The sequence below is a fragment of the Acidobacteriota bacterium genome, assembly GCA_016208495.1.
Classification (GTDB): Bacteria; Acidobacteriota; Blastocatellia; order Chloracidobacteriales; family Chloracidobacteriaceae; genus JACQXX01.
Map to the genome: position 1 here is coordinate 1 of JACQXX010000054.1, position 57,671 is coordinate 57,671.

Consider the following 57,671-nt stretch of genomic DNA (forward strand, 5'->3'; position numbering starts at 1 on the left):
TTGCCTGGGAAGACAAATTCAGGCGTGTTCTTCTTCGCTTTGAGCGCTATGCCCAACGTCATTTAGGCTTCAAACTTCTGGCCTTTACCCTCATCAACTTACGGGAGTTTTGTAAGGCTTAAAACTCGCAACCAGTTCATATGGATCTAAAAACAAAACCGCTCGGTGTTTTTTCCAATTCTTCTGGCAGATCTCAATCAACGCCTGATTAGCTTCGGTGTTTTGAATGATGATGTCACTTGCTTTATCAGGAAACTCCACCTTTAATTTTTCGAGTTCTGCTGCTCTTTCTGGATCCTTCTCAATAAAAATGTATTTTGAAAATCGGGGTTCAACCTCAAGCGCAATTGTAGCTGACCCTTCAATGAATTTCTGGGACTCCGAATCAAATAACTCTGGAAACATTGGCTCACTTTCTAATTCACTCTGCTTCTGTGTCCGATACCCTGTCCCAGCAAAAGCATCAATATAAGCATATCTGAATCTTCTCTTGCTCATAATTTTCACATATGCTCCCAAGTATTTACGAACTCGGCTCAACTTTTCTGCCGTCCAATCTCCTCCAAAGCTTTGTAAGTCTGCGTCGGTTACCATTTGCCTGATCCTCCCAATAAGATTTCTGCTTACGTGTTTAGTTAGAAAAAAACTACCTGTCAAGCATAATTCCGTTTGCAAAAACATTTTTAGAATTAATTTAATTTGTTTAATTATTAATTTATATGGCGGGAGAATTTTAATACCAAATTATAAATCCATTCTGGCACTAGCAAACTGCTAAATGCTTTCAAAAATAGGATTTAATGAACAATTGATGATTGATTCTTTTTCATCCTTACTCAACTGTCTTGCTTAAACCGTGGGTAGAATCTGAAACCGGAATTTGTTCGATGATTTCCTGAAGTTCGTCAAATTGATACAGCTTCATCATCTTTCTGAGTTCCTGTCCGAGCAGCTCATCAAGGCAGGTAATCTCATTCACAACTTCATCTGCCGTGTCCTGGTCGCCGGTAAGGATGGCATAATTTAATCGCTCAATAATCCTGGCGGGAAGGAGCCTCAAACGTTCAGCCGTCACAATGGATTCGGTCGCTTGTTCAGACTGGAGTGGCGCGACATCTTCAAACACCAGCCGCACCCCCAAAAAGTGACTCACGGTGTCGAAAATCACCTGGGCCTGAAATGGCTTGGCCACAAAATCATCACATCCAAGCGCCAGAATTGAAGCCTTGTCGTGTTCAAAGGCGCTGGCGGTTAAGGCAATGATAAATGGGGTTCGGGGTTCAGGGTTCAGGGTTTGGGATTCAGGCGTTTGAATTGAAATTGTTGTCGCTGATTCTCTGGCTTTTTGTTTGATGATGGCAGTGGCGGTCTTTCCATCCATTACGGGCATACGCATATCCATCCAGATCAAATGGGGTTGCCAGCTTTCCCACATGGCAATAGCCTCTTCGCCATTGACGGCTTCGCGGACGTCAAACCCGACGCTGGTCAACAAAGTTGTCAGGACCATTCGGTTTTCCGCCAGATCGTCCACGACCAGTAACCGGATGGGCGGCTGCCCCGGCTCAAGTCCAACGACGCGCCGGGTGGGTTTGAGCAATGCAGGCTCGCTCGGTGCCAATGGCAGTCGGAGCGTCAACCGAAAGGTTGCACCTTTGCCCAGTTCGCTCTGAACGGTAATGTCTCCGCCCATCAAACGGGCAAAATTGCGACTCAAAGCCAGCCCAAGCCCCGTTCCTTCTGTCGTTCGCCGCCCGCTTTGGGTTTGCACAAATGCCTCAAACAAGATGCCCTGTTCTTCCTTGGAAATGCCAAAGCCGGTGTCTTCAACTTCAAACCAGGCTTCTTCCTCGTGCCACCTGGCTCGCAGTGTGATCCGGCCCTGCCTGGTAAACTTGACGGCGTTACTGAGCAGGTTCAGCAGGATTTGGCGGACTTTTCCATCATCTCCGCGCACAAACGGCGGAAGCTCGGAAATACCTGAAAATGTGAGGGTAAGTCCCTTGGCCTGGGCGCGAACCCGGATCATTTCCTCCAGATTGCGCAGCAAGTTTGGCAGGTTAAACACCTGTTCATTGAGGGTAATTTTCCCGGCTTCGATTTTTGAAATCGAAAGCACATCGTTGATCAGGCCCAGCAAATGTTCGCCGCTGCGATGGATCATCTCCAGATATTCACGGTGTTCGGGGAGTATCCGGCGGTCACGTTCCAGCAACTGGGCAAATCCAAGAATGGCATTGAGCGGCGTTCGCAACTCATGGCTCATGTTTGAAAGAAACACACTTTTGGCCAGATTGGCTTCCTGGGCCTTTGCGGCCAGATCAATTGCTTTTTGCTCTGATTCGTGGGCTGAATGTTCAGAAAGTCGAAGCTGTTCAACGGTTTGGGCCAGCTCCTCCGTCCGCTCACGCACTTTCGTCTTCAACAGTTCAGTGCGTTGCCGGAGCGCCCTCAGGCGAATCTGAACACCACCATACAGGCTGCCCATCGCAGTCAGGGCATAGGCCAGATACGCCCACCACGTATGCCAGGACGCTGGTTGAATCCGAAAAACAACCTGCACCGGCCCACTCACGTTGCCAACGTAATCTTTTCCCCATACCTGAAACGTGTAATGACCAGCCGGTAAATTCGTGTAGTTACGTCGGGCTTCTTCGGTCCAATCTGAAACATGCTGGTCATACCCAATCAATTGCGTTTGATACCGCGTCAACCGCTCTTTGAAATAGCTCAGCAAGGCATATTCAAACGCCAGATTATTTTCCTGATATGACAATGAAACCTGCTGGGTGGTCAGTAGTCGTTCCTGTTCATTGACCCAGGTGTGCTCCAGATACAATGGCTTTGAGGTGCGGTCTTCGGCCCACATTGTTGGGTCAAAGACCGCAAAACCACCAACCGTGCCAACCCAAATTCGCCCCTGCCTATCACGGCAGGATGCCTGGTTACAGCCATCGTGGGGAAGCCCATCATCCGTGGTGAACGTGTACACCTCAAATTCGTCTGGATTTTCAGGCGTTGGGGTGCGAGGGCTCAACCGGGTGACTCCGCCACTGTTCAAAAGGTAGAATCGCCCGTTCAGGTCCTGACACAGATGCCCGGCGCCACGATTTGAGAGTTCCCTGACCACACCTTCCGGCATGGGAAGCCACTGACCGGCAGTTGAATACCTGGAGAGCCCTTCGCTTGTGCCAACCCATAAAACTGGCGGCGCCGTGTCAGAACGGGTTTCCAGCAAACCTCGAACACCATTATCGGGCAAACCAGAGTTGGTTTTGGTCAAAACCAGCCAGTCACCATGTTTGTAACGGATCAACCCACCATTGGTCGCAATCCAAAGGACAGATTGGCCATCTGTGTCATGGCCTTCCAGAAGCGACAGGATCCAGTCATCCGGTAATGGTGAATTGGATTTGTTGAACGTACTCCAGTTCCCATCCACATATCGGGCCAATCCACCATTGGTACCAATCCACAGTACCGGTTGACCGGTTGCATCACGGGTTTCCAGCAAACATCCAACCTGGTTATTGGGCAGCCCGGAATTAAAGGTTGTGAATGTCGTCCACCTGCCGGCTTTGAAGCGAACCAGCCCCCGGTTGGTTCCAATCCAGAGCACACTTTGACCGTCAGGGTCGCGCACTTCCAGCAGCCGCCAGACCTGATTGGCTGCCAGCCCTGAATTGGCCGTGGTGAATGTCGTCCATTCCCCAGCCTGGAATCTGGCCAAACCACCATTGGTGCCAACCCAAATGACTGGCGGACCAGGCTGGCTCTGACTGACCAGCACATCCCAAACCTGATTATTGGGCAGACCGGTGTTTGAGGCGGTAAAGGCCGTCCACTGGCCGGTTGTGTAGCGAGCCAGCCCGCTTCCGGTGCCAATCCACACCGTAGACACCCCCGACGGCTCACGCCGTTCAAGCAAATTCCACACTTCGTCATTCGGCAAATTTGAATTCGCCGTGGTAAACGCGGTCCAGCGTCCGTCTGCGTAGCGCGCCAGCCCGCCGCTGGTGCCAACCCACAGCACCGGATTCCCGGCAAAATCCTGACTTTCCACCACCTTAAAAATCTGATTTTTCAACACATGGCAATCAGACGCTGTAAAAATGGTCCAGCGATCACCTTCGAGCCGCGCCAGTCCGCCGCTATCCATTCCGACCCACAAAACCGGTTGACCAGCCGCATTCCGAGTTCCAAGCAGTCCCCACACCTGAGTATCAGGCAAGCTGGAATTCGAGCGATTCAACGTAGTCCATTGTCCGCCAGCATATCGTGCCAGCCCGCTCACCGTTCCAATCCAAAGAATCGAATTCCCTGCCGAATCCCGCGTTTCAGCCAGGCTCCGCACCCAGTCATCAGGTAATCCGGAGTTGGCGGTGTTAAACGTCGTCCATTTTCCGGCCCGGTAGCAACTGACGCCGCCGCCATTGGTGGCAATCCACAGGGTCAGAGTGCCGGCAGCATCTTTGGTTTCAAGCAGATGGCGGACTCGATTCGTAGCAATACCGGAATTGGCCGTGGTAAATGCCGTCCACTGCCCGGCCTGGTGCCGCAAAACACCCTGGTCCTGCAGGCCAAGCCAGAGACTGCCATCAGCACTCGGGAGCATTTCCCGCACAAACGACAGGTTGAGATGTGGTGGGAAATTCACCTTCGACCATTTGTGACCATTGTAACAAACAAGGGTGCTCCCGGTTCCAACCCAGAGATACCCGCTGGCATCAAAAGCCATACACCCGACGATTTGTTGGGGTAAGCCTTCTCTTTCGGTGTAGACCTGAAATCGCGCACGACCTTCGGGAAACCAGTTGGAGGTATCAGGCGGCGGCGGTGGTGCCAGCCCTGGAACTCTGGCGGCTGCCATTGAGCCAGCCCCAACCACTATCAGCACTGTCAGAACCCCGACCAACCAGAACCGAATCATCGTCATGGTTCTTCCTCCAGGTCTGCTCAGAATGTGCCGTCGTGTGTTTCCCTGGAATAGATGGATGTCGTGCGTGAAGATGCTGGAATGGACCTGCGCCTGAGTGTCGAGCAGATGCTTGACAAATGTGGCATAGCACAACAGGATGGTCAACTGGCTGTTTTTTGAGACGAGAAAATCAGCCGTTCTTTGTTCAAAGCAAGAATATGCAGCCTTCGTCTTCAACCGCGCTCAATGTTTATTCAACGTCCTTTATGGGGTTCCACCTACCTGAAGACAATATATTAGTTGCAATGAGGTAAATATGAGTGATCCGTCAAACAAAATCAGCGTCAATCCAGATTATATTTTCAGCCAACTGACCAAAGCCTTTACCACGCACCAGACACATAAAGATCCTGAGGTTCGTGTTCAGGCTCAGAAAAAAGTGGATAGCTGGATTAAAGTTGTCCAAAACCTGCTGTCTGGTAGCCTTCAGGTTGGCTCTCGAACGCCAGTTTCAGGTACTCCTGGTTGGGTTACGCTTGAGGTTGTCACCGGAGGGTTTGCAACTGGAGAATTTCTCGCCGCTGGTCCACTTCAAAGCCATGAAATAAACCTTCTGGCTCGACTTTTACCCATTGATAAAGGTATGGAGCGAACCGGGCTGAACACGTATTACCTGAGTGACGAAGGGTTAGGTGAATTACAACACCTGCTGGCCAGTGGATGCTATCGCATCAATGTTCCAGAGGAAGGCGCACTGCTCGTTGTCGCCTGGCTTCTGAAACAGGGGTACACGGATCAGGCCAGAACGATACTTGATGAAATTGGACCATACCTGTCGAAGTTGCGATTCTACCCAGTTTCTGATTCGCGCCCATTTGTCTTGACGCCAATGGTTTCGGTACAAAATGTTGGTCAGATAATTCGAGGGTTGAAAACACTGCGGACCCCTGAAGCGATTGAAAAGCAAAAAGAAGCAACTCTGATCTGGGCCCCTTTGTATGACCGGGTGGTTGAACTTTTTCTTCAGACCATCTCGGGGCCGATTCCGATTCTGCAAAAAGGACCTGACGGTCAATTGTTGAAAAATAAAGCTGGACTATTTCTGGTCGAAGGTGGCTGGCCGTGCCAGCACTACCCAAATGGATGGCAGGAACAGGCCAGAGTCGTTTTGGAAGATTATGCCCGTCTCCGAGTACACCATCAGCGATGCACCAAACCAGACCGCAAAGAGGAAAACTTCGCCCGCCTCCGCGCCTATCTGCAAGTGTGCATTGAAGATCCAGGTCAACTCACGGGCAAAGACGTCGCTGCGATTCGGACCATTCTGGCCGCGATTGTAACCAAACGCGGGGTGCCGAACTCTCCCCAGTGCCAGCAATTCCGGGCAGCCCAAATCAATCTGATAGACCACCCAACCAAAGAAGAACTGGCTCAAATTTTGATTCAGCATCTTGCCGGATTGCCGCCAGATGAGGCACTTGATTCACTTGACAGTGTCTTGCACCTGATTGCTCCCAAAGAAATGGACCATTCAACCCGTCAAGCCAACCCGGTGTTACTCAAGAAGTTGGGAAACAGTTTGCTTCGCTGCCTCAATGCACCGGTTGAAATACTTGTGGAAAAAGGAGTTATCTCTTCCGGAGAAGTTCTGGCCAGGGTTATTCCTCAACTCACGTCACAGATTCGTGCTGCCGGCATTCCTGACCGAGAGTTGCAGCGCCTGTACACAGCAATTTACATTGCCTTTCGCCGTCGCCGATCATTGCTCCTTCTCAATCTGGAGCATCAAGTGAAACTTGAGGAACTCCCCTGGGTGAAAGTGATTGATGCCCATCGGGAAAACACGCTGTACAGTCAAGAACAAGCCCGAGACACACTTGAGCAAGTTGTCTGCCTGGCAATTACAGCTTTTCCACATCAGATTTTGCCCAATAAACTTCTTCAGGAACTTCGGTCACTGGCTGGTAGTGCCGGGCTTCACATTCCGCTTGTTGATGAAATTGCCGCCGATATTTTCATGGGTGACTTTTCCGAAAAGTATTTGCAGGCGGCTCAACAGGCAGGTGAACTGCTTCAGGGCACGCTCTATGAGCGGTATTATGGAATTTCGTATCCTCGGGTGCGACAGATTGATGATATCGAGACTTCGGGCTATGGCGCTCGAACGTCCCCATTATTCGCCGCATTGTGTCGGGAAATGGCTGGTAATGCGCCATCCACCAAACGCTGGTCGGTCGCACACAACGGTAAAATCATCGAACAGGAACAAATTCTGACCACTCATAATCTGGCAACCCTGGTTTCCAGACTTGGACTCATTGAAAAGCTGAATCCACATCTGGAAGAGCTTGCCCGGCGTTGTTTTGAATGGATTTGTCATCGCCACCAGCAAAAGATCAGTCTCTGGAATGCTCAACTCCAGATGATCAAAAACACGGCCTATGCCTGGAGACAAACGGTCTTCTTTCTGGCGCTGTTGCCGGAAGACGCCCAGACTGGATTTCTGACCTGGGCTTACACGCATTTGGAATCACAGCGCCCTGCCTACCAGACATGTTTCAAACCAGCTCTGGATGGACTGGCACTGGCGATTCAGAAATCAGAACCCGAAGCTCGCTCCAGGCAAAACCTTTCAAACCCAGCCCATCGCTTTCTGGGTTGGACAACCGAACGACACTGGTTGATGGATGGAATGTAATCCTTTTCTCTCCGTTTTCCAGATAAAGGTGCAGGTAATAATTTCCGCTGCACACCAAAGGGAAATAAGAGACAGCGCAAGTTGTTTGGAATAAGAATATTGTATCAAGTGGGCCTTGTAGGATTCGAACCTACAACCAACGGATTATGAGTCTGTTCTTTGATTTGTTTTTTGATGTTTACCATCGCTAATATCTGCTTATTACTTTCTAGGTAAACTCAGTAAACAATGGATTTCATCATTTATCCATACTTAGATATGTTAATAACTGTTTACTGTTGCAGCGCTCGTTTCTGTGTGTAATTATGTGTACACCAGAACCCGAAAGGATATGGACGCATGCCACGCACTCGCACCGGTTCAGTTACAACCCGCAAAATCAAAAACTCAGATGGAACGACACGAGAAGTTGTCATCGCTAGACTCTGTTTCACCGATGCGGACGGCAAATACCACGACTACCAAAAACGAGCGGAAAATAAAACGGAAGCCCGACGCATACTGGACAAAATGCGTCGAAGCATCGAAACACATGGGCAACTGCAAATTGATGCTGAACGGATGACCTTTGAACAGTTAGCCCAGTGGTATGAAAAGAATTATGCTGTTCCTGCCAAATTTGATACCAATGGCCAAAAAGTCCACGGATTGAAGTCTCACAAAGATGTCATACAAAGGCTGCACGCTTTACGTGAATACTTTGGTAAAAAGCGTATCCGTTCGATTACTTTCACCGACCTAGAAAACTTCAAACGAAAAAGACTTCAGATCAAAACCTTTCGCGGGCAAGACCGCAAAATCGCAACCGTCAACCGCGAACTAGCAGTGCTCAGACGGATATTCCGCCTGGCTTTTAACAACCGTTGGCTTTTAGATGACCCGTTTGATAGGGGAGATAAAGCCTTGATCAGCACAGCGGTTGAAATTCGTCGTGAAAAGCTCATCAACCGCGATGAAGAACGCCAGTTGCTGGCAGCTTGTGTTGATACACGAGCACATATGCGACCACTAATCATTGCAGCCCTTGATACCGGATGCCGGGAAGGTGAGTTATTGCGGCTGAAATGGGCTGATATTGATTTTGAAACTCGCACAATTCGTGTCTTGGCTCAAAATTCGAAAACCCTTCGCGCACGTCAAGTCCCTATTTCAACCCGATTGATAGCTGAACTTGAACAACTGCACCAAGAAGCCGCTGACAAGCAAAATGGGTTGGTTTTTGGTCGGACCAGTCATGTCAAATGGGCTTGGGATAAAGTGCGTCAAGCCGCTGGATTGCCTGATCTTCGGTTCCACGATCTTCGTCATGTTGCCGCTACCAGGCTGGCACAAGGTGGACTTCACCCTTTCCAGGTAGCAGCAATCCTTGGGCACACTGACCCAAAAACGACTTACCGCTATTTCAATCTTGACCAGGTAACACTTCAAACAGCAAGAAGCGTGCTTGATACACTTCATGGCAAACCAATAGGACTCGGCACAGAAAGGAAGGACGAATAACCACAGAACCGATAGGGGAAGAAGACCTTTCCCTTGTCTTAACCCGTCAATAAAACCGCAACGGCCTGGATGTACCACCACCCAAGCCGTCACTTCATAACCGATACCTTACCAAGGGAGACTATCAGCTATGCCAGGTAAATCTACTACAGTTAATCCGCGTCTGCACGTCAGTTATCAGGTTTACGGTCCCAACACCCAACCCAGAGAACCTCAACACCGTGACCATGCTCAAGAGTTGTTCTTTGCCGCTAAACATCTCAGTGCCATCTTTGGTCTAATGAGAATGTGTGGTCGCGATGGATTTTGTTGCATTGACCCTACGGACCTGCAATTGATGGTGGAGAATTTAGGTGAAATGGGCCAAGGGATTGCTGAATCAATGTTTGAACTGATTGATAAACTTGAAGAACAAGCCAGGGTCAAGCAATAACCTGTTGCCATCTTGTGAGCGGTATTGCCCTTAACCAATACCGCTCTCATCAACCTTACTGTCAAATGTTACAAAGGAATGATCTCGTGGAAACGAATGACAACACTCTAGTCAAAGTAAAGATTGAAATCCTTCTATCAAAAGACAGTCCTTTTATTGCTATTGAACCCCATCCAACCGAACAAAGTGAAATACCAAACGGAGTTCATCTCAAACTGTCCAAAGCCTATGAAAACAGGGAAACGTTCTCTTGCAAAGGGATAAATGAAAAATTTGGAGAATTTAGTATTCAACGGGCAACCAGTTTGGAGTGGTGGTTTCAGTTCCGTGGTTACATCTTTCAGGAATTGGAATTTGATATGGCTAAAGCACTCTTAGACTCTTTAATACGTGCAGCTCGGAATGCTGATTTTCATAGCGGGGAAGATCATAGCCAACAGATTGCCAAATTAGAGAGGGAGCTTGCGAAACGAAAGAAGTCAAGACACAAAGCTGACATCACCAGGAAACCAGGTCCACACATCCACACAAAACCTTTTTCGCGACGGTTAATTGATGCTATCCAAGAAATTGCAAAAGAAACCAAACTCCGTCCCACACAAGAAGCTGTCGCCAAAAAAATGGGATACGCCAGTGCTGTAGTGCTCAGACAGATGATTCAACGGAGTGAACCGCCATCTTTCCCTGGGAGCAAAGAACAAAAGCTAACGTGGGCCTCTGCTTTAAAATCTGCAGGTGCTGCCAAATTAAGCCTTAGAAATCCAAAAAAGACAAAAACCAGAAAAAAGAAGGTCACTAAACTCACATCATCGCAATAACCAAAAATAAACTCACTTTCTTAGAAATCAATGAGTTAGAGTCAGAAGGCGAAAACAGCAACATATATAAACATAACTGTTACTGTTTTTAAAAAACCAGAAATTCATTAAAGGTATTGCAAAAACAATAGATTACTGGTAGCAATTTAACCTTGTTGAACAAGCTTTTACCTAAAAAGAAAGTTCGGAGCCACCATAGCCGCCAAGCACACAGTGGCTCCGAACTTCGGTATTAACTCTCGGAAAGAGAGCCAGTGCTTATACAGGCATTAGCGAGTACAAAGCAGGTACAGGCAAGTACTAGCAGGTACAAGCGAGTACTGGGGCGCACAAGCACGCACAAGCACGCTCATCAGATTAAACGGGACCTTGTGCTCTTTCAAGCTGTAGCGTGCTTTCTTTCCACTCATTTAATGAAAGGTAAGACGCATGAAAGCCAAAAAAGACAGCCTTATTCCCCAATCGTCTGCGTTGCTACAAGCCGATATTGACAGGCTTTTTGGACAGAGATTGACCATCACTGAAGATGAATTGTGCCAGGCATTAGGAATTTCCCGTGTCTATAGCTGGATGCTCAGGCGCAAAGGAAAGCTGAAGTTCAGCCGCCAGGGTAAAAATGTAAAATTTACTAAGGCTCATGTACTTGATTATTTGAACGTGTGTGAATCTGACGCGCAAAGAGAGGTGGCGTGATGCAAGCAAAGCAAAAGCCATCCTCGGGACCGGATGGCTTCCAAAATAAAATGGAATCAAAAGACACGAGAAACATAGCACAAGGCGCACAGGCCGCCAAGGTGCTTGATTTCGAGGAACAAGCAGCGGATATCAAAGAAAGGTTACTACGACTTGAACGCATCCACCGAGATAAAGAGTTTCTCACCTCAAAGCTTCTAATGAAGCTGGATGCGGCTCTAAAAGATTACCGAAAACTTGAAGCTCAAGAATTTGTTAAGAAACATCAGAAAACTGTTTTCGTGCTTGAGCAGGTTGCTGGTAAGGACCGCCTTGAAGGGTATGAAGTAGAATTGGCTCGCGATATGGCCAAGGATTTCTCAAAAACCACGGGCAGCGCAAGACCGAACTCAAAACCTGCAACTGAAAAAACTAAGCCAGTTCAAGAAAATGCCGGTCCTCCTGAAATGACTGGGGTCTTCAGAACACTTGATGATTTATTCAGTGCAGATCTTCGCAAGCCTGAAGAAATCCTTTTTCGTGTTCGTCGAGGTAGCCCACATTTGCTGGTTGCGTCAACCAACGTGGGGAAAACCAGTTACATGCTGAATGTGTGTCTCAAGCTGGCAGCCGGTGAGGTATTCCCTCCTCTTGTGGTCAATCGGGTGCCCCGTCGTGTGCTTTACCTGGATTTTGAGTCCGAAGCCGATGTAGTTCAAAGTGATTTACAGCGAATGCTTGAAGCAGGAATTTCAGATCAAGCAACTGCTCGGAAAAACTTTGCTTACTTGACGGAAACAACTCTGGACAGTAAATCCCTTAGTCTGAGTGACCCGCTTCATTGGGATTATGTCGCATTGCTTGGAAAAGAACTCCAAGTTGATTTGCTCATCATTGACACGCTCGGAGCGGCTTTCCACATTCGCGATGAAAACAGCAATGCCGAGGTAGAACAGAAAGTGGTTCGCCCTTCGCGTCAACTGGCTCGGACGTTGAATTGTGCCCTGATTTGGATTCACCACATCGGAAAAGCCAATGACACTCTCACTGGTGAAGCTGCGTACCGAGGACGTGGGGCAAGCGCCTATGGTGCAGGTGCCAGAGCGGTTTTCACTTTGACCAAAGAGGAAACCAAAGGCCCTGGATACGTCACCTTGAGTTGCGACAAGGCCAAAGGTGAATCATTTGATCCTACCCTTCTCCGGCTGGATTTTGACACTCGCTGGTTTGAACAATGTGCTGAAATTCCGCTGTCTGGTCAAAGCTCAATCACAGCACAAGAAATTGCCGACTTTGTGGAGCGCAACGAACCCCTGAGAGAAAAAGAAATTATCGAGGCATTTAGAGAAGTAGCTTCCGAAGCCACAATCAAGAGACGTATTCAGGAAGCATTGCGACTTGGCTTGATTTTGAAGAAATCTCGGGGGATTTATGAAAAGGCTCAAAGGCTCACTCTATATAGAGATGAGCCTTTGAGCCTTTCTGCTGAACACCACCGAATTCCTGGTTTACCTGACGATTTGGAAGCGAGTGGAATAGACGGGCAACCTGATGACGATGACCTGGATGTGATGTGAAGATTTATGTCTATCCTTTCAACTGGAAAAATAGGGGTAGTCTTTACGTGCGGGAAATTAAGGGTCAAAGGGTTACTCTATATAGGGATGAGCCTTTGATCCTTTCTACTGAACACCACCGAATTCCTGGATTACCTGACGATTTGGAAGCGAGTGGAATGGATGGGCAACCTGATGACGATGACCTGGATGTGATGTGAGGATTTGCAAGAAAGACAATGGGAACTATAGGTATGGGCTGGATTGACAAAACAAATCAGGAAACCAAGCGGGGGCATTATGCAAGTTCGGTTCAGGCGAAAAAACAAATCAACTAAATGGCATATTTTACATGCTTGGGCGATGTGTCTTGATGCCATTTACCTTGGATTGGCAGGCGATAGCATATTTGTATTTCTGGATAGTTCAGATTTGGAATCACCGTATTGCTTTACCTGTACAGTTGAAGGGAAAGAAGTTTACATCGCCTTTGAAGATATTTGCGGCCATTGCAGGCGGTCTTTGTTTTCACGATTGAAACTCTATGGTGAGCCAATGGGGGATTGCCAGATCAGAGACGAAGTGAAAGCCAAAATGAGGGCAGAGCGTGAAGAGAAAGAAGCCCGGAAAATAGCCCGTCAGAAAAAACAACAACGGAAACTTTCCAAACAAAGGGAGAGACGGAAACAATAGCCCCCCACTTCCTTAAACGGAGCAACCAGGTGCGGACCAGCTCCGGAGCGCGAAGCGTGAAATTTGGTCTCGATCAGGACGGGAGTTGAGAAAGCAGCACCCTGAACCACGGGTTTCAGGCTAAAAACAACCATATCGCAGTGACCATAAACGGAAGGGAGGAAGTCAGGATATGCCATTCAATCGCAAGCTGTATCCTTCGAACTGGGAACACATCAGTCACTCTATCCGGTTTGTTCGGGCAGGCGGTCAATGCGAATGGATTGATGATGATGGCAAGCGGTGTGCAGCCCAGCATGGTGAATTGCATCCGGTCACGGGTAGCAAGGTGGTGCTGACGACGGCACACGTCAACCATACCCCGTCTGACAATCGAGATGAGAACCTGCGGGCGTGGTGTCAGTTTCACCATTTGCGCCACGATGCGCGCCACCATGCCGGAAATGCCCGGTTGACCAGGCGGGTCAAGAAAGACAAGCGGCGACCCTTGTTGATGATCAGTGCGGGGAGTCAGCTATGAAACGAGTGGCCACCATCCTTGACGAGTTGCGCGCCAGAGGGTTTGCCGTCCACACAGACGGAACAAACCTGTATGTGTCCCCGCGTGCCAAGCTGAAGCCGTCAGATGTGAAGACAATTCAGGAACGAAAGCCAGAGTTGCTGGCCAGACTCGAAAGTGAGGCTTTAGCCACTTACATCCGGAAACGGCTGGCTCAAGACAGAGCGGGGCGTTCCAACCATCGCCAGGCGGCTTAACTTATGAGGAAGCTATGAATGACCAAATTATTCCATTTCGGCCTTTACCCCATCTTGACCAACGTTTCCCGGCTACCCGGTTCTGGAATCTGAGCAATGCGGCGTTGTTTGAAGTCTTGAGGGACGTGGAACAGGAACTCACCAGGCGTGTCTTTCTGAATTTTTGGCCTGACCAGGCACAAGAAAAATTGGTCTGGGTGATAATTTATGCGCTTCGGGTCACACGTTGGGCGTCTTTGCGGGAGTTTGGAAAGACATGGGCTTCTTTGACCACGCTGTTGCTCTTGTTTCGATACAGGCCGGAAGCACCGCCAAAGGATCAATGATGGACATCCTCTTTTTCCAACGTCAGTCCAAGCACATCACACGGGGCGTGCGTCAGGTTCTGTTGAACGCCAAGGTAGATTTCTGTGGTCTTGATGCTCTCGTGTCCCAAGGTCAGTTGAATCTGATCAATGGGGCTTCCGCCTTTGTGAGCGAGTTTGGCAAAGGTGCGGCGAAGATCATGGGGTGTCAGTTTGGACGAAAGGTTTTGCTCGTTGGCGTAGCTGGTGACAATGAAATGGATAGCCTGCGATGTCATCGAAGCCCCAATGTTGCCGTGACGATCAATCGAGCGAAACAACACGCCGTCCGTAATGCCAGCATGCTCCGTCCAGGCATCCACAGCCACTTTGGTCCAGGCCGGAATTGGCACGGTGCGGGTCCGACCACGTTTCCCAGTCAAGTCAGCAATTACCCAACGCCCGTCAAGCTGGCGAATCATCTCCACTCTCAAGTTGACCAGTTCCGAACGGCGCAAGCCCCCACCCAACGTAATTGCCAAAATTGCCCGGTCACGGAGTCCCTTGCTTTCCGTTGTGGATGTTTTGGACGGGGTGCTCAACAAAGCCTGTGCATCATCTCTGGTCAACCAGTTGCCGGTTTTGCGGCCTTCGCTCCGAACGCCTTTTACCCGGTGAATGGCTTCCGCATTCTGAAAATTAAGCAGATGGTTGTCAGCGGCCTCGGTCACGAGCTTTTTGATAGCGGACAAACGTTGGTTGATATTGGCGGGGGAAAGCTTGGCTTCCCTCAGTTCAGCCACGTAAGCGGCGACCACCGACTTTTGCAACGGCGGCGCGCCTTGGGTTTGATACCAGTCCAGGAAGTCAGAAAGCGCACGGGTATAGGCACGGCAAGTGTGCTCAGACGACAGGGTATCTGTGACGAGCTTAATCAAGGCATCTTTGGGGGTGGACGCTTCGTCGGTAGGGCGGCTCAAAACCAGGTTTGTCATGGGGCCTCTTTTATTTCTAACTACTCATAACTACCATTATCATAAGTCAGAATAACCAAAATAACGGAACACCACAAGCCGTTTCGGAACGGGGTTTGAGCCTGATTCGAACCGTCATTTTCAGCAAGGGCATAACCTGTTCACTCGAAAAAAGAAAAGCGCTAAAAGCCATGCCACGACCATGCACAATCTGTGTTCATCAAAAACGAGAAGAAATTGACCGGATGCTGATTGAAGGGGTGTCGTTACGGAACATTGCGGAACATTCCGGAACAAGCCCCCAAGCCCTTTTACGGCACAAAGACCACATCGCGGCAGCACTGATCAGAGCCAAAGACGTCCAGGAAGTCATCCAGGCAGACACCTTGCTTGACCGACTTCAGGCATTGAACCAGGAAACCAGAGACATCCTAAAGGCAGCGAAAGCGGATGACGACCCACATCTGGCATTGAAGGCCATTGCGCGTGCCGAAAAGCAACTTGAGTTGGAAGCCCGGTTATTAGGCGAGTTGAACGACCAGACAACCGTCAACATTCTGGTTGCTCCTGAATGGCTCGCGGTGCGTGCCGCCATTCTTGAGGCACTCGGACCCTTTCCAGACGCCCGTGCTCAGGTGGCGGCGCGTCTGATGCTTTTGGAGACCCGTTGATGATTGCGAGTGATTTAGCGATGGCGCTTGACCCGTTGTTGTTCGCCCGGTGCTCTGGATTCCATCCGGATATCTGGCAAGCCGATTTGTTGTGCTCGCCTTCACCCCAAAACATCTTGCTGTGTAGCAGGCAAGCCGGAAAGAGCACCGTCACGTCATTTTTGGCATTGCACCAGGCGCTGTTCTATCCCCGTTCGCTCATCCTGCTTTTGGCTCCGGCTGAACGCCAATCCAAAGAACTGTTCAATGACAAGCTGAAACGACAGTACCAGCGACTCAGCGAGAATGTCCCGGTGGTGAAGGCCCGTCAGGAATCGGCGCTGGAAATGGCCTTCAACAACGGAAGCCGGATATGTGCGCTTCCGGGCAAAGAAGCCACAATCAGAGGGTTTTCGAGTGTCAACTTGCTGGTTGTGGATGAAGCGTCCCGCGTGCCGGATGACCTCTACCGTGCCGTTCGCCCAATGTTGGCAGTCAGTCAAGGACGGCTGGTGTTGCTGTCCACCCCCTATGGCAAACGCGGGTTTTTCCATGAGGAATGGTCCAACGGCGGACCGAACTGGAAACGAGTCAAGGTCACGGCGGAACAATGCCCGCGCATCAGCAAGGAGTTTCTGGAATCCGAACGCAAAGCTTTAGGTGACCGTGACTTCCGGCAAGAGTACCTGTGCTCCTTCGAAGAAACCCTGGATTCCGTCTTTTCCTACGAAGCCATTCAGGCGGTGCTGGATACCAGCGTCAAGCCTTTGTGGAGTGAATCATGACTTTTCAAACCCTGTGGAACGGGTGTCTCGATGCGTGGGCATATGTGACCCGTTCCCCACTACGGAGACGACCTATGAGCTTATGGCATTCTGACCCTCCTCAGTTCTTCCTTGGGCTTGACCTTGGGCAGAGCAAAGACTACACGGCCCTGACGATCATTGAACGGATTGAAACCAACGGGGGTGATGTTGTTGTCCAACAAGTCCGCCACTTGCAGCGATGGAAACTCCGGACGAGTTACCCCACCATCGTGCGGGAAGTCACCGCGATGCTGAACCAGCCGCCGTTACGTCATGCTGACACCACCCTTGCGATTGACGGCACGGGCGTTGGTCGCCCGGTGGTGGATTTGTTCTGGAACGTCAAGACAGACGCCCTCATCAGACCGGTTCAGATTGTGGCTGGCAGCAAGGAATCTCACAACGACGGCTTTTACCACGTTCCCAAGCGGGAACTGGTGTCACTGGTGCAAGTGGCGTTGCAAACTCGACAGTTACGGATTGCGGCTGAATTGCCCGAAGCGGAAGTACTGGTCAAGGAATTGATCAATTTTCAGGTGAAAATAACGGACGCCGCGAATGACACTTACGGCGCATGGCGCGAAGGCCAGCACGACGACCTGGTATTGGCAACGGCTCTGGCATTGTGGGCTAGTGAAAAGGGCGGCGGGCGCGCCGAACACGGACCTTCGTTAGATGCGTTAGTTAACAACCGGTGGGGATGAGCAATCTTTTGATTAAATGCCGAGTTGAGCACACTGGATTTTTCAGGCAGCGGCAATAGGAAAGAAAAATCTGCGGTCGCAGAAAGTGGAACGATTCTTAGATGCCGAGAGGCGTTGATTACAGGATTTTGGTGGGCAAGAGTGAGTTCACCGCACCCGTCAGTTTTTCCTGTTGATCTCGAAGCTCAGCCACATCCGCACGAAGTCCAACCGTGTCGTCACTGAGGACTGCAATCTTGCGGTTGACGCGTGTAAGTTCAGCCTGCATGTCGTTCAACCGTTGTTCCAACCGGTCAAACCGGGTATTAGTTTCAGCGCGAAACTCTTGCAGGAGCAACAGAATTGTTTCAATCGTGGGTTTGGTGTTCATTGGTTTTGCCTTTTCGGTTGATGTTTTCAAACGGTGCACCCTGACGGTTGAGTGGGGGTAACTGATAGGGCGTGTACTGGTCAATCAGTGCCCGCAGAAAATACGACAGCGTGACCCCGTGATCACTGGCCTCACGTTTCAATCCGGCGAGTTCTGATTCCGTCAGGTAGAGCGTAGCTGATTTGAGGTTTGTTTTCCGCATAGAGTTTAACTTTAATCTACCGTAGTTTGGTTGTAAAGATTTATGGATAAAGTTGCTGGACAACCTCAAAACAATGCCTGGTGTGTCTGGGTTTAAGCTTACACAGAGCCAACCATCAACCAACGGAAACTGATAAGCTCACAGTATTTCTGTGTATAAATCTGTGTAGAGCAATACAAATAAAAAGAAAGTTAGTGGTAACTAATTGATTCTAAAGGTGGGCCTTGTAGGATTCGAACCTACAACCAACGGATTATGAGTCCGCTGCTCTGACCGTTGAGCTAAAGGCCCATATGAAACCGAAAACCAATCAACCTTGAAATGCAAAATGCCTGCTTGACTGGCAAGCAGGCATCCTAGCGAGGAACATTCTTTCAGGCAAGTGTTTTTATTTCCCGCCGGTGAAGATGAACGCCAATGCAACACGCACCACAATCCAAATCGCCCATAATCCAAATGGCAACCAGGCAATCTGGAGCGGCTTTTTCTTGTAACAAATTGCCGCTAACCCAATCGTAACCAATGAAATAAACCAAATCGTGAAAAAGTCGAACTGCTGAAACAGGGTAAACAGCCACTGGGGGGTGCCTCGTGATGCCAGAATGGTCAGATTGCTGGCAACAAGGTTCTGCTGCAAAATTGCATCCATGTCCGGCGGACGAATGGCTACAATCAAAACGGTCAATAGCCCTTTCACAAAGTCGGTTACAAAGCTCGCGTAGGAAATTACAGACAGAACCTTTACAAACGAAGTCTGCCCGCGTATCAGCAAAGAACCAATGTAATAAACTCCGGAAAAGAAAGTAATGGCCAGCGGGACAAGGACCAGAACCAGAATAAACGCATATTTCTGGATTGTGACGCTGACCTGAATCCCTTGTTCATACGCCTGGCGTTCATTCTCGCTCAAGTCACGCATTCGTTTGCCTTGCGCTTCAAGCTGTTTTTCAACGCCAGCTTTGGCCACTTCATAGGGATCCAGCTTGAGTTGCCAGTTGACAACCATATAAAAGCCAAGCGAGAGCACTGTGGTCAAAATCAGCGGCAGGATAACATCAGGTTTGCGGTTGATGTCCTCAAAGACTTCACCCGGTGAAAGAAAAATATTCGCCAACCGTTGCCAGGTCGTCATTTTGGGTGGTTCGACGGCTGGGGCGGTGGCATTTTTTGGGCCTGGGTCGCCAGGCACACCATAGGAAGGGACTTGCGGAGTATCTGTCATAAGTTTTTCTGCCTCACGAAACCGGAATCTCAATGTTGTGTGATTTTTTTGGAAGAACTCAGGAGTGTTCGGTTGCGAAACGCTTTGACAGTAGCAGTGAGTTCCAAAAATCAGGCGGAAGAAGTCGGGCGGAAGACATTGGGCTGGGGGCTGAAGACTTCGGGCTGAAGAAGTTGGTTTTAGGGAGTCGGATGGAAATATCATACCACCAGGGTTCAGGGTTCAGGGTTCAGGGTTCAGGGTTCAGGGCCAGATACTCCACGTTGAGTGGTACCCGCCAGTTCCCCAGTCTTCATCTTGAGTGGGATCAGTCAACTCATGAGTCTTCAGCCCCAAGCCCGTCTTCTTCAGCCCATCTTCTTCAGCCCGATGTCTTCAGCCCAAGGATTTTTCAGCTCCGGGTGCCGCCAACGGTAATTTCCGAGATTTTGATGGTTGGGAGGCCAACTCCGACTGGGACGCTCTGGCCGTCCTTGCCGCAAGTGCCGACGCCGGTGTCAAGTGACATATCGTTGCCAACGGCGGTAACTTTGGTCAGGACGTCCGGTCCATTGCCAATCAGGGTGGCGCCCTTGACTGGGGCCGTCACTTTGCCGTCTTCAATCAGGTAGGCTTCGCTGGCCGAAAACACAAACTTGCCGCTCGTGATGTCTACCTGACCGCCGCCGAATTGCACGGCATACAGCCCTTTTTTCACGCTCCGAATGATGTCTTCCGGATGGTCCGCACCGCCGAGCATGTAGGTGTTTGTCATCCGAGGCATGGGAATATGGTGGTAACTCTCGCGCCGTCCATTTCCGGTTCGTTCGGCCCCCATCAACCGGGCGTTCAGGGCATCGTTGATATAGCCCCGCAAAACCCCCTTTTCAATCAACACCGTGTGCGACGTCGGCATTCCTTCGTCATCAATGTTGAGTGAACCACGTCGCCCAGGAATTGTCCCATCATCAATCACTGTACAAAGATCCGAAGCGACCCGTTTGCCGATCATGTTTGAAAAGGCTGAGGTTTCCTTGCGGTTAAAATCGGCTTCGAGACCGTGTCCGATGGCTTCGTGGAGCAAAATCCCCGGCCAGCCCGGTCCCAGCACCACTTCCATCGTCCCTGCCGGAGCGTCCACCGCATCAAGCTGCAAAATCGCCTGACGCGCCGCTTCCGTTGCCAGCACATCTGGATTCAATTCAGACTCGAAGTGTGCCATTCCATAGCGTCCTCCGCCTCCAGCCCGACCTGACTGCCGGTTGCCGTCGGCATCGGCAATGCAGTTGACCCCGACACGAGCCAGCGGCTGGATGTCTCCGGCCAGGATTCCATCGCTGGTGGCAATCATCACCACTTTGTATTCATCGGCAAACCCAATCTGGACTTCGCGGATGCGCCGGTCATAGGCGCGGGCCTTCTGGTCAATCTGCTTGATCATTTCGATCTTGTGTTCGACTGGAAGTTCACTGATGGCCAGCGGAATCGCATACAAATCGTGGGCATTGGGACGCACCGACACGTTGACGCTGGCACTGGTCGCCGTTTCTTTGGCAATACAGGCCGCCGTTTGGGCCGCTCGCCGGATGCTCTCGACGCTGATTTCATCGGTGTAGGCATAGCCGGTTTTTTCACCGACGTTAACTCGCACGCCAACGCCTTGCGAAATGGACTGATTGGCGGTTTTGACAATTTGCTCTTCGAGCGACACGCTGTTGCTTTGACGGTATTCAAAATACAGGTCCGCGTAGTCTCCGCCCTTGCCGAGCGCTTCAGCCAGGAGCTTGTTCAAATCATCGTGGGTAATGTGGTATCGGGAGGTAAAGAATTCAATGGCATCTTTCCGCATACGGTGCAGCCTACCTTTTTCTGGATGAAATTCAGGAAGCGCCATTATTGTCTGTTCTGCACTATTCGCAAAGCCGAATTTGCCTGATTGTGGTCGGTTGTTGTTGAGAAAACCTCAAACCAAATCCGGTTTGACTCAAAGCTGTTTTTTTGCCTGGAATCCAACATCTGACTGCGCTAAACTACTGGCCATCACACATAACCAAGCCATTAAATGCTTGCCACTGAGCAGATCACGTCTGCAAAACTGGTAACTCTTTCTTTTTCAAGGAGAATGGTATGAAATCCCAAGGCCGTCTCGCGGTATTGATCGCCCTGTGCGTGGTCCTCTTTGTTGTTGTCGTCGGAGTGGTGGTGCAACAGGTCCTTCCAGAAATCATCCAGCAGGCATACGAGTCCCAGAAACCAGCCAAAGCCAAAAAAGCTCAGAAGCGGAAACCAAGACCGCCGTCTGACATCGTTCCAACTCCTGCCATCCAACAACAACACAAAGAATTTTCGGACTTTCAAAAACAGGTGACTGACCTGTTCAAGCAAAACAAATTTGCCGAACTTGACCAGCTTGCTGGCGAGTTGCGCAAATCCAAAGCCAGGTTCACGGCTGGTGGTAGCTGGAAAATCTTTCGGCTGTATTATGTACTTGATTCCCCACTGGATATTCCTGATGGTGAGGAACCAACCGAAACGGACTGGCAAACATACCTCAAAAAGGTAGAAGGATGGGCGCAACAATCTCCAAACTCGATCACGGCACAGGTGCTCCATGCCGATGCACTGACTGGATATGCCTGGTTTGGCCGTGGGATTGAAACAGCCCCTCACGTCAGCGATGCCCAGTGGAAAATGTTCCATGAACGGCTCGACCTTGCCGAACAAGTGCTGCTGAAAGCCAAAGCACTCCCAGTGAAATGCCCAATGTGGTACTACACCATGCAAACGGTTGCGCTTGGACAGGGGTGGGAAATAGCACGATACGATCAACTTTTTAACGAAGCAACCGCCTTTGAACCAAAGTTTTTTGGCTACTATACCGCTAAAGCCTATTACCTGCTCCCGCGCTGGTATGGAGAGGAAGGCGATTGGGAAGCCTTTGCTGAAGAAACCCGTCTCAAAATCGGTGGCAAAGAGGGTGCATCACTTTATTACCGCATTGCCATGTCGCAGCTTGATTATTACAAACCAGAGGATTACTTCAATGAAACCAACATTTCCTGGTTGTTGATGCGTGATGGGTATCTGGCAACGGAGGAACTCTATGGTCGCAATATTGATGCGTTGCACACCACCGCGAAATTTGCCTTTTGGGCACAGGACCGTGAATCCCTCAAAGTTCTGCTCGAAAAAATCGGAAACGATGTCGAACCCGAATGCTGGCCAAGCATGAAGGCATTTCAGGAGTTCAAAGACTGGGGAATGGGCAAAACCGAGAAGATGCCGGTTGTGAAATAATGGGGTTATCGAAGAATTCCTTCTGTAAATTTTTCCGTGATGGATTCTTTCGAAATAGGTTGAAAATTCAAGGTTTCAGCTTGTTCCAAAGAAACCCATCAAGGAAAAATTTACAGAAGGAAATTATTCAATTCCTGATGCGTGACCGCCAGTTACGACAACGTGACTTATTGCCGGTGTTGGGATCACGAGGCGTAACCTCTAAAATCATCAATGGCAAGCGTTCCCCGAGCAAAGCTCAGGCCAAAGCACTGGGCGAGTTTTTTGGCGTTTCACCCGATTTAGGGCTGAGAGCTTGGGGCGACTGAAGGGATGAGGGATGAGGGATGAGGGATGAAATAAAACCAGTTCTTCCGCCGTCTTCTTCAGCTCCGAGCCACCAGCTTTCACGTGTCGGTTTTTGGTTCTCATCCCGGAGGGATGGAGCAAAGTTAGCCGGTGGTCAGCATCGCTTTGGATGCGCCAGAACGTCATTCAATACCAACGGAAAGGGAACGGGCTTTCTTATCCTGGCGCTTATGGCCCCAAGCCCTCAGCCCTGGTTTTTTCAGCCCTACCTACCTCAAGGCCGTCTGCGGCCAGGCACTGAAAATTTCTTCCAGCCGGACGCCGGTGCGGGTGTCACGGGTGCGGGTCATCCCGGAGGCATCCATGAAAAATGACCGGCGTCCGGTTTCTTCAAATCCAACCGGCGTTGCCAGCACAAAGAAACTTGCTTTGGCGTGGTCACTGGCCTGACTCACGTAGAGCGAAAACCGATAGCCGCTGACTTCGCCCGAAGCAAACTCTTCGTGAATCAGATTTTCGGCCACCAGATCCAGCACGCCGCCATATTCACCTTCACCAGCCCCGGCCTGATAGGTTTCTTCGGCTTCAAGCAACATTCGCATAACATCCAGAATTGCGGCTTCGTTGGCGGCAATCACCGCCGCGCGGGTGGCTGCCGTTGAAGCAGCCGGCGGCGGCGGAAGTGGTTTGGTTGCCGGTTTGGCTCCAGGTGAAGCCGCCGTTGATTTGGTCGCTGGACGAGTCGGGGCTGGTTTTGACGGCTCAGTGCGCGCAATCAACGGCTCATCGGCAGGTTTCGTAGCCGGTTTTGATCCGATTTTCGGCGTGGTTTCTTTTCCAGTTCCAGACGGAGCGGGTTTGGTTGCTGACGGCGTGGGCTTCCCTGGTTGTTTTGAACTTGCCACGACTGGCGGCAAGGTGGCGGTGCCGGTTTTGGATGATTTGGTCACCGGGGTTGTGGTCGGCGTGGTTGAACTCGCAATATCCGCCTTTGGTTCGGCTGGTTCAGTTTTTGGATCAGGAACTGGCTGCGGTTCAACTTTCGGTGGCTGCGGTTTAGGTGGCTGTGGTCTGGAAGCTGTTAGCGTTGGGTCACCCGGAGTCGTGGTTGGAGTCGTCACAGCCGCGACCTTCGGTTCTTTTCCAACGCCTGGCACATCCAGACGGGCAATCCCGAGCTGGTCCAGTGCCATTCCAGCTTTTTCACGCACATCGGGGCTGGCATCCGTTCGATGCGCCCGCCGAAGGGTCTCCGGCAATCGTGGATTGCCTCGATTGGCCAGTTCACCCAGGGCAATCGCCACCTGACTGCGAACATCGGCTTCTTTCTCACTGGTCAGGAGTGCGAGCAACGTGTCTCCGCTCGCGTGAACTTTGCGCCGCAGGAGCCCATCAACCGCCAGCAGGCGAATGTCTTTGGCCGAATCTTTTAAAGCTGCCTGGAGCGCACTGGTTGCTTCAGGAGCATTCAACAAGGTATCAAGCGCGACCAGCGCCCCGCGTCGCAAAATCGGGTCAGCCGCTTTGGTGTGCAATTCAACATCCTTGGCGCTTTCCCCATAGGCTTTAAAGAAAGCATCGAATGTCGCACGTCCTTGGGCAAGCTGTCCGGCATCGTTTTTTCCAACCAGGGTCAACACACCTTTGAGCGCTTCGGGGGTTCGAATCTGCCCCAAGGCAAAGGCCGCTGCGTTTCGGACCTGGGCATCGGTTTCCTGTAATGCAGTGAGCAGGTTTGGAATGGCTTGTTCACGACCGATTTTCCCAAAGGCAAGCACCGCACCGGCTCGCACAGCGGCATTCTGGTCACTCAACGCCGTTTGGAGCGCCGGTAAGGCTCTGGCATCACCGACTTTCCCAAGTCCATCAATTGCCCGGCGGCGCAACCCGGCATCGCTTTCAGAAAGTGATTGCAGCAGCGCATCGGTCGAACGGGAATCTGAATAGTTCCCCAGCGCCTGAATTGCCGTTCCCCGCACCACTTTGTCATTGTCTTTGAGCATTTCGAGGACGACATCCAGGCTGCGCGGTGCGGCAATGCTCCCAATGGCGTCAAGGGCCCGATTGCGCACCCGGACATCTTCATCACGGAGCAGTTCCGTCAGGTTTTCGACGGCGGCTTCATCGCCAATTTTCCCAAGGGCAAACGCGGCGTTGGTTCGCACAAACACATCGCGGTCATAGAGCAATTCAACCAGTGGACGCACCGCCCGGCGGTCTTTGAAACCAGCCAGAGCTTCGGCGGCGGTTGAGCGGACAATCCGATCACTGTCTTTCAAGGCTTCGATGAGCGGTTCAATTGCGCGGGCATCGCCGATTTTTCCAATTGCCAGCGCGGCCCGGCTGCGGACATACGGGCTTGGATCCGTCATAGCTTTGAGCAACGGTTCCACCACCGAGGCATTCCCAATAAACCCAAGCGCTTCGGCGGCACTGGTTCGGACTTCGGGTTCGGCATCCTGGAGTGCAGCCGCAATGGCGCTCACGCTACTGGCGGCCCCAAGTCGGCCCAATGATTTGAGGGCACTGGAACGCACAAAGGCGTCTGTATCCCGGAGCGCCGCCTGCAAATGCACCACCGCCTGTTGATCGCCAAGTCGGCCAAGTGCCAGCGCCGCCGCCCCGCGAACTTCGCTCTGCTGGCTCGACATGGCCTCCAGGAGCGGCTGAACAGCAGCTTTACTGCGGAGCGTCCCGAGGCTTTCAGCCGCAGCCGACCGAACCAGAAAATCAGCGTCTTTGCGAAGCACCTCAACCAGTGGCGCCACGGCCCGTTCGTCACCAGAGCGCCCGAGTTCTTCAACCGCGCGGCGACGGGTTTCACGTTCCGGCGCTTTCAGGTCGCGAAGCCAGGTATCAAAGCGGGCATCCTGAGCAAAGACAGCTTTTGGAGCGAGGCTGCGAGCTTCAACACCATGCATCCAGGTGCCGAGGAGCCAGCCGCCGGCAAGAAAAAAAACACCAGTTCCAATCAAGGCAAAATAAGAGCGAGTCGTGTTGTGCTGCATAAGACAATTCAGGGTTCAGGGTTCAGGGTTCAGGGTTTCTGAAGGGATGAGGGATGAAACCAAGGGATGAGGGATGAGGGATGAAAAAAATCCCTGTCACCTTGTCATTCTGTCACCTTGTCATTCTGTCATTTGTCATCCCGCCAGGGTTTGGAAAATTCTACCTGACCAGATGCCACAGAGCATATCTTTTGGGAAGCAGGAAGCGCCAGTCCCAGGCTCAATCCGATCCAGTCATCGCATTTAATTTAATTAAGTCCAATTGAATTAATTTCTTTCTCGACTTACCAGCTCAAGTGCAGTCAGACATAGAACCACAACTAAAATCTTTCATTACAATAGTTTAAGCAAACAACCAAACCATTTGAACATATATGGCACAGAGGTTGCCTTTGTAACTTACACGAAAGATCAACTTTATATGACCTATTGTTTCGAGGAGTTCAAATGGGAAGCCGACCTACCGTCAAAGCAATTGTGAAGGGCAAACCAGTCGAAGTGCCAACGCTTCTGAGTGCAATCGCCAAGAAGAAAAATCGTGACCCGTTTATAGCGACGAATTACCGCAGTGATGTGTTGCTGGTTCAGGAGCTTTTCAATGTTCTCATCAGACATGCTCATGGTTCTTTAGCCCCATACTTTTCGGAATTACCGGAAAACGGAACCAATGATGAAGGGTATATCCACCTGCTCATCGAAACTCTGCAAAATCGAGAGGGAATTCAAGGGAAAGAACGCGAACTGAACATGATGCTTCCCCAAGGCGAAACCATGAAAGCGCTTGCGGCCAAGGCATTGGATATTCTCTGTAACACCAAAACAGTCCCAGTCTTGCAAACCCTTTCAACCTTTCCCCAAATTCGTGCCATGTTGGAAACCATTGCCTGGGCAGAGGGCTTAAATGATGACTATCGAAGAATTGTCATTGGTATCGTTAAACAAACGCCGAATGGGAAATATAAAGAGTTTATCGGCAAATCCAGCCGTGAAATCGTGATCTCACTCGATGAACATCCGCAGATTTATGTGGATTGGAAAAAAGGAGAAAAGCTCAGTAGTGCAGCCGGGCGCTTTCAACTCGTGTATTCAACCTGGGAAGAAGTACAAAAGATTTATCATTTTCCTGACTTTAGCCCTCGTTCCCAGGAACTGGGTGCCATCGCACGAATGGTTCGGAGAGAGATGATTCGTCCACTGTTAACCAGGAATTATGAGGGTGCGTTCCGGAATGGGAATCGTGAATGGGCAAGTTTCCCAGGTTCTCCCTATGGCCAACATCATAAGTCTATGACGGAAATTGTCGAAGTATACAAAAAGCATCTGGCTTCTTTCCGAAACAAATAAACAAGCTGAGGGTTAAGCTCAAAACCAGATCGCGTTTCCGGGTCGGTACTGACTACTTTAAAGCTTCTTTTCTCAATACTTTATCTGATTTCTCAGAAAACATATCCAACCATCATCCATTTGGAGGCAATGATGAAATCGTATTTCACCTTACTCATTCTTTCGCTGATATTGGTCAGCGTGATCGTCATCCAGACCAGCTATTCTCAAGAACAATCGGCCCCTCGACAACCGGTAAAATTTCTGGCTGGGGCAACCCCGGTCATTGTGGAACCGACTTCCCAATCTCAAGCACCACAAGAACTACCTGCTCCGATCAATCCTGAGCCGGCAATTCAGTCTCAATCAGTCGAAGCAATAACCACTGATGAACCGGAAGAAGTAGAAGATTCAGGACCGCCCCATCTTCGCTTAAAAAATGTGCAAACTGACTTTGGATTTGAAGACAGATCACCAAAAGTGATTCGCCCAGTTCGAATCCCCGATGCAGCCTTTCAAGCGATGTTTCGAGATAAGAAGAGTCGCGAAGTATTTGAATGCTTTGATTCCGAAGAGTATGGAGATAGTTACGATGAGCCTCCGCATTTACCAAGTCGCCAACTGATACAGCTTGCCCGACCAGCGTTGCTCGCCTCTGAAATTGATCTGAATCGAGATGGCCAGCGTGATTTGATTGTGGTAACGAGCGAAGAATTCAGTTGTCTGTGGGGAGGCCATGGTGGTCCATACTGGGTTTTGCTCAAAACACCAAACGGGTACAAAGTGGTACTGACAACCTATGGACTAGGTTTTCATGTCCTGAAACACAAAACCAATGGAATGTACAACCTTAAGTCGAGTTATTTCCAGGGCTACAATGGATACACCAACTACTTTAAATTCAATGGGAAAAAATATATTTTTGATTCAGAGGATTAACAATCCCCAAAAATGAACACGTTGAAAGAACAGATTCAGGCCAGAGAAATAGTGAAGCGATTGAAAAATCCATATTTCTTTGGCCTTTTTTTCCATCTCCAGCCTGATCCTCATTTCCTTTCCGCACTCGAAGATCAAACTCCGAATCAGTCCAAAATTGAGAAAAAGACGGTTCTGCTTTCAATAACTGATTGCTCTTCATTCGGATGACTTGCGCCATACCGGTCACTTCAGTATTGTTTGGCGCACCTTCCGCCGTTCAGGCTAACCGTCACATCCCAACGGAGTTTCAAACATCTTGCTCGACGCTATTCACCTCAAGCTCAGGGAAGCCGCCAACCCTGAGAAAGCCAAAATTTTGCAGCGGTTCTTCAAAACTGGCCCTGGTGGGTACGGCGCTGGCGATGTGTTTTTGGGACTCACGGTGCCGTTTCTGCGTCAGGTCGTCCGTGAATTCCAGACGCTTTCCATGGACAATACGTTGACACTCCTGGCCTCTGAAGTTCACGAGGAACGCATGCTCGCATTGCTCATCTGGGTTCGTCAGTTTGAAAAAGGTAACACCCAGACGAAAAAGACGATCTATGACACTTACCTGCAAAACACCCGCCTGATCAACAACTGGGATCTGGTGGATGCGTCGGCAACATCTATCGTCGGAGGCTGGCTGTTTGAACAAACTGACCGTTCACGCCTGACTGAACTGGCTGTTTCGGAAAACCTCTGGGAACGCCGAATTGCCATGATTGCCACTTTTTACTTCATCCGGCGCAATCACTTTGACGATGCGCTGACCGTCGCGACCCAGCTCCTTTCTGACCGCGAAGACCTCATCCATAAGGCCGTGGGCTGGATGCTTCGCGAAACTGGCAAGCGGGACCTTGCAATTTTGGAAGGGTTCCTTCAAAAACATTACTCCGTTATGCCGCGCACGATGCTTCGGTACGCGATTGAGCGATTTCCTGAAGATCGTCGGCAGCACTATCTCAAAGGAACTCTTTAACCAGCACAGAAAGGAACTCACATATGAGCGAAACTCCGCAAATTGAACTCGGCAAAATTGGATGGATTGACCTGACCATTGAAGATGCAGACAACGTCCGTGATTTTTATAAGTCAGTCGTTGGTTGGGAAACCAGCGATATCAGCATGGGCGACTACAACGACTATTGCATGCATCCACCGGGAAGTGCTCCGGTTGCAGGCGTTTGCCACGCACGTGGCACCAACGTTGGATTGCCCGCGCAGTGGCTGATTTACATCACGGTGGCTGACCTGGAACAGAGCATGGCCCGCTGTGTTGAACTCGGCGGCGAGGTTCTGGTTGCTCCGAAATCAGCCGGCGAACATGGGAAATATTGTGTCATCCGCGATCCGGCAGGTGCCGTTTGTGGGCTTTTTCAGAAAGTTAGCTAACGCCAGATGAGGGACCAGGCCAGATCAAAGGACATAAAGGACATAAGGGATCAAAAGGACTAAAAATTCGAAACCCTGAACCCTGAACCCTGAACCCTGAACCCTGAACCCTGAACCCTGAACCCTGAACCCTGAACCCTGAACCCTGAACCCTGAACCCTGAACCCGAAAATGTTCATTCGCCAGGCGCTTGCCTCAGACGCCAACCACCTTACCAGTCTTGCCCACGCTGCCAAACGGTACTGGAACTATCCGGAACACTGGCTGGCGGCGTGGGAGTCATCACTGACCATCACACCGGAATTCATCAACACTCACCTGGTCTTTGCAGCCTGCGAAAATGATCAAATCCTTGGATTTTATGCACTTACCCAGGAGAGATCAGACTGGTTTCTCGAACATTGCTGGGTGCGGCCAGAATCCATCGGCACGGGAATTGGTCGCCAGTTGTTTGAACACGCAGTTAAAACGGCCCGCGCCGCCGGAATTCCCAGCCTTCTGATTGATGCCGACCCGTTTGCGGCTCCGTTTTATGAGCGAATGGGCGCCCGGCACGTTGGCACGATTCCTGCACCAGTTCCCGAACAGCCGGAGCGCACGCTCCCACGATTGCGAATTGGAGTGAGTTGAAAAAACCAGGGCTGAGGGCTTGGGGCTGAGAAAACCAGGGCTTGGGGCAATCGAGGGATGAAATAAAACCAATTCTTCAGCCCGATGTTTTCAGCCCTCAACCCCAAGCCCTCAGCCCTGGTTTTCTCAGCCCGATTTTTCTCGCTTTGGTGTTCTCAAATTTCAAACTCTGCCTGGAAGGAATCACAACACTATGTCCACTTCGACCGATGGGGTAGCCCCGTCAACTGCCCACAAGACGTCTTCAGAAACAGAATTTGCCAAAGGTCTCGGACTCTTTGATTCGATGATGGTGGTGGTCGGAGTCATGATCGGCTCCGGTATTTTTATTGTTTCGGCGGATATGGCGCGACTCCTCGGGAGCCCAGGCTGGTTGCTGGCGGCCTGGGTCGTCACAGGCATTCTGACAATTGCCGCAGCGCTGTCGTATGGCGAACTGGCCGCCATGATGCCACGCGCTGGTGGACAGTATGTGTATTTGCGCGAAGCATTTTCGCCAATGTGGGGGTTTCTCTACGGCTGGACGCTGTTTATGGTCATTCAGTGCGGCACCATTGCAGCAGTTGGCGTGGCCTTTGCTCGATTTCTGGGCGTGTTGTGGTCTCCGGTTTCAGAAACCAGCTATCTCATTTCACCCAGACACATTACGAGCAGCTATGCGGTGTCCCTGTCCTCAGCCCAACTGGTCGGAATCCTGGTGATTGTCTTTCTGACCTGGATGAATTCCCGTGGGCTGGAATATGGCAAGATTGTCCAGAATATCTTTACCATCACCAAAACCGGCGCCTTGCTGGGGTTGATTTTGCTGGGGTTGCTGGTCGGATGGAACGCCACGGCGGCCAATGCCAATTTTGGGAATCTCTGGACACCGCGCAGCTTCACACCGATTGTCCCTGGGTTGGATGTCACGACAACTTTCGGCCTCTTTGTCGGGATTTGCGTTGCGCAGGTTGGGTCGCTCTTCTCAGCCGATGCCTGGAATAACATCACGTTTACGGCTGGTGAAGTGCGCAACCCACAACGGAATCTGCCGCTTTCGCTGGCACTTGGCACCTTGATCGTGATTTCGCTCTATCTGCTGGCCAACGTTGCCTATCTGGCCGTGTTGCCGCTGGAGCAAATCCAGAATGCACCGTCAGACCGTGTCGCGACCGCCACCATCAACGCCATTTTCCCTGGCATGGGCGCCATGGTGATGGCTGTGGCGATTATGATCTCGACCTTTGGCTGTCTGAATGGAATCATTCTGGCTGGGGCGCGGGCCTACTACGCCATGGCCAAAGACGGCCTGTTTTTTGCGGCGGCGGGACGTCTCAATAGCGCGAAAGTTCCTGGCTGGGCCTTGATGATTCAGGGAATTTGGGCCGCGACACTGGTGCTGCCACGAACCTTTGACGTTCAAAGCAAAACCTACGGCAACCTCTATGGCAACCTGCTTGATTACATTGTGTCGGCGGCGGTGTTGTTTTATATCCTGACCATTCTGGCGGTGTTTCGGTTGCGCCAGACGCGTCCACATGCGGAACGACCATACAAAACTGTCGGGTATCCATTTGTCCCAGCGCTGTATTTGATCGGTGCGAGCGTGATCCTGGTGGTCCTCTTTATCTACCGTCCAGCCACGACCTGGCCGGGGCTTTTGATTGTGTTGAGCGGCGTTCCCATCTATGCCTTCTTGAAGAATCGGGCTGGTTTGGTGAAGAATGGCTGACGAAATCAGGGGTCAGGGGTTCTGAAGGGATGAGGGATGAAAGATGAGGGATGAAAAAAATCCCCTGGTCATTCTGTCATCTGAGGCTCAGGGTTTTCGAACTTTGGCCCTGTATACCGGTTTCGTCCTTTTTGCCTTTCAGGCCGTAAACGACCTGCCTCAATTCAGCCACCGCTACGCGGCGAAAACCTGGATAGGTGACAAGGAGACAGAGGCATTTTTTTCATCCCTCATCCCTCATCCCTCATCCCTTCTGAAAACCCGGAACCCGGAACCCTCATCCTATGGCCAGTTTTCAACAACTCACACCTCAAGAAGTCAAAGCCCGCCTTGATGCTGGTGACACAATTGTGTTGCTCGACGTGCGCGAGCGGCAGGAATTTGAATTTAACCACCTTGAAGGCGCCGTCTTTCGTCCGTTGAGCCAGATTCACACCTGGGTCAAGGAACTCGATAAAACCAAAGAATACGTGGTGTATTGTCACCACGGCATGCGCAGCCAGCAGGCGTGTATGTTTATGTACCACAACGGTTTCCAGAAATTGAACAACCTGTATGGAGGGATTGACCTCTGGTCGCACGATGTTGATCCCACGGTACCGGTCTACTAAAAAGAGGGTTGAGGGTTGAGGGCTGAGGGTAGAAAATGCCAGATTTCACTGGTTGAAAAGCCCTCAGCCCTCAGCCCTCAGCCCTCAGCCCTAATCGAATGAAACAAATCGTCCAAAACTTTAAAACTGGGGAACTTCTCGTCGAAGAACTGCCCCCTCCTGCCTTGAAACCGGGCGGTGTGCTGGTCCACACCGCCTACTCACTGATCAGCGTTGGCACCGAACGCACCACGGTTGAAACCGGCCAGAGTTCTTTGATTGGAAAAGCGCTCAAACGGCCTGACCTGGTCAAACAGGTCTGGAATACCTTTCGGCGCGAAGGATTGCGCAGCACCTATGAAAAAGTAACGGCCCGACTCGAAGCCACCAAGGCCCTTGGGTACAGCTCTGCCGGAATTGTGCTTGAAGTCGGCGACGGGATTGACGAATTTCGCCCCGGCGATCTGGTAGCCTGTGCCGGTGTCGGTTATGCCTCACACGCTGAAATCAACTTCATTCCGCGCAACCTCTGTACCCGCATCCCGGAAGGTGTCGGGCTGGACGCGGCGGCCTACACCACGCTGGGCGCCATTGCGATGCAGGGTGTCCGTCAGGCCAAAGTCGAACTCGGTTCCTGTGTGGTCGTGATTGGGCTGGGATTGCTTGGCCAGATCACCGTGCAACTGCTCAAAGCCGCTGGATGCCGGGTGTTTGGCATTGACCTGTCACCAAGAGTTCTCGAACTGGCGAAAAAATCAGGCGCCGATGCCGTCTGCCTGCGCAGTGAAGACACACTCAAGGCCCAGTGCGAAGCATTCACCTATGGACGCGGCGCCGATGCAATTATCCTCACGGCAAGCACTGAAAAGGCTGACCCGGTTGAACTTGCCGGGGAACTGGCTCGGGACCGGGCCCGCGTGGTGGTGGTCGGCGCGGTCAAAATGGACATTCCCCGCGAGTACTATTTCCGCAAAGAGCTTGAACTCTGTCTCTCGCGCTCATATGGACCAGGCCGCTATGACCCGGTCTATGAAGAAGGCGGAATTGATTACCCTATCGGCTATGTGCGCTGGACTGAACGCCGCAACATGGAGGAATTTCTCCGGCTGGTGGCCAGCGGCGCCGTCAAAACCGACTTCTTGACCTCGCATCGGTTTTCGGTCGAACGTGCCCGCGACGCCTATGACGTCATTCTGGGCAAAACCAACGAACCCGTCTGCGGCGTCCTGATTGAATATCCAAAAGCTCCGGCTGGGACACCGCCGATTAGAAAATTGCTCACGGCGGGCGCGGCGGGGAAACCCAAATCAGGTGACATCGGCGTTGGCTTCATCGGCGCCGGGAATTTTGCCACCGCGACGCTCCTGCCGCCGCTCAAAGCGATTTCGAAAGTCAACCTGACCGGCGTGGTGACCTCAACCGGTATTTCAGCCAAGAACACCGCCAGCCGGTTCAAGTTTGAATACTGTTCGTCTGATTTTCGCGAACTTCTCACCGACGGCAAAACCAACGCGGTCTTTATTGCGACCCGGCACAATCTGCACGCACAGATGACAATGGAGGTCCTGCGAAGTCGCGCCGCCGTGTTTGTTGAAAAACCACTGTGTTTGACAGAAGAGGAACTCAAGGAAATTGTGGCAGTTCACGCTCAAAGCGAACAGATTCTGCTGGTTGGCTTTAATCGCCGGTTTTCTCCGCTGGCCCAAACCATCAAACAACGAATCGGCAAACGGAGCGGTCCGGCTACCATTAGCTATCGCGTCAATGCCGGGTTTATTCCTAAAGACAGTTGGATTCAGGATCCGCACGAAGGCGGCGGACGCATCATGGGCGAAGTTTGCCACTTTGTAGATATGATCCAGTTCCTGACCGGGGCCGAACCAGTGCGGGTCTTTGCGGAAACGGTTTCGTCCGGAAGCGAAAAAAATACCGATGCCGACACGGTTCAAATCGTGATCAAACTTTCGGATGGGTCGGTTGGGCACATTACTTACATTGCGGTTGGCGATACCAGCTTCCCCAAAGAACGGGTCGAATATTACGGCGATAACTCCGTGGCCGTGATTGACGATTATGTTCAGGGAAGTTTCACCCGCCATGGCAAAACTGAAACCCTCAAAGGCGGGGCTCAGGACAAAGGTCACCGCAACGAAGTCGAGGCATTTATCAAAGCGGTGGCTGAAGGCAAGGAAAGCCCGATTCCCTTCCGTTCGCTGGCCTTGACTACGCTCACCACGCTGAAAATCTGCGAGTCTATCGCCACGGGTCAACCGGTGCGCGTCAATCCAGCGGATATTTTTTAGTTACGGGTGCCTGGTGTTTCGTTCCTGGCTATTCTTCGAAGATACTGATTCCTAAGCACTAAGCACCAGGTACAAAGCACCAGTCACCAGGCACTCCATGGAAAACCACCCTGCCGAAACCAACTCTGTTTCCTCGCCAGCATTCGCCTTCCCCTTCTTCAATCTTTCGACACGACACCTTTTCTTGCTCGCCACGGTTGTGCTGGGTGGGGTGATTCTGGCGGTGTTTGGGTTGGCGCTGAACTTTGAGCTGCTTGAGTATGACTCTGAAACCTATATTCTGCGCGACTACGCAATTCGAGTTTTGGACTGGGATCATATTCAAGCCATCTTTCGAAGCTACTACTTTATCAATTACAACCCTTTGCAGCGCATCTCCTACATGATTGATTACAATCTATGGGGATTGGAACCGGCTGGGTTTCGGACAACCAATATTCTGCTGCACTGGATAGCGACAGTGTTTGTTTTCCTGTTTTGTTATGAGTTGACGTCTCGCCCATCAGTCGCCTGGTTAACCTCACTGGTATTTGCGATTCATCCAACCCGAGTTGAAAATGTCGTCTGGCTAGCCCAGCGCAAAGATGTACTGTCAGCCGCGTTTGGATTTGCTGCGATGTGGATGTATGCCAAAACTGGGCAACCTGAAGGATACCGTCCGCCCATCCCGTTCGCTGAAAATCTTGAACAACCAGCTTCTGATTCGACTTCCTCTCAGTCTCCACCACTGGTCTCGGCCTGGTATCTTGGGAGTTTGCTGATGTATATCGGGGCGCTGGCATCAAAAGCGCAGTGGGTACCGTTGTGCGGAGCGGTGGTTTTGCTGGATGTATATCGCCGACGGACCATTGATCGCGGAGTGATGCTCTCATATGTCCCATTTTTTGGGTTGAGCCTGCTCTTTGCCTGGCTGGCGATTGATTCGCAACTGGTTTCAACTGGAAGATCCCAGGCAGTCCAGTTGACCACCTTGGAGTTTTTGACCAACCCGCTACTGGATTTGATGTTCTACCTCAAGCAAGTTTTTTGGCCAGTAACCTTGCTGCCACGCCATACCCGGATCACCAATAGCCCGGCAATGGTTCTTCTCTCAATCATATTGGTCGGAGGATGCCTTGCTGGGATGGTCAAAAGCTGGCAACAGAACCGTGTCTGGTTTTTTGGATTTGGTTGGTTCCTGGCCTTTTTGGCCCCGATGCTCAATCTGGTACCCGGTACAATCCTCCCAGCAGACCGCTATCTGTATGTTTCACTTGTCGGTCTGGTGTTTCCACTGGCTCTGTGGCTGAGTCAGTACTCAGTCAAAATGATTTGGGTAACTGGCCTGATTCTGACGCTGTTTTTGGGTGGGAAGACACTCTCCACAATCCCAATCTGGCAAAATGATCTGACCTTATGGACACACATCACTCAAAACTCAGAGAGTGATCAACTGGCACTGGGCAATTTGATGAAAGCCCAGGTTGATGCCGGTCAGTACACCGCGGCTCGTCAGACCTATGAACGAGCCCTGGCCCGATCTGACCGATATCTGCGGATCTTTGAGGTCGCTTCGATCCTTGAAAGCAAAACTGGCGGCGACGCCGGAGCGCCATTGCTCCTGGGAATCCAAACCACGCGATATTCCGGCCCGCTGGTGGCACGGTATGGAAAACATTTTCTCGCCAGCCGCAATTACCCGGAAGCAGAAAAGTGGCTCACCCAGGCATACACCATGGATTTTGGGGCCGATACCAGCCTGGACCTGGCCGATCTTTATGTCCAGACTGGTCAACTTGAGAAAGCCTTGCCGTATGCAGTTGCAGCCCTTGAAGCCAATCCATTTCATCCTGAAGCCTGGCGGATACTTGGCACGCTGAAACTCCAGACAGCAAACCAACAGGCCCGAAGTGGCAAAGGAACCGATGCCCAGGCTACATTGATCGAAGCCGCCCAGATGTTTCAGTTAAGCCTCCAGCATAATCCAGACCAGGCCAAGCCCCAGATTGGACTGGCCCGCATTGCCCTGCAACAAAAAAATCTGGCTGAAGCTCAAAAATGGATGCGTGACATTCCAGTAGGCCGCATTCCCAAAGCCCGCATTCCAGCCGATGGCTACCTCGTCTGGGCTGATATTTACCGCCAGCAAAACCAACCATTTGCAGCGCTTGGCACCTTGATCGAAGCGACCCAGGTTGAAGACGCTCCACCCTACTGGCTTGAACTGGCCCGCCAGCAGGTCAGCATGCGGCGTGATGCCCGCCCGGCACTGGAACGCGGCTTCAAACAACTCGATGCTAAATCACAACTTGAATTGGAACAGGATCCAGTATTGGGATCGCTCGTGAAGGAATTGTTTCCAAAAGTGGAAAAATCAGGTCAGTTGCCGCAATCAAAATAGTCATAGGAACCCCCAGAAACCGGGGACCACCAAAAAGCCATTTTATAGTGTATCAAGCGAACTGATGGTTTAAACTCCCTGGCAAAGCACGCAACGTGTTGTTTTTCTTTTTCTTTCATTTCAGAGGTTTTATGTCTGCGCTTCCAAAACCGAAATACACACTGGAAGAATACCTGGAACTTGACCATCGGTCCGAAGAACGGCTTGAGTTTTGGGACGGCGAAATCTACGCCATGAGCGGAGGGAGCTTACGGCATGACGATATCATCATCAATCTCATTAGCTTGTTGAAAAATCGTCTCCCAAATGGCCATCGATGTCGGGTTTCAGGAACTGAAGCCCGGATTAAAGCACCGGCTTCCCCCTCGCCATATCATTATGCCGATGCCAGTGTTACCTGTGGTGACCGCGAGGTCGAATTGCTCGGCAAACAGGAATTACTCGCCAACCCGGTGTTGATTATCGAGGTTCTTTCACCAACCAGCGAAGCGTTTGACCGGGGCGACAAATTTACCTTCTACAAATCAATTCAATCATTTCGTGAATATCTTCTGGTTGCCCAGCACCGTCCGCATGTAACGCACTTTTTCAAAACAGATGCCGGCGAATGGAAGTATGAAGAATTCAACGGTCTGGTAGATACGGTTGAACTGACGACAGTTGGGATTTCGTTGACGTTAAATGAGATCTATGAGGGAATCAGCTTTGGAGGGTGAGAGAACTGCGGTATGGAATTCAGGAAACTACAAATTCTCCAATCAGATACTCAGTTACAACGTCTTTCAAGTCATCATCGGTTAGTGTTGCACCCGATGGCCTGGCGATGCCAATCAATTGCTCGGCTCTCATTCCAGGTGTCAAATCAATAGCTCGAAGCTGGGCAGAATTTGAAGTCAGCGTTTTTCCAACCAGAATCTCCAGAGCAAGGAGCCGACGTTCATCCAATGGAAGCAGGTTGATTTCTTTTAACAACTCCTGGCGTGTCATAAAAACTCCCTCCCTTTCAACAATCTTGTTTCAATTGACTTTCAACCCGGTGTTATTTTCGAGTGTATCTTAACTTTTTAATTTGCGCTATTTGAGCACCTTTCCAAGAAATGCCTGGAGCGCACGATCAAACTCCTCAACCTTCAGTACACGGCAAACCACAGCAAAAGCAAGACTTGCAAGACCAATTGTCAGTGTGAGTTGGACACAACGTAACCAGAAGCTACTGGCTTGCCAGAAATGGACACATCCCCAGGCGGTTACCGAAAGCAGACCAGACGCCACCAGAATTTTCAGGAATCCCTCCCAAAAAGCCCCTTCCAATCGCTGCCGGGTATGCTGTTTGAGCAGCCACACCAACATCACAAATTCAATCAGAATCACCCCTGCCGTCGAAAGTGCCAGCCCGGTGTGGCCAAAGTGAAAGACCCGGACCAGCAGATAATTCAATCCAAAATTGAGCAATACTGAGCCAACACTGAGCAGCACCGGTGTTCGTGTATCGTGCAGCGAATAAAACACCGGCGCCAGCACTTTGATTGCGGCATACCCAGTCAACCCCAGGGCATAACATCCGAGCGCCGAAGCCGTCGCCTGTGTATCAACTGCTGTAAACTTCCCGTGCTCGTAAATCACAGCTACAATGAGCTTTCCCAGTACAGCTAGCCCACAGGCCGATGGAATACACAGCACCATCACCAGCCCCAGTGCCTGTGAAATCTGGCGCTGAAGATCAGAGAAATCTCGCCGACTCGCTGCCCGCGCCATGGCTGGAAACGTCGTGGTGGCAATCGCCACGCCAAAAATGCCAATCGGGAATTGAATCAATCGAAAACTATAGTTGAGCCATCCAACCGGACCATTTCCCAGTTCCGAAGCAAAATAGGTGTTGATGAAAACGTTGATTTGCGTAGCGGCACCACCAATCACTGCCGGGAGAAACAACCACAGCACCCGCCGGACATCCGGGTCAGTCATCGAAACTGTTGGAGCATACCGGTATCCAGCCGACCACAGGCCCGGCAGTTGAATGACAATTTGCAATGTTCCGCCAATTAACGTTCCAGCCGCCATTCCGAAAATGGCCAGCGCGACGCGGCTTGTATCCACCTGGTCAGGGTGTTGCAGACCAGCCAGCACGCGAGCCATTCCAAACACATACTCTGGCGCCAGCCAGCCAGCACAGGCGAGACCTCCGAAAATTGCGCCGACGTTGAAACTGGCCGAGGCAAATGATGGCGCGGCAAACTGTTCTCGGGCATTGAGCGTGCCCATCAGGAGTGATGCCAGAAACACCATTCCGACAAATGGCCACATCAATCGGGCCAGCCCCACCGTCAAATCAGCTTTGCCAGGAATGCCGCCAAACCCTGGGGCAATCAGTTCCATCAATTGCGGTTGAAACCAGACTCCGGCCACAACCACCAGCCCGGAAAGCAAAAGCAGCACATGCAGAACGCGATTGACCAGCGTCCACAGTGCTGCTTCTCCATGCGTTGCAAGCTTTTGTGAAAAAACCGTGACAAAAGCCGTTGAGAGACCGCCTTCGGAGAACAAATCCCGCAACAGATTGGGAATCCGAAAAGCGGTAACAAAAGCATCGTACTCCAGCCCGGCACCAAACAAGATGGCAAAAACTTGTTCGCGAACCAGCCCTAAAATTCGACTGCTTAGAATGGCAAATCCAACAAAGCCAGCGTTTCGGGTTCGGGGTTCGGGGTTCGGGGTTCGGGGTTCGGGGTTCGGGGTTCCGGGTTTTTGAAGGGCTGAAAAATCCAGGGCTGGGGGCTGGGGGCTCAGGGCTGAAGGAACCTCTGGTGTCCCATTGCCCCCTTGTCCTTGTGTCATTCTGTCACCTTGTCACCCTGTCCCCTTGTTACCTGTCACCTTGTCCTCTTGTCACCCTGTCACTTCAAATACTTCACCATATGTTTGCCCATCAGGTAGCCGTCATAAAACTTGAACGGGAATTCGCCCGAAGTGTAGTGACCACAGGGCATCCAGGCAGTCTGGTATGGAATCCGGCAGCGTTCAAACTCGCTCATCAACTGGCGTGACAGATGCGGCAGGAAGGTCATGTCGTATTGCGCTGAAATCAAAAGGGTTTTGTGGCCATGATGGATTTCGTTGCGCAGCCGCTTGACGAATGGCTGGGGACTAATGGCCATCCAGTAGTTGCGTAGATCCGCTCTTTGGACCTGCCCTTCAAGCCCATCCCGGACGTGGCGGGTTGAGATGCCGGTCCAGACGACGTCTGCAAAGTAACTTGAAACGTGGTTAAACGCCCCAACCCGTATCCGAGGGTCGTGAACATAACTCAGGAAACTGATACAGGAGCCAATACTGGTGCCGACAATGCCAAACCGTGTATACCCAAGCGTTTCCAGCCAGGTAATGATGGATCGGACATCCTGCACCGCCTGACGGCACGCCTGCAGCGTCCGGCCAATATTGGGGCTCACCATATAGTCGGCCCGCATTTGATTTTGTGGTTTGCGACTGTCGTGATAGGGCAGGCTCAGGCGAACCGCTGCCATCCCCAGCTTATTCATCATCTGACACACGGCGACATGTCCGCGAATGTCGGCATTCCACTGCGGCAGGACAATCACCACCGGCGGCATCTCCCCGGAACCATTCTTTTTGGCAGTGACGGGAAAGTAGCGGGCATAGGCTATATTGTTGGTTTCATAGGGAGTTTGAACCGTGCTGCGAAACGTGAGCCAGTTATCGTGAAAGTGCCATTCCGGGACTTCAGCCGGAGTGAAAAAGGCATCACTGTTGGCCACGACCTTTGCATTGTATTCCATCAGGAACTGGTGCGGATCAGTCAGGGCAATATCTTCAAACGGAAAGGGTTCCGGAAGATAGGCATTCATATCCGCCAGATGTTCGAGACCCCACGTAAACGGGTCGGCTCGACGATTGCGGTCACGGGTTGAAAGGTGAACTTCCCAGCGGTGAATCCAGTCTTTTAGAAGGGCCATAATTCCAAGGATGAATTATGAATTATGAATTATGAATTCTCAGAGGATAAAACCCGTGCTTTTTCAATTGGATAGTTTTTCTTTATTAACTATTCAATCTCACACTCAGCATCATCTATCACTTTACAACCCAATGATTCTTCCATAATTCATAATTCATAATTCATAATTCATAATTCGTTAAGCGGCATAAAGGCGGCGGTGACAATAAATCACAGCCGCCTTTCAATTTGCAAAAGAGAATAAATGGTCAGCGAATCAAAGAAGGTTGGGTTTTATAGGTCAGGACTTTTTTCCGGTAGTCATCGCCCTGTACCAGAATCGTTTTACACATTTCATACAGCCGTGATCGAAGGCGTGCCCCAACCCGATCTGTCAACGTTTCTTCTCCAGGTTTCGTCCCCGGCAAGGGCGTGTCCAGATAGTTTGAAGTGATAATGGTAATTTTCTTCTCGTTGTACCGGGTGTTGATAATCTGGGTAATCGTATCCTGAACCCAGGCAGTTGGCTTATTGGCGCCAAGCTCATCCAGTACAAGCACTTCAGCTTTGTACACTGGATCAAGCACGGCTGATTCCGTTGCGTGAGTGTTGGGGTTATAGCTTCCCTGAATCTCTTTTAACAAATCGCGAAAGTCATAAAACAGGCAGGGTACATTTTTCCAGGTAATCAACTTGTTGATCACCGCTGCGGACAAATGGGTTTTCCCCACGCCACAGGGGCCTAAAAACAGTAACCCGTAATCAATTGCCGGGTACTCTTTCAAGAAATGGTGACAGTCCTGTTGGGCGCGAGCCTGCGACGTGTGCTCGGGTGAATTGGGTTTCCCTTGAGGGTAATAATTGGACAACGTGCAATTCTTAAAGCGAATTGGAATCCGGGCCCGGGTGAGTAAAGTATCCTGTTGATTGGTCTTCCGGCACGAACAAGGGCGAGATTGGCGAAGTGCTGGCAGAAACTCCCAGCCCGTACCCCGACACTTGGTGCAGGTAGACGACTCAGGTTCTACTGGTTCAGGCTGGAGGTCTGAATAGAGATTGAGCTGATCTGGAGCTGACATAAGACACCTATGGTGATTCCCAGTCCCACGTGACTGAGACCACACCGGCTTGTTTTTCTTTTGGAGTATAAACTGCTGAACCCTTGTCGAGCTGCTCACGGGTGAGAGCATCGGCAAGTATCGTTGAAGGTTGCTCAAAAATCAAGCGTGGCGACAGGGTTTTCCCACGCAGGTGACTGCAAAAATCTGACCTATTTTTTGCCCGAAAGCATCGGGAAAACTTGACCAGGTCTCATTGATTTTGAAAACACTTTTCAAGTAGTATCCATTTTTCTGAACACACTTCTTCATTTTGCCAGGCTTGCCCCTGAAATTTTTAAGTACCCGTGGAGCCTTATGACCAGACTTCGTGCTCTCCTTTCTCCGTTCACTTCCCTAAAAACCTCTTCCAAACTTCCCCAAAAATTGGTTGAGGTTCCCGCCGGTGTACGAGTTCGCATTCGTGGGTTTGAAACGATGGAAGGCACTGAAACGCTACGGGAACGCGGCCTGTGCGAAGAAGCCGAAGTTCGGGTCCTCAAAGCCGGTGATCCGCTTGTCTGTCTGGTCTTTGGCAGCCGCCTGATTTTGAACCGCACCATCGCCGAAGGCATCCTGGTTGAGGTTTTGGGCTAGAGCGAAAGAGCACACAAAAGCGAGTAACGAGTAGCGAGTAGTGAGTAGTAAAACTGAATTCCTTTACCCGCGTTGTTTGAGTAGTTCCCTTTAAATCTCAAACGTGAACAACAGATTTGATTGACTACTTGCGACTCGCTACTCACAACTCGCTCTAAATGACATATATGACCGATTCCCAATCAACACCATCCCCAACAACGACTCCTGGCCGGGTAACCCTTGATACCCTGAAGATTGGTCAGGAAGCCCAAATTGAGCGACTTCGCGGTGGACGCGCCACCGCCCAGCGATTACAGGAAATGGGTTTGATTCCTGGCACGACGGTCCGGGTACTGAAATTTGCTCCGCTTGGTGATCCCATCGAATTGATGCTCCGTGGCTATCATTTAACCCTTCGGAAAGAAGAAGCCGCCTTGATTGAAGTAACCCTGTCAGTACCACCTGCGTAAGCGGGTGGACTGAATCTGAAGAGGCCACCCACCTGCTTACGCAGGTGGTACTGACAGCTCATTCTTCATTCCCTGGCTTTGTTGTTTTTATGAGTTCATCCCGTCTTGACCCGGCGATTTCGTCCCCGCCCGAACCAACTTCCCTCCGAACAGTCGCCCTGGCCGGCAATCCAAACTGTGGCAAAACCACTGTTTTCAATGCTTTAACTGGCCTTCGCCAAAAAGTCGGCAATTATCCCGGCGTCACCGTCGAAAAAAAAGAAGGCCGCCTGCGGGTTGAGCAGGTTGATTTGACGCTGGTTGACATCCCCGGAACTTACAGCCTGTCTGCTCGCTCACTTGACGAACAGGTTGCCCGCGACGTTTTGCTTGGGCTGATGGAAGGCGCGACCCGCCCCGATCTGATTGTATCCATTGTTGATGCCAGCAATTTGGAGCGCAATCTCTATCTGACAACCCAGTTGATGGAGCTTGGTCGCCCAGTCGTGGTGGCGCTCAATATGATGGACGTGGCCGCCCAAAACGGACTCGACCTGGATGCGCAACTCCTGTCCGAGCACCTTGGCGTTCCAGTCATCCCGCTGGTTGCCAGCCGAAACATCGGGTTTGAACAATTGCGGCACATCCTGATTGGTTCACTTCCCCCACTTCCCAAACGCCAGTGGACGCTCCCTCGCGAAGTTGAGCACGAAGTCCAAAAACTGGCCAATGTCCTGATTCAACAGGAGATTGAACCCGAAGCGGCTGAAGGCGAAGCCATTCGCCTGTTGCTCAATGACACCGAAACTTCCCCAATCAAACAGGAACTGACACCCGAAGTTGAGTCCCAAATTGCTGAATCACGCGCCTACCTTGAATCACTCGACATTGACTGGTGGTCGGTTGAAGCCGAAGGCCGCTATGGGTGGATTAAGAATGTCGCCGTTGCCGCCGGCGTGGTTCACCAAAAGTTTCGCCGAACAACCAGCGATAAAATTGACAGCGTGTTGACCCATCGGGTGTTTGGCCCGTTGATTTTTGCCGTGGTGATGGCCGTTGTTTTCCAAAGCATCTTTAAATGGGCTGAGCTTCCAATGAACTACATTGATCAACTCACAGCTCAAGCCAGCAACTGGGTGCGAACGCTGATTCCAGATGGTGACCTGCAAGGTCTGGTGGCCGAAGGGGTCATTCCCGGTGTTGGTGGGGTGGTCAAGTTCCTGCCCCAAATTCTGATTTTGATGTTTTTTATTTCGCTGCTGGAAGATACCGGCTACATGGCTCGCGCGGCGTTCATTATGGATCGCATCATGCGGCGGGTCGGGCTCAATGGAAAATCCTTTATTCCGCTGTTGAGTTCATTTGCGTGTGCCATTCCGGGCATTATGGCCACCCGGACGATTGAAAACTCAAAAGATCGGCTGGTGACGATTCTGATTGCCCCGTTGATGAGTTGCAGTGCCCGTTTACCTGTGTACACGTTGATGATCGGCGCGTTCTTCCCTGCCGATCAGACCCTGTTTGGAGTCATCACCCTGGCTGGGCTGGTGCTCTTTGCCATGTACTTGCTGGGAATTGTGGCTGCGATTTCAATGGGCTGGCTGTTTAAGAAAACACTCATCAAGAGCGGAACCACGCCACTGATTATGGAGCTTCCGCCCTATCGGCTTCCTTCCTGGCGCAATATTTTTTCTTCGCTCCTGAGCCGGACGGGACAATTTTTACAACGAGCAGGAACGGTTATTCTGGCTATCTCAATGATTCTGTGGTTTTTGGCGGCTTATCCCAAAACTCTGGTACTTTCCAGAAATTACAAGAGTGAGCAGCAAGCGGTTGAGACATTGTTCACGGCCCAGAAAATTTCGCTCGAAGAAAAAGATGCTCGTTTGGCTCAACTCTCCTTTGAAGAAACAAGCGAACGCAGCCGGATGAGCTACCTTGGCCGGATCGGTCACCTGATCGAACCGGTCATTGCTCCACTTGGATTTAACTGGAAAATTGGTGTCGGTCTGGTTTCGGCCTTTGCGGCACGCGAAGTCCTGGTCAGTACCCTGGCGATTGTCTATAGCGTCGGGGATGATTCTGACGAAGCGGCTCCCAGTCTGCATCAGGCATTGCGCAACGACCGCTATCCAGATGGACGCCCGGTGTATAGCCCGCTGGTTGCGATTTCGCTCATGGTCTTTTTTGTACTGGCGCTCCAATGTATGTCCACATTTGCGATTGTCCGTCGGGAAACCAATAGCTGGCGCTGGCCCTTTTTTATGCTCGGCTATATGACCTTGCTCGCTTACCTTGGTTCGTTGACGGTGTTTCAAGGTGGGCGGCTGCTGGGGTTTCAGTGAAGAATGAAGAAAGTGGTTAGTGGGTAGTGGGTAGTGGTTAGTGGTTAGTGGTTAGTGGTTAGTGGTTAGTGGTTAGTGGTTAGTGGTTAGTGGTTAGTGGTTAGAAATCATTCATTCTGTATCTGCCTATGGAACAAGAACTTTTAGCCCTGATGTGTGTTGCCGGAGCAGCCAGTTATCTGGTTTGTGGATGGGTGCGTCGAACATTCCTCCGACCTTCGGTTGAGGGACCAGGGTGCGCCAGTGGATGCGGGAAATGCGGTTCAGCTCCGACAATGCCTCCGGCTTCCCTGCCACGCCGGTCATTGCCGGTGATTCGACCCACATCACAATAAAGAAAGTGGTTCTTGGTTCTTCTTCGAAAGTATTGATTTCTAACCACTAACCACTAATCACTAACCACTAAGGGAGTCGGATGGAAATATCATACCACCAGGGTTCAGGGTTCAGGGTTCAGGGTTCAGGGTTCAGGGTAGGCTAATCCAACTTGAGCCGTAACCGCCGGTTTCCTGGTACTCATCTTGAGCGGAACCCGTTGCTTCATCGCCTCAAACCCTGAGCCCTGAACCCTGAACCCTGGTTCATTGGGACTTTATTTTCTTCTGGGTCCCTAACCACTAACCACTAACCACTTTCTTCATCCTTCATTCCGCCAGTTTCGTCCAATCACCCGACTGGATAAACGACGCCCAGTAAAACGGATGCTGGCGTTTTGGGTCTTTGAGTAGCTTGAGTTGAGTGTTGCGCAAGGCTTCGCTGCGGCCTTCGCCAGCTTTGAGGCGCGTGTAATATTCGGTCATTAGTTCTTGAGTTCCTTGATCTGAAACGGCCCATAAACTCATCATTTGGGCTTCGCTCCCGGCCAGCACCAGCGCCCGTCGGAGGCCATAGACCCCATCCCCGTTTTTGACATCCCCCAAACCGGTATCACAAGCCGAAAGTACAACGAGCTTCGTTCCCCACAAATTGAGTTGCGCCGCTTCCAGCGCGGTCATCACCCCGTCATTGTCTCCGGTCCCACCCCGATTTGCTCCCGCAAAAAACAGCATTGACCGCAACAGGGGATTTAATTCACGCTGGTTTTCATAGTCTTTTAGCAGTTCGGCCAAAGCCTGTCGAGATTGGGGCGATTCAGCGACTGCAAGTTCCTGGGGTACATCTTCCAGAAAATATCCGTGCGTGGCGATATGCAACATTTTTGGCCTGACAGCCTGTTTGAGAATGGCTTCCGTTGCGTCAGATTTCATCTTTAATTGTGCTTCAGGAAACATCGCTTTGATTTCCTGACCTTCTTTGCGGGTTCCCGACAGCCGTGACAACCGATGCACTGCCCCCCTCGACAACTGCGGTCCCGTCCCATCCGCATAATCGGGGTCGGCCATCACCAGCGGGGGTTCCTGGCTCTTCACTTTTGCAGCCATTCGCAGCAAGTCACGCCCACTGGTCAGGTAGGTCAAGGTATAATTTTCCACCAAAAACTTCCCGTTTTCATCAACCAATGCTGAAAAGGGAATCAGATTCAACGCCCCATCCGGAGAAACCAGCAGGTGGCGGGTGGATCCGATCAGATTCCGTACTGGCTTCATCACCAGCGTGTCCAGAACTTTGGATAACGGTTGAACTTCTTTGACAAAATCTTTCTTTGAATTCCCCAATGCCTGGCGTAGCGCTCCAACAACCTGGTCAACGGCTTCGGCCTCACCCAGGTCAACCCAGAGTAGGGTTTTGGGTTCCGGGTTCCGGGTTCCGGGTTCCACTTTTTGAAGATCGCCCTTCTCCTTTGAACCTGAGTTCGGTCCAGAAAAAGTATCTGGCTGAGATTGAATTCCCTTTGCTTCAGACTTTGAACCATGAACCCTGAACCCTGAACCCTGTTTTTCGGCCCCTGTCCTCTGCCTGAGCACATATGCCACATACCGTGGTTTTCCAAACGTTCCTGTTTTCACATCAAAAGGCTGATACAGGGCATATTCCACCAAAGCCGCATTGGCTGGAATCAATTTTTGTATCGCTTCCAGGGTAATCGGAGTGGTCTGAACTTTGAATTCTCCGGACAGACGGCTGATCTCGTTTTCCAATTTTTCTTTTTGATCTTCCAGTACCCGCATGCTGGCGTGATGTTCTTCCGGCTTCTTTTTTCCTGGGCCACGCAACGTCAGAACCGAGATTTGGCTGGCCAAATTTGCATAATCATCCAGCAGTTTTTGGGTTTTGGGACGCTGCTGATTCCGCAAAATCGCCAGGGCGTTGGTCATCGCATCCAACCCTCGTCCTTTGCGGCGGAGAATCACGGTGAGAGCGGCCCGGAGAGCGGCTGGGTCTTGTGGTGCTGTCTGAACATGCAAAGAAATTGTGAGGTCCGTCTTATTTGCGGTCTTTTTCAGATACAGTACTTTTTGGTTTTCCGAACCGGAAACCAGATTGCGGGCCAGATCGCTTTCGATGGCGTCATTGCTCCGTGACCGATATCCAACTGCCTGAGTTATTTCGCCTGTGGCCTGATAGAACACAGCCAGGTGGCTAAGGCTACTGGCAACAGACGGATGCTCAACACCCAACGCTTTTTCCCTGATCGTCAATGACCTCACCAAAAGCGGCTCGGTCCTGGAATACTCGCCCCTGGCCTGGTAGACCACTGCCAGATGATTGAGGTTTTCGGTAATTGATGGATGCTCAACACCCAATGCCTTCTCATAAATCGCCAACGACTTCACTAAAAACAATTCGGCTTTAGCATAGTCACCTTTGACTCGGTAAATTCCGGCCAAATTATTGAGACTTTCAGCGACGGAAGGGTGTTCGGCCCCCAAAACTTTTTCCCGAATCGCCAACGACCTCATATACAGCGACTCAGCCCTGGCGTATTCACCTTTGGCCCAGTGAAGACCAGCCAGGTTGTGCAGACTGACCGCAACAGATGGGTGTTCGGCGCCCAACAGCTTTTCCCTGATTGCCAATGCCCTCGCCAAAAGCGGTTCGGCCTGCGGATAATCACCTTTGGCGAGATAGTGCACAGCCAGACTATTGAGCGTATTCGCGACAAGTATATGTTCAGTACCGAGTGCCTTCTCCCTGATCGTCAATGACCTTACATACAAGGGTTCAGCCCGCGTATACTCACCCTTGTCATTATAGAGCGCCGCCAGGTTATGAAGGCTGCCGGCAACAGACAGGTGCTCAGAACCCAATACTTTTTCATACATCGCCAACGACTTCACCAAAAGCAGCTCGGCATTGGTGTACTCCCCTTTGGCTTTGTAGACCTGAGCCAGGTTGTTGAGGCTCTCAGCAATCAGGGCGTGCTCTGGTCCGAAAATCTTTTCCGCTTTATCCAGAGCTTGTTGAGCAACGGGTAAAGCCTGGTCATATTTTCCGGCCTGATAAAGTTCCTCAACTTCCGTATGCAGTTTTTTAATCTCACCTTGAGCCTGTTCCGGCTCGGCGATTTCTTTGCTAGAGGAATTTTGTGGACTGGATGTTGGAATTTTGGTTTGTGGGCACAGATGGGCCATTGGGATGGAAATCAATCCACTAAAAACAATGAGGATGATCATTACTAACCTGAACAGGTGTCGTTTCATCCGGTATTCCTCCATGGTTTAGGTCAATATCAACTACCATTTTGGACGTGGGGCTTAGAACTCCGGGCCTAGAAAAACACAGTTTTTTCAATTACTTAACCTTCTGTGCTTATATGAAATGATGAGTTAGACCCCTCCAACCCTGTTTTTACAGATGCCCCCACTGCCCCGATTGAATAAACGAAGCCCAGTAAAACGGATGGCGTCGTTTGGGGTCTTTGAGCAGCTTGAGTTGGGTGTTTCGCAAGGCTTCGCTCCGGCCTTCGCCAGCTTTGAGGCGCGTGTAATATTCGGTCATCAATTCGCGCGTGCCCTGGTCTGAAACCGACCACAGACTCATCATTTGGGCTTCGCTTCCGGCCAGCACCAGCGCTCGCCGGAGACCATAGACCCCATCACCGTTTTTGACATCACCCAAGCCGGTGTCGCAGGCCGAAAGCACAACGAGCTTCGTTCCCCACAAATTGAGTTGTGCGGCTTCCAGTGCCGTCAGTATCCCATCGTTGTCGCCACTCCCACCCTGATTTGCCCCGGCAAAAAACAGCATTGACCGCAATAGTGGATTCAATCCACGCTGTTTTTCATAGTCTTGCGGCAATTTCGCCAAAGATCGTTGAGCTTGAGGTGAATCATCTGTGGCAGGTTCTGGCGGTGCGTCTTCCAGAAAATACCCATGCGTGGCGATATGCAGGAGCTCCGGCCTGACGGCTTGTTTAAGAATCGCTTTTGTCGCTTCGGCTTTCATCTTTAATTGGGCCTGGGGGAAAATCGCTTTGATCCCTTCGCCTTCGAGACGTGTTCCCACCAGTTGCGACAATCGGTGCAGTGGGCTTCCCAGCAGTTGTGGTCCGGTCCCTTCTTTATAATCCGGATCAGCGATCACCAGCGGCGGTTCCTGGCTCTTAATCTTGACGCCCAGTCGCAGCAAATCACGTCCGCTGGTCAGGTAGGTCAAGGTGTAGTTTTCCACCAGAAACTTCCCGTTTTCATCAAGGAGTGCCGAAAATGGAATCAGATTCAAGACACTATCTGGGGAAATCAGCAGGTGGCGCGCGGTTCCGACCAGTTTCCGCACTGGCCGCATGACCAGTTTGTCCAGGGCCTGCGACACGGATTGGATTTCTTTGAGAGCACTTTTCTTGGGATTACCGAGCGCCTGACGCAGTGCGCCAGCGGCCTGGTCAACCGGTACAGCATCACCTAAATCGGCAAACTGGATGTGTCCGCTATGGGTGAGCAGATAAACGGCGTAACGAGGATTTCCAAACTGGTTGGCTTTTACGTCATAGGGCCGATACACGGCATATTCCACCAGTGCCGCATCAGCGGGAATCAGTTTTTGAACGGCTTCCAGGGTAATCGGGCTGGTCTTGACTTTAAACTCCCCGGATACACGGCTGATTTCGTTTTCCAGTTTTTCTCTCTGGTCTGTCAGTGACCGAATGTCGGCCAGATGGTCTTCCGGATTCTTTTTTCCTGGGCCACGCAACGTTAGAACCGAGATTTGACTGGCCAGATTCGCATAGTCATCCAACAATTTTTGAATTTCGGGACGTTGCTGATTTCGCAAAATTGCAATGGTGTTGGTCATGGCATCCAGCTCTCGCCCTTTGCGACGCAAAATCACGGTCAGGGCAGCCTGGATGGCAGTCAAATCGCGCGGCGCGGCCTGGATGTGCAAGGAAATGGTGCAATCCGTGCGGGTTGCCGTTTGTTTCAGATAGAGCGCCTTCTGAAGTTCGGAACCAGAAGCCAAATTACGGACCAGGTCACGTTCGGTGGTGTCATTGCCACGTTTCCAATACTGAATCGCCTGAGCCGTTTCTCCTTTAGCCTGGTAGAGCACCGCCAGGTTGTTGAGGGTAGTGGCTGTTTCCGGGTGGTCGGCGCCCAGAGCCTTCTCCCTGATCACCAACGATCTCACCAAAAGCGACTCGGCCCGGGTGTACTCACCTTTGTCACGATAGAACACAGCCAGGTTGTGAAGGCTACCAGCAGTTTCTGGGTGGTCAGCGCCCAGAGCCTTCTCCCTGATCGCCAACGCCCTTATATACAGCGGCTCAACCTGTGTAGAGTCACCTTTGTCACGATAGAACACAGCCAGATTGTTGAGGCTGCTGGCAACAGATGCATGTTCAGCCCCCAATGTCTTCTCATTGATTGCCAACGACCTCAAAAAAAGCGGTTCAGCACGTGCATAGTCACCTTTGTCACGATAGAGCCCAGCCAGATTGTTCAGGCCGTTGGCGACAGATGCGTGTTCAGCCCCCAACACCTTTTCCAAAATCGCCACCGATCTCAAAAAAAGTGGCTCGGCCCTGGTGTAATCACCTTTGCTGTAATAGAGCAAGGCCAGGTTGTTGAGACTGGTGGCAATAGACGGATGGTCGGCACCCACTACTTTCTCCCGGATTGCCAATGACCTCACATACAGCGACTCAGCCTGTGTATAGTCACCTTTTTCAGAGTAGAGCAAAGCCAGGTTGTTGAGGTTGAGGGCAACCAGCGGATGGGTAGTGCCTAACACTTTCTCAAAGATCGCCAACGATTTTACATACAGGAGTTCAGCCTTGATGTAGTCACCTTTTTCACGGTAGAGATCAGCCAGATTGTTCAGGTTGACCGCCGTCTCCGGGTGGTTTGCACCCAAGGCTTTCTCTCTGATTGCCAACGACCTCACAAACAACAATTCGGCCCGTGTATATTCACCTTTGACCTGGCAGAGCGCAGCCAGGTTATTGAGGCTGGTGGCAACATCTGGGTGGTTTGCGCCCAACGTCTTCTCTCTGATTGCCAAGGATCTCATATAGAGCGACTCGGCGCGTGGGTAATCGCCTTTGGCTGTGTAGAGTAAAGCCAGGTTGCTGAGGCTCGTGGCGACAAATGGGTGTTCAGCACCCAACGTTTTCTCAAAAATCGGCAACGCCCTCACATACAGCGGTTCGGCCCGTGTATATTCACCTTTGGTCTGGTAGAACACAGCCAGGTTGATGAGGCTGGTGGCAACATTCGGATGTTCAGCGCCCAGAACCTTCTCATAAATCGCGAGCGATCTCACATACAGTGGCTCGGCCTTGGCCAAATCACCTTTAGCGCGGTAGAGCACCGCCAGGGTGTTGAGGTTCCCAGCAACGAGAAGGTGCTCCGATCCAAAAATCCTTTCCGCCCTGTCCAGAACCTGTTGAGCGAGTGGCAATGCCTGATCATATTTTCCAGCCTGACGAAGTTTCTCAACCTCTGCACTCTGTTTTTCAATCTCAATTTGAGCCCGATCCTGTTCGGTGGCCACCCTGACAGGTTCCACGCTCAGGTCATATTTGCCCGGCGGAGCTGTTTTTTCCAATGACTCAATTTCAATGGAATACCTGCCTCCCTGCTCAATGATGGCGGAAATCGGTTCCGACCCCTGCGTGCCGTTGGGACTGTCTACCTCTTGCAGTGTTTTTCCATCTGGCCCAATCAGGCGCACCACGACATCAATCCCACGTTGCTCCACCACCAGTTTCAGGTAATCGTTGGTTTTGAGCTGAAGCGGGTAGCTGTGTTTTTCCCCACTGTTGAGTTCGCGTTCAATGGGTTTGCCCGGTGTGAGTTGGGGAATGGATTTCGAGTTGACTGATGACTGACTGGTGCTCTGAGTTGAACTCTGGACCTGGAGTTCCTGACCCAAAAGAAGACCGAGCGAACCAATCAGCGAGACACTGAGAATGCGCTGCAGCCGGACAAACCTGTGCATGAATTTTCCTCGGGGGAAAGGTGTGTTGGATGAATTTGGCTGAATCTTGGAATTTGGAGCAGGGCAGGAAGAAACTCAGTGTACCAGGAAGCCAAAAGAAAGCACACCAGGCACGATTGAAGTGAATAAAATGGAAAAATCCTTTCAGTCTTTTTTTCTGGCTGTAAATCAAAAAGCACGTTCTTTTCCAGAACGTGCTTTTTGGTTTTTCATCAAATTGTGTTTGTCAGGTTAATATTTCGGAATGGTTGGATCAATCCGATCACTCCAGGCCAGAATACCGCCCGCCAGATTTTTCACATTCTGAAAGCCTTTTGACATCAGGAAGTGGCAGACCCTGGCGCTTCGGGCACCGGACCGACAATGAACCACAATTTCCACGTCCGGGTTCAATTCTGAATAGCGCGACTCAATCACACTCATCGGGATCAAGGTCGTGTCGGCCAGATGGCAGATGTCATATTCGTGTGGTTCGCGAACGTCGAGGATGAACGGCCTGTCGCCTTGATCAAGGCGGGCTTTGAGTTCTTCAACGGTTATTTCGAAGCTGTTGCCCATGCCGAATCTCCTTTCTTAACGGGTGATTGATACTGAGCCGCTGCGGCTGGGGCATCTTTGTCTTTATTTTTCAACAATGGCTCGGGGTAGACACCCAGCGCAAAAACCAGTAATGCGGCGGCGGCCAACGCAACGCCGGATTCAAAAGAAATGCGCGGCGGAACGTATTCGCCTTCCCGGTTTTGAAAGAACATCACCACCAGTGGACGCAAATAATAGTAGAGCGAAACCGCACTGGTCAGCACGCCAATGATCACCACTGGCTGGTATCCGGCAAACCATGCCTGCTTAAAGACCACAAACTTCCCGATGAAACCAGCGGTCAATGGAATTCCACCCAGACTGAGTAGGAAAATCATCAACAACACTGAAAGCCCCGGATTTTGGAATCCGATTCCGGCAAAATCGTCAATTTCCGTCTTTTCATCACCCTGCCGGGCCAGCAGCGAAATCACCGTAAAGGCCCCCATGCTGGTCACGGCATAGGCAAGCATATAAAAGGCCACCGGTTTCCAGTCATTCCCCAAAATACCAACCATGCCATACCCGGCATGGGCAATCGAAGAATACGCCAGCATGCGCTTGATGTTGGTTTGCGTGATTGCCACCACGTTCCCGATGATCATTGACATAATGGCAATAATCACCACGGCACTTGTCCAGGTTGAATAGAGGGTGCCGCCGGCATTGGTACTTGAGGTTCCAAACAACACGGTGTCCTGGGCAAAGGCTTCGACAAAAACACGCAGGAACGCCGCAAATGCGGCAGCTTTGGGACCAGCCGCCATAAATGCCGTCACGGCGGTTGGTGCACCCTGATACACATCCGGCGCCCAGAGGTGGAAGGGCACCGTGGCAACTTTGAATGACAACCCAATCAGCATCAGGGCCGCGCCAATCATCAGAATCGGCATTGAGGTAACGTCACCCGTCAAAATCGCATCGTGAATCCGCGCCAGATTGGTGGTTTTGGTGGCACCATAGACCAGCGCAATCCCATAGAGCAGAAACCCAGTCGAAAAGGAACCTAAAATAAAGTACTTCAATGCCGATTCGTTGGACCGAACATCACCCCGCCGGTAGCCAGCTAACACATAGGTCGTAATTGAGAGGATTTCAAGCCCCAAAAACAACATCGCCAGGTCACCAGCGGCAGCCATCAACATCATTCCAACCGTGGCAAACATCAGCAAGGTGTAAAATTCACCCGGTGGAAGCCGCTCGTCATCCAGGAACTGCATGGATGCCAGGACTGCTAACGCCGCTACAATCAAAAAGATGAGCACAAAATACAGCCGCAACTGGTCGCTGACAAACATACCGCCAAACGCAGTGTACTCAGGGGCATTCCATAACCGAAGGAGACCACCACCTGCGCCGATGATTCCGGCCAGGGCAATCACCCCCGAGTCCCGCCGTCGCTCCTGCGGCGAAAAGGCGTCATACATCATGATGACAAAGGCCGTCAGGGTAATGCAGATTTCGGGAATGATGACAACGTAGTCTTGGAGCTTGGGAAGTTCAGGTAAAATGAACATAAGACAGTTTTTTCGGTCAGATTTCTTTACTCAATTCGGATTAACAAAATCAAGGCACGTGGCAAGTTTCAGAAGGTTTTTCTTCAAGGTTCAAACTTTAGATTCAGGACCCTTTCGACCACCGAGGAGTTGATTTACTACTCGCTACTCGCTCTTCACTTTTCTCTAGTGAGCCAGTTTGGTTTGCTGAGTATCGGCTTTGGCAACTTTGACGACCGCTTTCTGAACTTTTTCCATATCAGCGTGCATAGTGCGCAGGAACAGGTTTGGCGCCACGCCCATAATCACCATCAGGGCAATCAAGGGTGCCACCATCACGATTTCGCGGGTGTTCATATCTTCCAGTTTGGCGTTTTTCGGATTGGTAATTTCCCCAAACACCACTCGCTGGAGCATCCACAGCAAATAGACCGCCGATAAAATCACGCCTGTTGCCGCCAACGCCGTGTAGATCACATTGTGCTGTGAAATAAAGGCACCCAACAGAATCAAGAATTCACCGACGAACCCGTTGAGCATTGGTAACCCGGCTGAGGAAAGACAGGTAAAGACAAACAACACCGCATAGAGCGGCATCGGGGTCACCAGCCCGCCAAATTCTGAAATCAGGCGCGTGTGACGGCGTTCATAAATCATACCGACAAACAAGAAGAGCGCTCCGGTCGAGACACCGTGGTTGAGCATTTGATAGAGCGCGCCTTCCAACCCCTTATCGGTAAACGAGAAGATCCCGAGCACCACAAACCCAAGGTGGCTGACCGACGAATAGGCAACCAGCTTCTTCAAATCGGGCTGCACCATCGCCACCAGTGCCCCATAAATAATGCCAATCACCGACAAGATAATGATCGGCACGGCAAACTTGTGACTGGCCTCTGGGAAGAGCGGCAGGTTGAATCGAATCAACCCGTACGTTCCCATCTTGAGCAGGACAGCGGCCAGAATCACCGATCCGGCGGTTGGCGCTTCGACGTGGGCATCCGGCAACCAGGTATGGAGCGGGAACAACGGCACTTTAATCATAAAGGCCAGGGCAAAGGCCAAAAACAACCACGTCTGGGCTTCGGGCGAGATAATGGCGCGAGTGGCGACGTTTTGGGTGATCGTCACAATATCAAAGGTGAAGTTGCCGGTGGCCTGGCCATGAATGAAATACAGGCCGATCATCGCCGCCAGCATCAACAAACTGCCGACCACGGTGTAGAGAAAGAATTTGACCGCCGCATAAATACGCTGCTCCCCGCCCCACACCCCGATCAAGAAGTACATCGGCACCAGGACCACTTCCCAAAACAGGTAGAACAAAATCATGTCGAGCGACAAAAACACCCCGAGCATGCCGGTCTCAAGCAACAGCATGAACACCAGATATTCACGCACATACTTTTCAATGGCGGTCCACCCGGCCAGAATCGCAATCGGCATGGTAAACGTGGTCAAAATCACCAGCCACAGACTGATGCCGTCAACGCCCATGTGGAAGTTGACCCCCATGCTCTTGATCCAGGGAATGTTGATCGTCAGGCTCTGATCGGCATACCAGCCAATGAGCGGGAGCGACAGCACAAACGTCAACAGAGTCGAGAGCAACGCAAACCACCGCTGTGACTCTTCCGTGGCTTTGGTGGCACGTTGGTACACCACTAGCAAGAAGGCCGCCAGGGTCGGTAAGAGGGTGATAATCAACAGGATATATGACTTGAAGAAATTCATGGCAAAAGAAGAGGTTCGGGTTTCGGGACCTGGCGGAGGGTTGAAGCATCAACCTCCACCAGTCACCAGATGATCAAATGAACTTTCCAAGGAAGAAATAACCGATGAGCAGCACGGCGGCGGCAAAAATAAATGCCGCATAGGTCCGGGCAAAGCCGGATTGCAACCCACGCAGGTAATCGCCCAGACCGTACATAAATGTCCCCAGTCCATTGACAATCCCGTCAATGACCTTGACGTCAAAGATTTTCCAGAGACCTTCGCGGGAAAGATTTTCGATGGGCTTGATGATGACGGCTTCATACACTTCATCAACCCAGTATTTGGCTTCGAGGACAGTTGGCGGTTTCCAGAGCGGATTTTTGCTAAACCAGGTCCAGCCGATGGCAATTCCAATCGCGGCCAGAATCGCGGAGCCAATCGCCAGCATGCGCTCGGTGGATTCCATGGCCGGATCGTGATGGGCTTCAGCTTTGGGTTTGGCCGCAACAGCAGGTGTGGTTGCCTTTGGTTCGGCTCCGTGCGACGCACCGGAAGCACTGTGTCCAGGCGCTACTTTTTGCCCTGGTTCAAGTGGCTTTGGCGCGGCCTGTTCGCCAGCGGCATGGTGTGATTCAGTCACTGGGGCCAAAAATGCTTCAAACTGATTATGGCCGCCGAGGGCGTGAGGAATGCCAACCAGGCCACCAACCACTGATAAAATCGCCAGTACCACCAGCGGGCCCGTCATCACCCAGGGTGATTCGTGCGGTTTAAATGGTCCGTGATGATGACCGTGGCCATGATCTTTTTTACCGTGGTCATCGTGGTGATCGTCATGGCCGTGGTCGTCGTGACCGTGGCTTTCTTTATAGCGTTCGCCGCCTTCAAAAGTCACCACCATCAATCGTGTCATATAAATGGCGGTCAACAGTGCCGTGGCGACACCAAGTCCCCACAGAATCTTCCCGGCATCTCCCGGCAACACGCTGGTGCTAAAAGTCTTCCACAGAATTTCGTC

The 57,671-nt window shown here is 51.2% G+C and carries 48 protein-coding genes and 1 tRNA gene (1 of these 49 running past the window's edge); 29 read left to right on the forward strand and 20 right to left on the reverse strand.

The window, feature by feature from the left end:
- Positions 1–93 precede the first annotated feature (93 nt).
- Positions 94–594, reverse strand: coding sequence for a three-Cys-motif partner protein TcmP (gene tcmP, locus HY774_09050; protein MBI4748626.1), 501 nt, complete (start codon positions 592–594; stop codon positions 94–96).
- 238 nt (positions 595–832) lie between these two features.
- Positions 833–5,155 (reverse strand): response regulator, encoded by a 4,323-nt coding sequence (locus HY774_09055; protein MBI4748627.1) that lies wholly within the window; start codon positions 5,153–5,155, stop codon positions 833–835.
- Positions 5,156–5,234: 79 nt separating this feature from the next.
- Between HY774_09055 and HY774_09060 the strand changes: the two genes are divergently transcribed.
- The 10 genes from HY774_09060 to HY774_09105 all read left to right on the forward strand — a co-directional run bounded on the left by HY774_09060 (position 5,235) and on the right by HY774_09105 (position 14,370).
- Positions 5,235–7,616 carry a hypothetical protein gene (locus HY774_09060; protein MBI4748628.1) on the forward strand — a complete coding sequence of 794 codons (2,382 nt, stop codon included), beginning with the start codon at positions 5,235–5,237 and terminating at the stop codon, positions 7,614–7,616.
- 339 nt (positions 7,617–7,955) lie between these two features.
- The gene (locus tag HY774_09065) at positions 7,956–9,116 is read left to right on the forward strand and encodes a site-specific integrase (GenBank protein ID MBI4748629.1); all 1,161 of its coding nucleotides are present in this window, start codon (positions 7,956–7,958) and stop codon (positions 9,114–9,116) included.
- Positions 9,117–9,246: 130 nt separating this feature from the next.
- On the forward strand, positions 9,247–9,549 hold the full coding sequence (locus HY774_09070) for a hypothetical protein (protein MBI4748630.1): 303 nt from the start codon (positions 9,247–9,249) through the stop codon (positions 9,547–9,549).
- Between the two features lie 86 nt (positions 9,550–9,635).
- Complete coding sequence (locus HY774_09075) at positions 9,636–10,367, forward strand: hypothetical protein (GenBank protein MBI4748631.1); 732 nt, start codon at positions 9,636–9,638, stop codon at positions 10,365–10,367.
- 429 nt (positions 10,368–10,796) lie between these two features.
- Positions 10,797–11,060 carry a helix-turn-helix domain-containing protein gene (locus HY774_09080; protein ID MBI4748632.1) on the forward strand — a complete coding sequence of 88 codons (264 nt, stop codon included), beginning with the start codon at positions 10,797–10,799 and terminating at the stop codon, positions 11,058–11,060.
- The gene (locus HY774_09085; protein MBI4748633.1) at positions 11,060–12,616 is read left to right on the forward strand and encodes an AAA family ATPase; all 1,557 of its coding nucleotides are present in this window, start codon (positions 11,060–11,062) and stop codon (positions 12,614–12,616) included. Before HY774_09080 ends, HY774_09085 begins: the two co-directional genes overlap by 1 nt.
- A gap of 279 nt (positions 12,617–12,895) precedes the next feature.
- Positions 12,896–13,288, forward strand: coding sequence for a hypothetical protein (locus tag HY774_09090; protein MBI4748634.1), 393 nt, complete (start codon positions 12,896–12,898; stop codon positions 13,286–13,288).
- A gap of 172 nt (positions 13,289–13,460) precedes the next feature.
- Positions 13,461–13,808, forward strand: a complete 348-nt coding sequence (locus HY774_09095; GenBank protein MBI4748635.1) for a hypothetical protein — start codon at positions 13,461–13,463, stop codon at positions 13,806–13,808.
- Positions 13,805–14,044 (forward strand): hypothetical protein, encoded by a 240-nt coding sequence (locus HY774_09100; protein MBI4748636.1) that lies wholly within the window; start codon positions 13,805–13,807, stop codon positions 14,042–14,044. The genes HY774_09095 and HY774_09100 overlap by 4 nt, the downstream gene beginning before the upstream one ends.
- Positions 14,045–14,058: 14 nt before the next feature.
- A complete protein-coding gene (locus HY774_09105; GenBank protein MBI4748637.1) occupies positions 14,059–14,370 on the forward strand; it encodes a hypothetical protein in 312 nt (103 codons plus the stop codon).
- On the opposite strand, the gene HY774_09110 is transcribed toward HY774_09105, so the two are convergent.
- Entirely contained in the window at positions 14,364–15,323 is a 960-nt protein-coding gene (locus HY774_09110) for a tyrosine-type recombinase/integrase (GenBank protein ID MBI4748638.1), read from the reverse strand. The two genes, HY774_09105 and HY774_09110, sit on opposite strands and share 7 nt — an antisense overlap.
- A gap of 170 nt (positions 15,324–15,493) precedes the next feature.
- On the opposite strand from HY774_09110, the gene HY774_09115 reads away from it, so the two are divergent.
- The 3 genes from HY774_09115 (at position 15,494) to HY774_09125 (ending at position 17,462) form a co-directional block, all read left to right on the forward strand.
- A complete protein-coding gene (locus HY774_09115; GenBank protein MBI4748639.1) occupies positions 15,494–15,973 on the forward strand; it encodes a hypothetical protein in 480 nt (159 codons plus the stop codon).
- Positions 15,973–16,737, forward strand: coding sequence for a terminase (locus tag HY774_09120; GenBank protein MBI4748640.1), 765 nt, complete (start codon positions 15,973–15,975; stop codon positions 16,735–16,737). Before HY774_09115 ends, HY774_09120 begins: the two co-directional genes overlap by 1 nt.
- 74 nt (positions 16,738–16,811) lie before the next feature.
- On the forward strand, positions 16,812–17,462 hold the full coding sequence (locus HY774_09125) for a hypothetical protein (GenBank protein MBI4748641.1): 651 nt from the start codon (positions 16,812–16,814) through the stop codon (positions 17,460–17,462).
- A gap of 118 nt (positions 17,463–17,580) precedes the next feature.
- On the opposite strand, the gene HY774_09130 is transcribed toward HY774_09125, so the two are convergent.
- The 5 genes from HY774_09130 to tldD all read right to left on the reverse strand — a co-directional run bounded on the left by HY774_09130 (position 17,581) and on the right by tldD (position 21,084).
- Complete coding sequence (locus tag HY774_09130) at positions 17,581–17,832, reverse strand: hypothetical protein (protein MBI4748642.1); 252 nt, start codon at positions 17,830–17,832, stop codon at positions 17,581–17,583.
- The gene (locus tag HY774_09135; GenBank protein ID MBI4748643.1) at positions 17,810–18,034 is read right to left on the reverse strand and encodes a hypothetical protein; all 225 of its coding nucleotides are present in this window, start codon (positions 18,032–18,034) and stop codon (positions 17,810–17,812) included. The genes HY774_09130 and HY774_09135 overlap by 23 nt, the downstream gene beginning before the upstream one ends.
- Positions 18,035–18,252: 218 nt before the next feature.
- Positions 18,253–18,325 (reverse strand) — tRNA-Ile (locus HY774_09140).
- Between the two features lie 97 nt (positions 18,326–18,422).
- Positions 18,423–19,256, reverse strand: coding sequence for a YIP1 family protein (locus tag HY774_09145; GenBank protein ID MBI4748644.1), 834 nt, complete (start codon positions 19,254–19,256; stop codon positions 18,423–18,425).
- Positions 19,257–19,647: 391 nt separating this feature from the next.
- The gene (tldD, locus tag HY774_09150) at positions 19,648–21,084 is read right to left on the reverse strand and encodes a metalloprotease TldD (protein ID MBI4748645.1); all 1,437 of its coding nucleotides are present in this window, start codon (positions 21,082–21,084) and stop codon (positions 19,648–19,650) included.
- A 278-nt stretch (positions 21,085–21,362) separates the two neighbouring features.
- Between tldD and HY774_09155 the strand changes: the two genes are divergently transcribed.
- Positions 21,363–22,532, forward strand: a complete 1,170-nt coding sequence (locus HY774_09155; protein ID MBI4748646.1) for a DUF4034 domain-containing protein — start codon at positions 21,363–21,365, stop codon at positions 22,530–22,532.
- A gap of 59 nt (positions 22,533–22,591) precedes the next feature.
- Positions 22,592–22,840: a hypothetical protein gene (locus tag HY774_09160; protein ID MBI4748647.1), complete on the forward strand. Its 249-nt coding sequence runs from the start codon at positions 22,592–22,594 to the stop codon at positions 22,838–22,840.
- A gap of 249 nt (positions 22,841–23,089) precedes the next feature.
- On the opposite strand, the gene HY774_09165 is transcribed toward HY774_09160, so the two are convergent.
- On the reverse strand, positions 23,090–25,828 hold the full coding sequence (locus HY774_09165) for a HEAT repeat domain-containing protein (protein MBI4748648.1): 2,739 nt from the start codon (positions 25,826–25,828) through the stop codon (positions 23,090–23,092).
- Positions 25,829–26,275: 447 nt separating this feature from the next.
- Between HY774_09165 and HY774_09170 the strand changes: the two genes are divergently transcribed.
- A complete protein-coding gene (locus HY774_09170) occupies positions 26,276–27,172 on the forward strand; it encodes a glycoside hydrolase family 104 protein (GenBank protein ID MBI4748649.1) in 897 nt (298 codons plus the stop codon).
- Between the two features lie 132 nt (positions 27,173–27,304).
- Positions 27,305–28,090, forward strand: coding sequence for a hypothetical protein (locus HY774_09175; protein MBI4748650.1), 786 nt, complete (start codon positions 27,305–27,307; stop codon positions 28,088–28,090).
- On the opposite strand, the gene HY774_09180 is transcribed toward HY774_09175, so the two are convergent.
- A complete protein-coding gene (locus HY774_09180; GenBank protein ID MBI4748651.1) occupies positions 28,053–28,310 on the reverse strand; it encodes a hypothetical protein in 258 nt (85 codons plus the stop codon). The two genes, HY774_09175 and HY774_09180, sit on opposite strands and share 38 nt — an antisense overlap.
- A gap of 75 nt (positions 28,311–28,385) precedes the next feature.
- Here HY774_09180 and HY774_09185 point away from each other — a divergent pair, with 75 nt between their 5' ends.
- The 8 genes from HY774_09185 (at position 28,386) to HY774_09220 (ending at position 37,836) form a co-directional block, all read left to right on the forward strand.
- Positions 28,386–29,093 carry a DNA alkylation repair protein gene (locus HY774_09185; GenBank protein MBI4748652.1) on the forward strand — a complete coding sequence of 236 codons (708 nt, stop codon included), beginning with the start codon at positions 28,386–28,388 and terminating at the stop codon, positions 29,091–29,093.
- Positions 29,094–29,116: 23 nt separating this feature from the next.
- Positions 29,117–29,506 carry a VOC family protein gene (locus tag HY774_09190; GenBank protein ID MBI4748653.1) on the forward strand — a complete coding sequence of 130 codons (390 nt, stop codon included), beginning with the start codon at positions 29,117–29,119 and terminating at the stop codon, positions 29,504–29,506.
- A 171-nt stretch (positions 29,507–29,677) separates the two neighbouring features.
- A complete protein-coding gene (locus tag HY774_09195) occupies positions 29,678–30,136 on the forward strand; it encodes a GNAT family N-acetyltransferase (GenBank protein MBI4748654.1) in 459 nt (152 codons plus the stop codon).
- A gap of 193 nt (positions 30,137–30,329) precedes the next feature.
- Positions 30,330–31,847 carry an amino acid permease gene (locus tag HY774_09200; protein ID MBI4748655.1) on the forward strand — a complete coding sequence of 506 codons (1,518 nt, stop codon included), beginning with the start codon at positions 30,330–30,332 and terminating at the stop codon, positions 31,845–31,847.
- A 284-nt stretch (positions 31,848–32,131) separates the two neighbouring features.
- A complete protein-coding gene (locus HY774_09205) occupies positions 32,132–32,458 on the forward strand; it encodes a sulfurtransferase (protein MBI4748656.1) in 327 nt (108 codons plus the stop codon).
- 98 nt (positions 32,459–32,556) lie between these two features.
- A complete protein-coding gene (locus HY774_09210; GenBank protein ID MBI4748657.1) occupies positions 32,557–34,740 on the forward strand; it encodes a bi-domain-containing oxidoreductase in 2,184 nt (727 codons plus the stop codon).
- Positions 34,741–34,837: 97 nt separating this feature from the next.
- Positions 34,838–37,120, forward strand: coding sequence for a tetratricopeptide repeat protein (locus HY774_09215; protein ID MBI4748658.1), 2,283 nt, complete (start codon positions 34,838–34,840; stop codon positions 37,118–37,120).
- A gap of 131 nt (positions 37,121–37,251) precedes the next feature.
- Positions 37,252–37,836: a Uma2 family endonuclease gene (locus tag HY774_09220; protein ID MBI4748659.1), complete on the forward strand. Its 585-nt coding sequence runs from the start codon at positions 37,252–37,254 to the stop codon at positions 37,834–37,836.
- Positions 37,837–37,855: 19 nt separating this feature from the next.
- Here HY774_09220 and HY774_09225 read toward each other — a convergent pair whose 3' ends face one another.
- The 4 genes from HY774_09225 to HY774_09240 all read right to left on the reverse strand — a co-directional run bounded on the left by HY774_09225 (position 37,856) and on the right by HY774_09240 (position 42,154).
- The gene (locus tag HY774_09225; protein ID MBI4748660.1) at positions 37,856–38,107 is read right to left on the reverse strand and encodes a hypothetical protein; all 252 of its coding nucleotides are present in this window, start codon (positions 38,105–38,107) and stop codon (positions 37,856–37,858) included.
- Between the two features lie 87 nt (positions 38,108–38,194).
- Positions 38,195–39,955 (reverse strand): murein biosynthesis integral membrane protein MurJ, encoded by a 1,761-nt coding sequence (gene murJ / locus HY774_09230; GenBank protein MBI4748661.1) that lies wholly within the window; start codon positions 39,953–39,955, stop codon positions 38,195–38,197.
- 59 nt (positions 39,956–40,014) lie between these two features.
- Positions 40,015–41,094, reverse strand: a complete 1,080-nt coding sequence (locus HY774_09235) for an alpha/beta hydrolase family protein (protein MBI4748662.1) — start codon at positions 41,092–41,094, stop codon at positions 40,015–40,017.
- Between the two features lie 250 nt (positions 41,095–41,344).
- The gene (locus HY774_09240) at positions 41,345–42,154 is read right to left on the reverse strand and encodes an ATP-binding protein (GenBank protein MBI4748663.1); all 810 of its coding nucleotides are present in this window, start codon (positions 42,152–42,154) and stop codon (positions 41,345–41,347) included.
- Between the two features lie 336 nt (positions 42,155–42,490).
- Between HY774_09240 and HY774_09245 the strand changes: the two genes are divergently transcribed.
- The 4 genes from HY774_09245 to HY774_09260 all read left to right on the forward strand — a co-directional run bounded on the left by HY774_09245 (position 42,491) and on the right by HY774_09260 (position 45,880).
- The gene (locus tag HY774_09245; GenBank protein ID MBI4748664.1) at positions 42,491–42,769 is read left to right on the forward strand and encodes a ferrous iron transport protein A; all 279 of its coding nucleotides are present in this window, start codon (positions 42,491–42,493) and stop codon (positions 42,767–42,769) included.
- A gap of 167 nt (positions 42,770–42,936) precedes the next feature.
- On the forward strand, positions 42,937–43,221 hold the full coding sequence (locus HY774_09250; protein MBI4748665.1) for a ferrous iron transport protein A: 285 nt from the start codon (positions 42,937–42,939) through the stop codon (positions 43,219–43,221).
- Positions 43,222–43,310: 89 nt separating this feature from the next.
- Positions 43,311–45,545, forward strand: coding sequence for a ferrous iron transport protein B (gene feoB / locus HY774_09255; GenBank protein MBI4748666.1), 2,235 nt, complete (start codon positions 43,311–43,313; stop codon positions 45,543–45,545).
- A 128-nt stretch (positions 45,546–45,673) separates the two neighbouring features.
- On the forward strand, positions 45,674–45,880 hold the full coding sequence (locus tag HY774_09260; GenBank protein ID MBI4748667.1) for a hypothetical protein: 207 nt from the start codon (positions 45,674–45,676) through the stop codon (positions 45,878–45,880).
- A 309-nt stretch (positions 45,881–46,189) separates the two neighbouring features.
- Here the strand turns inward: HY774_09260 and HY774_09265 are convergent, their stop codons facing one another.
- From HY774_09265 to nuoL, 6 genes are all read right to left on the reverse strand, one after another.
- Complete coding sequence (locus HY774_09265) at positions 46,190–49,126, reverse strand: CHAT domain-containing protein (protein ID MBI4748668.1); 2,937 nt, start codon at positions 49,124–49,126, stop codon at positions 46,190–46,192.
- Positions 49,127–49,274: 148 nt separating this feature from the next.
- Positions 49,275–52,862 carry a tetratricopeptide repeat protein gene (locus tag HY774_09270; protein ID MBI4748669.1) on the reverse strand — a complete coding sequence of 1,196 codons (3,588 nt, stop codon included), beginning with the start codon at positions 52,860–52,862 and terminating at the stop codon, positions 49,275–49,277.
- Positions 52,863–53,093: 231 nt separating this feature from the next.
- A complete protein-coding gene (locus HY774_09275; protein ID MBI4748670.1) occupies positions 53,094–53,420 on the reverse strand; it encodes a sulfurtransferase in 327 nt (108 codons plus the stop codon).
- Complete coding sequence (locus HY774_09280; GenBank protein MBI4748671.1) at positions 53,399–54,958, reverse strand: NADH-quinone oxidoreductase subunit N; 1,560 nt, start codon at positions 54,956–54,958, stop codon at positions 53,399–53,401. The genes HY774_09275 and HY774_09280 overlap by 22 nt, the downstream gene beginning before the upstream one ends.
- Before the next feature lie 165 nt (positions 54,959–55,123).
- Positions 55,124–56,671 carry an NADH-quinone oxidoreductase subunit M gene (locus HY774_09285; protein MBI4748672.1) on the reverse strand — a complete coding sequence of 516 codons (1,548 nt, stop codon included), beginning with the start codon at positions 56,669–56,671 and terminating at the stop codon, positions 55,124–55,126.
- 73 nt (positions 56,672–56,744) lie between these two features.
- Positions 56,745–57,671: the 3' portion of an NADH-quinone oxidoreductase subunit L gene (gene nuoL / locus HY774_09290; protein ID MBI4748673.1), read on the reverse strand. It continues 1,227 nt past the right edge of the window; 927 of the gene's 2,154 nt are visible here — the last part of the coding sequence; its start codon lies off the right edge, out of view; its stop codon occupies positions 56,745–56,747.

Excerpts from the sequence above, each read along its gene's own strand:
- tcmP (MBI4748626.1), bottom strand. The coding sequence starts at position 594 with ATGGTAACCGACGCAGACTTACAAAGCTTTGGAGGAGATTGGACGGCA.
- HY774_09060 (MBI4748628.1), top strand. The coding sequence starts at position 5,235 with ATGAGTGATCCGTCAAACAAAATCAGCGTCAATCCAGATTATATTTTC.
- HY774_09065 (MBI4748629.1), top strand. The coding sequence starts at position 7,956 with ATGCCACGCACTCGCACCGGTTCAGTTACAACCCGCAAAATCAAAAAC.
- HY774_09070 (MBI4748630.1), top strand. The coding sequence starts at position 9,247 with ATGCCAGGTAAATCTACTACAGTTAATCCGCGTCTGCACGTCAGTTAT.
- HY774_09080 (MBI4748632.1), top strand. The coding sequence starts at position 10,797 with ATGAAAGCCAAAAAAGACAGCCTTATTCCCCAATCGTCTGCGTTGCTA.
- HY774_09085 (MBI4748633.1), top strand. The coding sequence starts at position 11,060 with ATGCAAGCAAAGCAAAAGCCATCCTCGGGACCGGATGGCTTCCAAAAT.
- HY774_09090 (MBI4748634.1), top strand. The coding sequence starts at position 12,896 with ATGCAAGTTCGGTTCAGGCGAAAAAACAAATCAACTAAATGGCATATT.
- HY774_09095 (MBI4748635.1), top strand. The coding sequence starts at position 13,461 with ATGCCATTCAATCGCAAGCTGTATCCTTCGAACTGGGAACACATCAGT.
- HY774_09100 (MBI4748636.1), top strand. The coding sequence starts at position 13,805 with ATGAAACGAGTGGCCACCATCCTTGACGAGTTGCGCGCCAGAGGGTTT.
- HY774_09105 (MBI4748637.1), top strand. The coding sequence starts at position 14,059 with ATGAATGACCAAATTATTCCATTTCGGCCTTTACCCCATCTTGACCAA.
- HY774_09110 (MBI4748638.1), bottom strand. The coding sequence starts at position 15,323 with ATGACAAACCTGGTTTTGAGCCGCCCTACCGACGAAGCGTCCACCCCC.
- HY774_09115 (MBI4748639.1), top strand. The coding sequence starts at position 15,494 with ATGCCACGACCATGCACAATCTGTGTTCATCAAAAACGAGAAGAAATT.
- HY774_09120 (MBI4748640.1), top strand. The coding sequence starts at position 15,973 with ATGATTGCGAGTGATTTAGCGATGGCGCTTGACCCGTTGTTGTTCGCC.
- HY774_09125 (MBI4748641.1), top strand. The coding sequence starts at position 16,812 with ATGAGCTTATGGCATTCTGACCCTCCTCAGTTCTTCCTTGGGCTTGAC.
- HY774_09130 (MBI4748642.1), bottom strand. The coding sequence starts at position 17,832 with ATGAACACCAAACCCACGATTGAAACAATTCTGTTGCTCCTGCAAGAG.
- HY774_09135 (MBI4748643.1), bottom strand. The coding sequence starts at position 18,034 with ATGCGGAAAACAAACCTCAAATCAGCTACGCTCTACCTGACGGAATCA.
- HY774_09145 (MBI4748644.1), bottom strand. The coding sequence starts at position 19,256 with ATGACAGATACTCCGCAAGTCCCTTCCTATGGTGTGCCTGGCGACCCA.
- tldD (MBI4748645.1), bottom strand. The coding sequence starts at position 21,084 with ATGCGGAAAGATGCCATTGAATTCTTTACCTCCCGATACCACATTACC.
- HY774_09155 (MBI4748646.1), top strand. The coding sequence starts at position 21,363 with ATGAAATCCCAAGGCCGTCTCGCGGTATTGATCGCCCTGTGCGTGGTC.
- HY774_09165 (MBI4748648.1), bottom strand. The coding sequence starts at position 25,828 with ATGCAGCACAACACGACTCGCTCTTATTTTGCCTTGATTGGAACTGGT.
- HY774_09170 (MBI4748649.1), top strand. The coding sequence starts at position 26,276 with ATGGGAAGCCGACCTACCGTCAAAGCAATTGTGAAGGGCAAACCAGTC.
- HY774_09175 (MBI4748650.1), top strand. The coding sequence starts at position 27,305 with ATGAAATCGTATTTCACCTTACTCATTCTTTCGCTGATATTGGTCAGC.
- HY774_09180 (MBI4748651.1), bottom strand. The coding sequence starts at position 28,310 with ATGGCGCAAGTCATCCGAATGAAGAGCAATCAGTTATTGAAAGCAGAA.
- HY774_09190 (MBI4748653.1), top strand. The coding sequence starts at position 29,117 with ATGAGCGAAACTCCGCAAATTGAACTCGGCAAAATTGGATGGATTGAC.
- HY774_09195 (MBI4748654.1), top strand. The coding sequence starts at position 29,678 with ATGTTCATTCGCCAGGCGCTTGCCTCAGACGCCAACCACCTTACCAGT.
- HY774_09200 (MBI4748655.1), top strand. The coding sequence starts at position 30,330 with ATGTCCACTTCGACCGATGGGGTAGCCCCGTCAACTGCCCACAAGACG.
- HY774_09205 (MBI4748656.1), top strand. The coding sequence starts at position 32,132 with ATGGCCAGTTTTCAACAACTCACACCTCAAGAAGTCAAAGCCCGCCTT.
- HY774_09210 (MBI4748657.1), top strand. The coding sequence starts at position 32,557 with ATGAAACAAATCGTCCAAAACTTTAAAACTGGGGAACTTCTCGTCGAA.
- HY774_09215 (MBI4748658.1), top strand. The coding sequence starts at position 34,838 with ATGGAAAACCACCCTGCCGAAACCAACTCTGTTTCCTCGCCAGCATTC.
- HY774_09220 (MBI4748659.1), top strand. The coding sequence starts at position 37,252 with ATGTCTGCGCTTCCAAAACCGAAATACACACTGGAAGAATACCTGGAA.
- HY774_09225 (MBI4748660.1), bottom strand. The coding sequence starts at position 38,107 with ATGACACGCCAGGAGTTGTTAAAAGAAATCAACCTGCTTCCATTGGAT.
- murJ (MBI4748661.1), bottom strand. The coding sequence starts at position 39,955 with ATGACACAAGGACAAGGGGGCAATGGGACACCAGAGGTTCCTTCAGCC.
- HY774_09235 (MBI4748662.1), bottom strand. The coding sequence starts at position 41,094 with ATGGCCCTTCTAAAAGACTGGATTCACCGCTGGGAAGTTCACCTTTCA.
- HY774_09240 (MBI4748663.1), bottom strand. The coding sequence starts at position 42,154 with ATGTCAGCTCCAGATCAGCTCAATCTCTATTCAGACCTCCAGCCTGAA.
- HY774_09245 (MBI4748664.1), top strand. The coding sequence starts at position 42,491 with ATGACCAGACTTCGTGCTCTCCTTTCTCCGTTCACTTCCCTAAAAACC.
- HY774_09250 (MBI4748665.1), top strand. The coding sequence starts at position 42,937 with ATGACCGATTCCCAATCAACACCATCCCCAACAACGACTCCTGGCCGG.
- feoB (MBI4748666.1), top strand. The coding sequence starts at position 43,311 with ATGAGTTCATCCCGTCTTGACCCGGCGATTTCGTCCCCGCCCGAACCA.
- HY774_09260 (MBI4748667.1), top strand. The coding sequence starts at position 45,674 with ATGGAACAAGAACTTTTAGCCCTGATGTGTGTTGCCGGAGCAGCCAGT.
- HY774_09265 (MBI4748668.1), bottom strand. The coding sequence starts at position 49,126 with ATGAAACGACACCTGTTCAGGTTAGTAATGATCATCCTCATTGTTTTT.
- HY774_09270 (MBI4748669.1), bottom strand. The coding sequence starts at position 52,862 with ATGCACAGGTTTGTCCGGCTGCAGCGCATTCTCAGTGTCTCGCTGATT.
- HY774_09275 (MBI4748670.1), bottom strand. The coding sequence starts at position 53,420 with ATGGGCAACAGCTTCGAAATAACCGTTGAAGAACTCAAAGCCCGCCTT.
- HY774_09280 (MBI4748671.1), bottom strand. The coding sequence starts at position 54,958 with ATGTTCATTTTACCTGAACTTCCCAAGCTCCAAGACTACGTTGTCATC.
- HY774_09285 (MBI4748672.1), bottom strand. The coding sequence starts at position 56,671 with ATGAATTTCTTCAAGTCATATATCCTGTTGATTATCACCCTCTTACCG.